The following is a 57,671-nucleotide window of genomic DNA, read 5'->3' as shown; positions in this document are numbered from 1 at the left end:
TGGCAGTGTGAGTTTTTCCGTAGCCGGAGGTAAGGAACCTTTTAATTACTCTATTTCTAATAACGCAGGTACCTTTAAAGTTGGGGGAGCAGTGCGTGAAGGTAGTTTTACCGGACTGAAAGCTGGAGAATACAAGGTGACAGTTACTGATGGTTGTTTAAAGCAGGACAACCATGACATAACCATAGAACAGCCCGCCAAAGTATCAGCAACGAGCGAACCTACGGCTCCACAATGCGCCAATGAACCTGACGGCCATATTACTATTGATGCCAGCTACGATAAAGCCTATGGAAGTTACGTGCTTGATGGTTCAGGAAAGTTCAACTACCGCCTTTATGATGATAGTAATCAACTGGTAGATGAAGAGTTGAATACCACCTCTACGAGCCACACGTTTTCTGGCTTGCCGGGAGGTGCGTATACTATTAAAGTTAATGACGTAGAGCAGTCCGGCTGTACACCTTTTGAGAAGACAGAAACGGTTGAGGCGGTGGTGCCATTGGCGGCTACATTAGTTGATCAACAAAACATCTCCTGCTACAATGCTGCTGACGGAAGGATTGAACTTAGTGGCTCAGGCGGCTTTAATACATATATATACAGGATCAGACATGTCGACTCCGGCAATGATATAACGAACAGCAACGGACAATTTACCGGGCTGGAACCCGGAGACTATGAAATGTTCATTAAAAACGATGCTGCCTGTACCGATCAATATCAGGTTCCCGGTTTGGTTACACTTACCCAACCAGACGAAATGGTGATCAATGTTACACAGAAAAACATTACCTGTTTTGAATCTGACAACGGACAGCTAACCGTATCTGCCGAAGGGCTTTTGAGTAACTATACTTTTCAATGGGAATGGAACGGGGCGAGCTACAAGAGTGGCAACCAAAGCCAGTCCATGTCATTGACTGGCTTGTTTCCGGGAATCTATCAGCTCACCGTTACCAATAGTAACGGATGTGTTAAAAGTTCTCAAAGCTATAAATTAGAAGAACCTGAAATACTTACTATAGATGCTGTAGACGTGGAGCGCCCGGAATGCTTCGGAGAAGTAGATGGAGCCATTATTCCACACATGTCAGGTGGCTGGGGAGACTTTACCTGGTATTATTCCGATGATAACCAGACCACCTGGACAGCCTACGATGAAAACAAACAATTCGGCCCTGCCACCTATCACATCAAGGTAATAGATATTGAAGGCTGTGAAACGGTTTATCCAGATGCCATAGAGTTCCTTGCACCTGATGAACCTTTGGATTTGGAGCTTTCCATCACTTCCAGGAATGGCTATGGTGTAAGCTGCTTTGGAGGTGCAGATGGGGAGGTGAATTTGACAGGTTCAGGCGGTATAGCCTTTAATTCTGATTCTCCCTACCTGTACAGTGTCGATAGCGAAGCTTTTGCAACTGCACCCGTTATCGGCGGCCTTGCTGCCGGAGACCATACCTTTTATATCAAAGATGCTAACGGCTGCGTAGTGGAAAAAATCCTAAACCTCCCTGAGCCGGAAGTACTCGGATTGTCACTGGCAAACAAAACTGATGTAAAGTGTTTTGGGGACAACAGTGGTAGTATTACAATGGTCGCAAACGGTGGTGTTGCAGGATATGAGTACAATATCAATGGAGGTGCCTATGTTGCAGAGCCTTCTTTTGCATCACTCACTTCGGGGACATATACACTAGGAGTTAAAGACCTTAACGGCTGCGAAACATTTACAGAGGTCACTATCATAGAGTTAAACAACCCTATGGAGCTAGGAGCTACAGTAGTCAATAGCTCATGCTATACCTATGATAACGGGCATATCGAAACCACCATGCAGGGAGGTGTTGAACCGTATTCTTATTCATGGTCTCATGGTGCAGCCACTAAAGACGTGGCATCATTGGCGCCAGGCACTTATACCCTCACCGTCACCGATGCCGAAGGGTGTATAACCCAGGGTGAATATGAAATCACCGAACCGGACAATATTGACATTGAACCTGAAGCTACGCTTTGTCAGGGGCAAACCTATACAATTGACGTTACCTATGATGCTGTAGGCGCTCAATACTTCTGGTCTTCACCCAACGGTTTTACCAGCAACGATGCACGGATCACCATTGAGCAGGAAGGAATTTATACCGCCGAAGTAAGCCTGCCTAACGGCTGCGTGATGAGCGAGCAGTTTGAATTGAAGCGTTCCGATGTGCTTTTTAATGTCAATTTCCTCACCGCTACAGAACTGGAAGCCGGGGACACTGTAGTACTGGTCGATGTGACCGATCCCAGACCGGATAGCGTGGAATGGTACTTTGGAGGTGATATAAAAGTAATTGACGCTTCGGAAGGACACCCCCAGCTATTTTACAGTCAGGCCGGAGAATATGAAATTGGTTTCACGGCATACTTTGGCGGTTGCGTTGACCACCAGACCAAGACCATCAAAGTTTACAACAAGGACGAGAAACCAAATAATGGCCGCATCTTCTTTGGAGAGATAGGGATCAAAACTGCGAAGGTGTACCCGAACCCCAATCAAGGCAAATTTGAAGTGGCTTTAGAGCTGCACCAGCGTGCAGATTTGATACTTGAAATATACGACATGTATGGATTGATGGTGACTGAAAAGCAGTTTTCAGGGCGTAATTTCTATACGACCTCATTCGACCTTTCTGATCAACAAAGTGGTGTTTACCTGCTCAGGGCAGTGAGCGGAGATGAAGAAACCGTGATAAAAGTGCTGGTGAACAAATGATACAAATGACAAAGATGAAAAACCAAAAAATCAGACATAAGCACTCCCTGACCGTTGCCCTTTTCATGGTGGCGTACATGCTGTTGGGGATAGCTAACCCTACTTTTTCTCAGGTGTATCCGGTAAATGCTACCACGCAGATAGCACCCCCTTATTCTGTTTTTATCAGCGATTATGTGGCTCCGGGATCAGAGCAGTTGAAACTTAATTTGTTCCTGCGAGACCTTACCGAGCCGGTATATGATGTACGTATCAGACTTGTTATTGAAGGGCAGGGGGTAAGAATAGAAACATCCCCTGCATATAACCCTCCGCCTGTTACCATCGAGGGTGGACTTTCTACCTGGCTGGATGCTGCCGATCTTGCCCCTTTATTCGAAAGTCGTAACCTGATTTTCAGTGGCTACAGCAAATCAGAATTTGAAAGGTATGGCAGGCTGCCGGAAGGTTTTTACCAGTTCTGCTTTACTGTTTACGATTACCAACACCCGGAAATACAACTATCGCAGCAAAGTTGTCAAAACCTATGGCTGGTACGCCCTGATCCACCCATGCTCAACCAGCCTGCATGTGCGGCAGAGTTAAAGCTAAACGAAATGCAACAGTCGGTGATCTTCCAATGGACACCAATGGCCATATCACCTAACTCAAGCTTTACTACAGATTATATTTTCAGGTTGTATGAGATCAGGCCGGAAGGAAGAAACCCGGCAGACATTGTATTAAGCAGCAACCCTATCTACGAAATACAGACTGCCGAGACCAGCCTCCTTTATGGAGTAGCTGAACCTCCTTTGATTCCTGGTATGGAATACGTGTGGCAGGTGCAGGCCATAGACCTTGGTGGGCGTGACAGATTCAAAAACAATGGCTACAGCAAGGTGTGTACCTTCAAAGTAGCAGAGGATGAAGTGCCGTTGCCAGAACCGAGTGAATTCAGAGCCTGGGGAATCACTGAAAATATGGGTATGGCCTCATGGACACCTTCATTGGAGCCTGACGGCTATACCGTAGAATACAGGCTGGCTGACAATGCACAGGCTGAATGGTTTGTGGAAGAACTACAGCTCCCGCCTGATGCGCAACTGGCGGACAGCATGTATGTAGTACTGCAAGACCTGATGCCGCAGACACAATATGAAGTACGCATAGGTAGTAAAAGGGGGGCATTTGTCAGCTCATGGACAGAAACTAAAAGATTTACCACCTATCCGCCACGTGTCTTTGCCTGCGGAGATCCGCAAGACCTGCAACAGCCATTAAATACTACACCACTCATATCTGCCATCCGTGGAGAAGTGTTTGCCGTGGGTGACTTCAAAATGAGGCTTACCAAAGTGACAGGTGGAGATGGCGTGTTTTCAGGCTACGGATCAATTGAAACACCATTCCTTGGCTTCAATATAGCCGTGAAGTTTGACAACATCCGGGTGAACGAACTCTACCAGGTAGTGGCCGGTGAAGTCGTTGCCCTTTCGGATGGTATAGATGGTTTAATTGAGAATTGGGAAGGTGAAGATGATGACGATGGAACCGATACGGAGGATGGTTCTGGCGGTGAGGATGATGGTTCTGAGGATGATTTTGACGGTGAGGATATCACCTATGATGGTGAGATTGGTGATGTGACAGTGGGTGATGATGGGGTAATTACCGTGACCGATGAAAATGGAACAACACATACTTACGATCAGCCGGTTGATCCCGAAACCGGGGAAAAGAAGGATGTCAGGTTTACTGACAGCTCTGGTGATATTTGGATTGTTGATAAAAATGGAAATGTTTCCAGTGGAGAAAATTCAGATAACACTGGAAATTCAGATAACCAACAGCCATTGGATGTTCAGGAAAAGCTTATCGTTGAAGTCCTTGAAGAATTATCAGTCGAGATCAATAATTGGTTAGCTACCAATGGAAAGGGACCATTGAGCGAAGAGGAAATTAGAATGCTTCTTCTTTCGGACTATTTTTCAGACAAAGCATTTGTGCTGGAAGGCTTGGTTGATGAAGCAATACCGACATTGATGGAATCACCGGGTAAGCTAAAGGAAAGTATAAATGCAGACCCGTCAGACGCTGACAAGTTTCAAGAGATTATCGGTCAAATAACTGATAAGGAAACGGCATTTAAAGACCAACTTAGTGAAGATGAATGGGAAACCAGTAAAAAGGTTATTTATGATCATCTTGAAGAATCCTTCTGGAGAGACTTCTTTTGGGAGTATCCTCATTGGAAAAAGGCGGCAATTATAATGGAGGAATACCTTGACCGTCAAGGATATGAAAATACCCAGTCATACCACTACCAGACATTTAGCGAAGTCAAAGCCGACCTTGTATTTAGCCAGGATTTCAGTACTGAAATGGAGTGGACATTTTCTGATGAGCTAAGCGAAAAGGCCACATTCGAATTACTTGCTTTTACCTATAAGGTGCCCTATTGGGAGGCAAATCAGGTTACAGTTGAATCTTTTAAAGAGTATACTATCAACTGGCTTAGGCTTAAGGATGACCGAATCGCCCGTGGTGAGGGATGGGAAGTTGGCTTTGCCGAGATTGTTGCAGACATCGTTACCGCACCAACAGGAGCACCGGCCATATATGGTTGGGTAACGGGTAAACACTACAGAACAAAAGAAGAACTGGCTGGTTGGGAGCAGGCGCTTGCTGTGTTGGATGTTATTCCTGCTGAGGCTCTAGCCAAAGTAGCTGTAACCGGATTGGTTGTGAAAATAGCTGGAAAAGTCATAGACTTCGCGGCTCTGAGCAAAGCAACAATTGGAGCATTAAATGCTGCGAAGGCTGCGGGGCTTAAATTTGCTGTCAAGGCCTCAAATGAAATTATAGTTCTTGCTAAAAATGGAAAAGATTACGTGTTTAAAATAGTTAAGGACGTAATTGTGGACATTTATTGGCGGTATGATGTAGAAAGGGTACTGGCTAAACTGGCTGGTGTTAAATATATCATTGATGATAGCAAGAATATTTTCAAAGGTACTTTAGAAATTGTCGAGGATGCAGCAGGTAATGTAGGGATAAAATCATTGGACGAATTTGCCGAGGGGCTTATTAATGGAGTTAGAAGGTATAATATTGCAAATGACCTTTCGAAAGGTATTTCAGAAGTAACAAGAACAGTTGTACTTGGAAGCAAAAGAATGGTGCTAAAATGGTCAGTGATTAATGGGAATATAGATTTTTATTCCGATGCTGCCAAATCAAATCTTCGACGTCAAATAAAGAACTTCTTAGGTACTAGCGCTGGGGTAGATGCACATCACGTTATTCCATTGGGTAAAACAGATCATTCTGTTATTCAAGCAGCAGCTAGAGATGGCTTTCACCCTAACCTGCCTGAGAGTATTCTAGGATTAGAACATTATGATGAAGCTTTAGAAGTAGGTCTCCATCAAAACCATCCAGCATATGATAAATTTATTCAGAAACGACTTGATGATTTTCAAAATGATTTTGCGGGATACAGTTTTTCGGAAGCTAATGAATTTGTTCAGAAGCAATTGATACCCGAACTTAAAAACGAGATTTTTAAGGCAAAAAACTCGATTCATAAGAATCTAAATGACTACTTTAAATTTGAAATAAACCCCCGATTAGGGATTAATTAGATGAGATATTTTACCATAGGATCTACTGATAATTTAGAGGTTATAGGACATTATCCACAGATGAAAAGTATGTTAACCTATAATCCAGATGGAGAAAATTCTTTCAGAAAAGTTCGCTGGAATGAATTCGCTGACTTTGTACCTCAATACAAAGTTGAAATTCATCCAGAGGCTAATGTGACAAACTTTCTCGAAAGGTCACCATTGCCTTTTGGCTTTTTGATAGATGAACATTTTTTAGAAGTTCTTAAAAGCCACAAGTTGCCGGACTACCGGGCTTATAAGGTGGAAATATTTCATAATAATAAGTCACTGGAATACTACTGGTTCCATTTTGTCTTTGACATGTGGCATTACCTGGAAAAAGATTTGTCACGAGTTATTGTGTACCAAAAAATTAGTGGAAAGACATTGACTGAACATAGTTTTGTATCAAGGGACAATTTAGCTAGTCTAAAAAAGAGCCTGAATTTTGAAAAAGGCATGCAAATTAAGGAAGTAGTTTTTGATGAATCGGCTGCTGAATTTGATTTACTAGCCATAACAGATTTCTTTCACATACCACTAATAAGCCAGCGGCTTAAAGATAATCTACATTTAGCTGGTTTAAATGGCTTTGAAACTCAAGAATATGGCAGAATTAAGTTTCTATAGGTGATGGAAAGTTTGCTCTGTGAAAACACCGAATAAAAATAAAGGAGGCATGCATGCTCTAACGAACTATTTGAATAATGAGCTATGGCAAAATACGATTTTTTAAAGAAGTATGTAAATTCAGATGAAGCGTCTAAGCACAGATTGTTTGCTGTTGACAAGGAGAAAATCGAAGAAGCAAACTACAAGCTTGCTAATGGATTACCAAGTGAGCTTAAGGATTTTTATAGAGATGTGGGCTATGGATTTTTAAACAAAGAGGATACAAATTCTTTTAATCGGCTTATGTCTCCTTTACAGGTGGCAAGTATAAACTTAAGAGAAGACTTTTATGAGCATGATCCAGACTTGGAGTTATACGAGGAAGAAGAATATCGTGATAAGCTAATTTTCTTTGAGGTGAATGAGGGCATATACTTACTCATTGCTGAGAAAGAAACAGACGGGAAAAATGCGATTTATTATTTTGACAAAAAAATTGCAGATTCTCTGGAAGAGTTTCTTATAAGATTTGATGCTGAGGGACACTATTTCGAAGATTAATTTTTTTGGCTTGCTATTCTCCCCTCATTTCAAGTAAACAAATATGGATAAACAACTCATTGAATGGATAAACTTCTGCGAAGGAAAAGTAGATTTTGACATATCACATTTTTACACTTTGTTTTTTGAAGGTGATGCTGATAATGGATATAGATCAGATGTAGAGTTGGATGCCATTTTTAAATATTTTAGAAATAGTGAAGATCTGAAATTGAGATTAAGAAACACTACGCAAACTATTGATTTGGAAGAGCCAGACGATATGGCAACATTTCTAATAGATAGCACTTTCAAAGATGTGCAGGAAAAGAAGAAATTTATCGATGAAGAGGAATTACTTAAGTTTCTGGCTAAGCCTGTGAATTACATAGATGACATTGAATCTGTGCGCAAGTCCCAGATTACAGATTGGCAGTATGAAGAATACATGGCTTTAGTGGGTGACACCATATCGGAATTAAAATATTCCACCGAAAAAAAAGTATATGCATTATTTGAGGCATTTTATGGTCTAACTACCGATTATAACATGGTATGGTATTTAGGACGGCCATTACTTAAAACGACTGTAAATCTTGATCACTATTTTGATCTATGGAGATTCGGAGGCAGATATTGTATTTCAAGTGATGGTATTCTTGTTTCCAGATATAGATAACTTAAAAAGACAACTTTTATAAACAAATACAATGAAACACTTTTTACTATTTTTTTCTATTGGTCTTACATTCCTATCTGCTTTAACCTCTTGTACAGAAGATGAAGGGTGGCCATATCCGATGGATACGACCCCTTCTGTCGAAATAGGGCTAAACTCATACCTACCGGGTGAATGGCTAACGATTACTGCGTCTAATTTTGAGGATAGCCTAACCGTATTAATAGACAACAAGCAGCTTATTAAATTTCATGGTTATACCGAGACAGTGGATTTGCCTTACGACTTGTCTCCTGAAACGGCATTTAACCTAAAGATTGTAAATGAGAAGGATAATACAACCCATCTCGATACGACATTCATGACTCCCAAATTCACCACAATAGCCAAAATAATTGATAAAGAGGTGGGGCAATGGTATGGGGCAACAGTGGTACTCAAAGATCGGTCGTTTTTGGACTCAGCAAGATATTTTAGCGTTGGAGGGAGAAACATTAGTCTTCCCCTTGAGTCGGATACTATAGAGTTGCCAAGATTGAGTTTGGGGAGCAAATCTCTTGGTCTTGAGGCAACTTTCGATATTGCTCACTTTAAACTTGCGGCTGGAGAAAATAAAGTATCGGTTTTAGAATCGTACATGCCTCTACCTATTAATTCTGATATGGAACGTCCGGATACCCTTGCAGTATCTTATTTTAGCTCCTATGCACCAGATGTCCTTTCATTTACATTAGTGCCATTGAACGGAGACCCCATACCTCTTGAAGAGTTCACGATTGTGCCGGGAAGGAAGGATTTTATAGATTTTTATCAGGCTGGATACTTAATAGAAGATGTACTTCCGGGTACATACACTCCAATAGTAGTTGACCCCGAGGGAGATACTCTTATCACCGAGAAGTATCACACGGTTACCATTTACTAAAATTCAATGATCCGTTTTTATCTCTTTATATCAGTATTTCTTCTGCCTCTCATAGCTCAAACCCAAAACCTTGACAACCTCAAAGAGCAGGAGCCGGTCAAGGTTTCGGGTTCTGTGAATGCATCAGGTGTTTTTTACAATGCCTCGGGTATTGAGAATCGCAGAGACCCTTTTAACTGGTTTACCACGGGAAACCTGAACCTGGACATCTACGGGTGGAGTATTCCTTTTAATTTCAGTTTTAGCAACCAAAACCGAAGTTTTAGCCAGCCCTTTAACCGGTATGGCATTACTCCGCAATACAAGTGGGTAAAGGCTTACCTGGGCTACAATAGTATGAATTTTTCAAAATATACCTTGGCAGGCCATGTGTTTTTAGGGGCTGGCGTAGAGCTTACGCCCGGCAAGTGGCAGTTCAGTGCCATGTATGGAGAACTGAATAAAGCAGTACCGGAAGATACACTAGCCGTTACCTCCAACTTGCCAGCTTTCAAAAGAATGGGGTATGGTATGAAGGCTGGTTATCATGATCAGGCACATAGTCTTGAAGTGATTATATTCAAAGCGGAAGATGAGGTGGGGTCTATACCATACGTGCCTGTACAAAACGAGGTATTACCGAAGGAAAACCTAGTGATCAGTTTCCTTGGTAGAAAGCAATTGTTCAAAAGGGTCAGCCTCAACATGGAATATGCTACCAGCGCCTTAACACATGATATCCGAAGTGAAGAAGTTGATGCTGGTAATACTTTGGCGCAAACACCATTGTTTACAGCAAGGGCATCCAGCCAGTTTAACAATGCTTTTAATACCAGCATAGCCTACAATGGCAATACCTATGTATTGCAGTTGAATTACGAGAGAATCGACCCCGGCTTTAATACCTTGGGCGCTTATTTCTTTAACGATGATCTGGAAAACTTAACGGTCAGCGGCTCTGTCAGGGCTTTGAAAAATAAATTGACCCTTGGAGCTAATGTAGGAACGCAAAAGAACAACCTGGAAGAAACAGAAGTAAGTTCTACTGAACGAGTAATTGCTTCATTCAATGCCAACTATATTCCTGATCAGCATTGGAATATCAACGCCACCTATTCCAACTTCACCACCTTTACCAATGTAAGACCAAGATTTGACCCTTTCTTTCAAAACGACCTGGACACGCTTAACTTTTATCAGGTCAATAAAAATGGTTCCATGTCATTAGGCTATTCGTTTGGTTCAAGAGAGAATAAGCAGTCCGTATTGTTTACAGGCTCATACCAGGAGTCAAGTGATGAGAACGATGAGATAAACGAAACCAATACCTCGTATTTTTACAATGGTAACCTTGCCTATAGGTATATGGTTTCCGCTTCTGGCTTGAGTATATCCAGCGGGGTAAGCATGTACCGTAGTGAATTAAGCATGGCTGAGTCAACCACCATCGGCCCCAATATTTCAGTAACCAAATCCATGTGGAAAAAAGCGCTACGGAGTACATTGGCCACCTCCTATAACATGCAGGAGTATTCAGATAATCCGTCTTCAAAGGTTCTAACGGTACGGCTGGGGCTAAATTTGACCCCGGAAAAACTGAGAAAGAAGGAAGAGGAAATCAAAGAAGAAAATCGGGAGCACAGTACGACAACAGGAGAAACATTGCCTGAAAATGTTGCACAGAAAGGTCTTGCGGATGAAGCAGTAAAGAAAAAGTGGTCAGGGAGTCATCGACTAGGCCTAAATTTGATCTACCTGAACAAAACCGGAGAGGCTGCAACTAATTTTAGTGAGATTACGGCAACTTTGACTTACTCTTATTCATTTTAGTACTGGCAAAATCCTTATTTTCGTTGTTATGATCAACATAGGCCAACGATTAAAAGAGGGTTTAACAGTTATTGAGTTAATAAAGCTACTTCAATCAGCACCGGGAGATTTGGCTCAATCTTCTGGTTACATTTTAATTCCTGCAGATACACTGGCATCTGCTTCAAGGACTGCCCAGGATACAATTAATTATTGTAAGGAGCATGGCTTTATCAGAGTTGAGCAGTCAGGGAGTAAATGTTTTGAGTTCCATGTGACAGAAAAAGGATTAGCTTTTTTACGATCTCGACCAAACAATTAAAAATGGGAGCATTTTCTTAATTGGCTCTTTTTCCAGGCTTAAGATTTGCTCCAGCGGCTCTAGCGATCTCCGGAAATTTTTCAAACAATATACGAATCATCTGAACATTGGTCATAGAAACCTGAAAGGTATCGTCATCCCCATCCTGCCATTCTATGGTTATCCTTACTTTCCTGACATCCAAAGGATGCTTTAAGCGTTTGACAAAACGGAACCCTTCTAATGGCAATACACCAAAGTCATCTGCTTTCTCAGGATGATAGTGATTTAGCTGAAAATGCTTCCTTTTCCCCTCGTAGTAAACATGTAGATAATAGCACTTACTAATAGGTGAATTATCTGCTATTTTATATAATCCCGGCTCCAACTTCATAACTTCAAATCTAGCAATTACTAAAAATATTAGCAATACAAATGTCTACTATATTGAATATACCTAAGGTTGGGTATTGACAGGCGAACTTATCCGAACTAGCTTTACTGGATTTGTAATCCGTTGGTTTTATGAAAAGCAAATCCTTACCGTTGGACTGATGGACAAAGTTTTTCAGCTCATTCTGCCGGGTATTGCGTCAACAAAAAAAATGATCTTACTTTTAATTATCCAGTATGGTTCTTCAGACAACATTTATTCGATTCGATGAAATATTTAATGAAGAAATGCGCACTGTTGATGAGTATTTCAAAGACCTTCCAAAACGTGGAATTCTAATAAGTTTGGTAGAGTGGGTCAACAGTTCATTATTCTTTTACGCCACTGGCCCAGAGGGAGATGGCCAGTTTGAGCTACTTGATGCAATAATATTGCCCGCCAGTAACATTATTGCAAAACAAAATCTTTACGCTTTGAAAGAGTATGGAAAAAGCAGGAAGATAAAATACGTATGGCTTACACCATATACCTCATTTATGGTTATGGAACATCTGCTATCAAAATACGCTCACGAGATATTCGAAAATGGAATCTTCGACTATGAGAAGGCAAAACAAGAGCAACGTGACTTACTCCACTCTGAACTGAGCCTTGAATTTTTAAAAGGATATTTAACATTCTCTCATAAGAGAATAGATAAGTTAAAAACTTCCCCTAATGATGACTATGAAAATCAAATAATAAATCAAGTCACTGATAGAATTGGCACATATGAGTATGAAAGCTTGGAATACATCTACACCTATCATGTGGAATTTAAGAAATCTGTAGAGTTTTTTCTATTTCTTAAATCAAATTATGGCAATGCTCTCGGCAGTTTTTTAAGAACAAGGGGACTTAATAAATGGGAGGAATATCCATTAAAACTCAGCGGCTTTACCTGGGGCTTCATGAGAGATTTTAGAGTAAGAGTGAACTCAGGAAATGAAAAGAAAGTGGACCTGAAATTTTTTGATACTTTCGTTTCGGGTGAGGTTTTCACAGAACTTGAAGACAATTTTAAGCTTCTAAAAAAATTCCCCTTAGTAAAGTATGCCCAAGATGGTTATCTAAGCCTTTTTCGCGACTTTACCTTCGAAAAGATCTATAAGACACTCTATTTTGACGTAACTGGAGAGGCAGTGAAGATTGACCCCTCTTTAACAAAGTCTAAGCTGGGAAAAGCTTTTTTTGAAGAGTGGCTATGCACAAAATATGTAAACGAAATCTTTTCTGAACCAAAGGCTATAAACTTGGAGGAAACCAACCCTGTATTTACTAATGCGGAAAATAAGCCGGATCACTACACCCGGAAATGGAACGATGTATTTGTCTTTGAATATAAAGATACGCTCATAGCGGATCTTGCTAAAACTTCTTACAATCCAGAAGAAGTAATCAGCGAATTAAAGGATAAGCTGTATTTAAAAACTAAGAACCAGAAGAAGCCGAAACGATCCGCAGTTTTGCAACTAGCTGACTTTATTTTAAACTATGAATCAAATTACCATCTGTTTGATCCAAATGCCAAATTAAAAAAGCTCACTTTTTACCCAATCTTGGTGGTTCAGGATCGGTGTTTGACTACTCCGGGTGTGAATCAGATTCTAAACCGATGGTTTATGGAGGAGGTTGAGAAGTCCGGTAAAAAATTAAAAATCAAGCCTTTGATTGTGATAAGTATTGACAGTTTAATTTTGGGAATGGAGTTCTTAAAAGAGAACATCGGTGAGTTTAAGGCCTGCATTAATGAATATATCAAGATCGAGAATAAGCTTAAAAGAGAAAAACGAATACCCATTAGTTTTGAATCCTGGTTCAAGAGAAAATACCTTCACCATCCAAGCCGGAAAAAACAATTTTTTACCTTTCTCGAAGAATCAGGCAAACGATTAAGTGAAGATCTTAGGGCGGCAGTTCATGGCAGCAAATGATTAGTGAGTCCCTTAATAGATTTGGCTGATGTTTCCTTTATGATTGAACCATTCATAGTAAAAATTAATATTTAGAGTAGACTTGATATAGCTTATGAATTCCAAATCTTTAGTTAATGGCTCTTTCGGGCCAACTACAATGATATTTTTCTTTAAACTATCATAACCATCAATTGAGAAAGAGTAGTCAAACAGTTGACCAAGTGCTACCCTTATACAACTAAATGCGGAATTATATGGTTTTATTTCATAATAGAATACTGAATCCCCACTTTTTCTGAATACATCTACTACCTGTTTTTTTTCCATTTTGATTTTGTCAGCAGGAAATTTTTGTCGCAGGTATTTACAAAATGCATTCTGCAATTTGCTATGAACTTGTTCTACAAGAATCGTGGATGCATTTGTTCTTCTGACATGTGGTTTTGTGCTTTTTTCGGTAAAATCATCATCTTCGTCCTCGTCTGATTCTTGCTCATTGATTGCGTAACTGCCAAATATTTTTTCAAAATGACCTTCTCTTTGTCCCGGGATAATTCTATGTATTGTCTCTCCGTAACTCAAACCAGTCTCAATATTTATTTCCTCTTCAATAAAGTCTACAAAAATTGTATGCTTCAATTCTTCGTCATATTGATAGATTTTACCGTTGATTTTCTTCACCTGTGCATAGCCAATAATAGTCAATGTCCCATATCGTCCATGAGATTTTACAGCTATAAGATCCCCTTCTCTTAACTGCAAGAAGAAACTTACTGCCCTTTTTGCAGTTTTGATTCGAGGGTGATCATTGGGGACATTAGTGTTGAGCCATTTGTCTATTTTTTGACGAGATTGTCCTACTAGATGCTCCACCTCATACCCTTCCAAATAACCTATGGAAATGACGCCTTTTCTTATCATTTCGGGGAACATATCTACAGAATCATACTTTGAGCCTATGATATAGTAATTTCTTTTCATCTCATGTGTAGCCAGTCTGTAGTGCTTCCACGCAAATTGAAAAAAGTCCTCGTCCTTTTCCTTTTTATTCAGAATAAAGGAATGTAGTTCAGATATTAGTGCCGAATAATAGTGAGGATGTTCAAATTGCTTTGCTATTTCTCGAAGGGTTCCTTGTTTATATATTGGCAGTATTTTGAAGCCGGAATAGAGAAATGCTAGTTTCCATTTCACAAATGCATGAATGTCAACAGTGTCAATTTGATGGAAATTACCCGTTTGAGCAGACTCAATGATAAAGATTACCAGTGACAAAACCTTAGAGAACGCGTCCTCTTCAGTGTTCCCATATTTTCTATACCATGCATACTGATGGTTGGTCAAGTATGTGGATGACAATGGCTCGTCCTTTTTTCTTTTCCATATACCAAATTTGTTTGCATGAACTCCTGTTATCCGCCCAAGTTCATCAGATCCAAATTCGAGCCAATAGGTAAAAGTATCGGTATTCCTCGTGTCACTATATTCCTGTAAAGTGAGCCGCTTAACTTTTTCCAAAGACCATCTGGACAGAAATTTTTCTAGCTTGAGGTATTCACCATGACGTATCCGTTGTTGTGCCACTGTGTCATTAGTTTAGCGTTATCTTAATATGTAAAATATCCTTTCCCTTTCATCGGGTTCTCAATTTTTACCTCCAGTATCAAATTCGCCTTCAGCAGCGTGTTGAAAAAAAGTCTCCATTGTCTGTTAGAAATAGTGGTGTTTAAGTGCTGTCAAAGCAATACGAAATAAAACATATACATTACCAGGAAAGCCAGAAGTATGGCAGCCAGCCTCCATAAGTTCATCTCTTTCTTATCCTTACGAAGAAGTTGCTCCAGCCCTTCGACTTTTGCAGTCATATTTTGCTCCAAGACCTCGATTGCCCTTTCCCTTTCATAAATCTCATCATTTCTGTCCTCATGAGTGCGCACAATATTTTTAAGGAACGCACCAAGGGAAGTAGGCGTAGCAAACGACTTATCCGCTACTTTCTCAAGAAGTGTTCTGTCTGACTCGTGCCCTATAGCAGTGATAAAGGGTACGCCCTTCTCGATTATAAAGCGACACAGCTCCAGCTCGTTGAAGATACCCAGTCCGCTCCCACCTCCCCTGACAATAGCCAGCAGATCATAAGATGACTCTGTTTCCAAAAGTTCACGAATTTCTGCCTGTGAAGTAAGGTTCACCCTCTTCTCACTAAGCTGGTATCGGCTTTGGTCATAGCCAAGCTGATCCAGCAAATCACCCATAACAACTGATTCATTTCCAGTAACTATAAGAATGGAGGGGTGTTCTTCATCAATTAATTTTCCAAGCAGGAAAGATTCAACATCAAACAAACCGCTATCGTAGCGCTGCTTGATGATGTCGTATTCCTTTTCGGATATAAGCTGAACATCCTTTTCATGCTTTTCAATTTTAGTGACATGAAACAGCAGGCTGATAGAAGAGGTATCTTTAAAGGACTTGCTTCTGTTCACGTATCCGCAAAGCTGATAAAATGCCCCGTGCTGTAAGGCAGCCTTAATGTCACTGTTTAACCTCAAGGTTATCCGGTTGTCTTTCTTGTCATGCAGATAGTCATAATAAAGGTCATTACCGTACATTTTGCCTTTGTTGTCATAATAAAAACCCTGCAAAGTAATGGACGTGTTGTCAAAGGCTGAGTGCAGTGAACCCAGATATAGGTCTGATAGTGTAAATACATCATAAACAACGACCTTTTCCCCCGAAGCGGTAGTATTCATTTAATGTGAGCTTGAACTACAATAGTTTATCATTCAAAGATATGTCTTTCTTGTAAACCAGGCTCTTCATGTAAGTATTATTGGAAATTTTTGCCTCGTTTCAAGTTATTTTTTCCCACCGGCCTCACCCTCTCCATTCTTCAATTTCCCCGATAAAGCCGCCATTTTGCTCCAAGTGCCAAAAAATGGCCAAGGAATCCTTCTAAAACGCTGCCAATTTAGCAATCACAAAGACGGTTTAAAGACCCCGGAAATCAGAAGCATTTAAAGATAGAAACATGAAAGATACTGATTGGAAAATGATCGGCATTGTAGCCGGAGCACTACTGGGAGGATTGGCCATCGGCACCTTCGCCCTCGCTCCCGTGTGGCAAAAGCACAAAGAGAAAATGAAGCAGAAAAAGGATTCTGCTGCCAGCTCCAAAAAGTAAGGGGCTATTTAACTAAACAGTGATTCCAAAAAACTCAAAAAATGAGAGATTACGAAGATGAGCTTTCGGCCTTCGAAGAGGAAGCCGAAGACATGTATGATGATTATGACGAGTACGAAGACGATTTCGATACCGGTTTGGAAGGTTACGAATACGAGGACTCGTACGATGATGACTACGAGGAAGAGGAAGTAGAATACTTATCCGGCTATGAAGACGACTATGACAGCTACCAGTCCACTTCCATAGGCCAGATAGACCCCAACGACCGAACCCTTACCGTGGTGGTGAAAAACACTTCCGGTGCAGATGCGGAAGCGGTAATTTTTGGTGCCAACGAAGAAGCACCCCAACCCGCAGGTGTAACAGTAACGGTAGAAGAAAGCTCGCACAAGGAAGTGCGGGAGGAAAGCAAGTCCTTTCCTTTCAAGCTCGCGGGTATGAAAATGAGCGTGAGCAATCCGTTGCAGTTTGATAACGTCCTAAAGATCACACGAAGGACAGCAACAGGATCGAACACGATCCGGGTGTACCAACCCCGAAACGCCACCTCACCACAGAACTTCGCCCAGACCTTAATTGATGACTTCAATTTCGAGATGGACGTGACCGGGCAGGATTCCCTTCGCCTCACCGTGAAGGATGGCGTTACCGTGGTGTTTACTTTCACGATCAAGGCCAGGGCCAACCTGGGCAACTTGTTGAAAGGAAACAATGTGGCAGAGCTGAGCCGGGCGCCACGCACAACAGGACTTCCCCAGATAGACCTTACCCGCAAGAAAACCGTTGCGCCGAGACCCATCAGGAAAGTCAAAAAGGTAATCCGCAGAAGGCCAGTTGCCAAGGTTAAGCCCAAACCGAGGCCAAAGCCAGCTTTGCGCAGGCCTATAAGAAAGAGGCGCTAAGAAGGCTGAAAATGCTTTCGGGTAGCAGATGCAGCCAAAGCAGGACATACCCGCTTTGGCTGCTTTAGTTTACAGCTAAACCATTCACTATGCAACAGACAAAAAGAAAGCGCCAGGCACAAGGGCGGATAGATTATATCATCAAAGGCAACACACCAGGTGTTCGGCAACTGGTCCGCAGCTACGGTATAACACCTCCGAAGGATGTAAAAACATTGACCAGGGCAGTAAAGCAAGTGATCCGTGAAAAAGGAAGGCCTGCAATTAAAGGGTTGATCAAACACCACCCGGACAGAAAAATCATTCTGCGATTGGAAAAAGAGAAAGATGATAACTACTGCGGCTATTGTGGCAGCTCTTCCTATAATCCGGAAGATCATTACTGTGGTTCCTGTTCACACAGCAACTACGATGAAGAAGCTTCAGGTACCCTCTTGGACAGGCTGCTAAAAATGAATACTGACGAGCTTGAGAAGTATTATAAAGAAGTATTGGAACAAGCCAATAAAAGCCCACAGGATACAACACTTGCTAACAGGCTGCAACAGGTATGGTCGGAAATGAGGCAACGGAAATTACAAGTCACCGAGAAGCCGGTCACCACACCGGAACAGACAGTAGCGTTGGAAGAGAAGCCAAAAGACGGGTTCACCCCCGAGCAAATGATATTGATCCTTGGGTTAACCCTGACAGCAGGGGTTTTGGTAGGCGTATCTATAAAGGCCAAAGGCAATGGTTAGGATCGTCAAGCCGGAAAGCCACCTGACAGCGAAGATGAAGACCATTTTTGATCTGTTAGGTGTGGCAATCGCCAATGATCCCATTGCAATCAAAAGCCTGCTGCAAAAGTTTGGTATCACAACAGCAGAAAAACCATCAGCCAAAGAGCTTACTGACAAAGTCATGGCCGCTATTGAAAAAGGCAATCAAAAGTTTGCCGTGGCACTGGCGAAGCTGCTGGCCGGTCAGGTGATCCCGGAAGGCTTCGATCACTTTGCAGGCCTTGGCGGAGGCGATATGGGAGGTGGCGGGATCACCGTGGGCAGTGACCCCATCTCTGCCATAGCAGGAGCCATTGGGTCTGTCGCCAATTTATTTGGCAATGCTCAGAAAAAGAAGCTGATGAAGCAACAAGCCAGCTCCCAGACCATGAGTACGCTGCTGGCCTATAAAGCCCAGAAAGAAAAAGAGGTAGCTGATGCTGCCGCAGCCTCCCAGGCACAGGCAAAGCAAATGGCTATGATCAAAACGATCGGCTTACTGGCAATCGCCATGCTTGTGGGCTGGTTTTTTTTACGATCCTTCAATAAACAGACTTATTGACTTTAAAGCAGAATAATGAACACAAACAACTATGGCCTTAATGGGCAAACTGATAGTGACTACTTCTACTTCCTGTGCGGTAAGAAATGCAAAAAGAGAAAGAAGGAAAAACGGGATATCCGCTTTGAACGGAGAAGGCTTAAGAATGATGAGCGCCGCGCTGACACGGAGCGTACCCGTGTGGAAACGATGATCATGAAGAACACCATGATGAACCCGACCACTCCACCGCCTCAGCAACAGTCTCCTTCCCAGAGCTATGCTAATGTGCAAAAGAACCCGGCACCTCAACAGGCGGGCATGGGTGGAAATACAATGATGATCGTGTTAGGCGCATTGGTAATAGGCGGTATAGTGCTAAGTCAGATGAAAGGCAGGCCTCCGGTAGTGGCGGGCCAGGTACCGATAGCCTCAGCACCTATTTTAAAACAGTAAATCCAAATACAATGAACGAACTAATGGAACCACCCCTGGAGCTAAGGGTTTACGGAGAAGAAGATTTCTACGATGACGAGTTTGAGTACGATCACTTCTTAAAGAAGCTACGCAGGAAGATCAAAAAGAAAGGTTTATTCAAAAGTGTTGTCAGCCTTGGGGCGCCAAGCCTGCTGCTCAAAAAAAAGCTACTCAAAAAGAAATCTTCTTCCAAAAAGAGTGCACCAGAAGCGACTGCAAAGCCCCCGGAGAAGAAAGCCCCAACGCCAGAGTCAAAGATGCCGGTCAAAAAATTGACAGGCCAGGCAGAGGCCACTCCCAAAGCCGAACACGTGCGTGCCCAGCCAAAACAGGAGTTGGTGAAACAACAGGTGACCAGCTCGGCCACATCCTCAATGGATGACTTAAATCCGGATGATTCACTGCCGGAGGAAACAGGAAATAACAGGAAGATACTGGTGGCGATTGCCGTGGTAGCAGGTGTCGTAGTGCTTGTAAAAGTAGTTCAACGCTTCAAACAACAGCCAGTGAGCTAAAACGAAAAACAACGATGGCTATACTCGCAAAAACTATAGAACAGGATTTTGATGCTGACGGGGAGATCCCCGAAGGCTTTCTGTTCGCTTCAATTAAAAATACAGGAGCGCAAACCGCAACAGTCAATGGTGTGCCTCTGGAGCCGGGACAAGCCAAGTCCTACCCTTTTATCGGCAAAGGACAACAGGCGATCCCTTACCAGGTGAACGGATCAACATTAAGGATTTTATACACCCTATAAAAAGAAAACAGATGATTACAGGAGAAATGGAATTTTTGCTTTCCCGTGACCCCGAAGATGACAGTTATGACAACTTCCTGGGCTTTGGCAAAAAAGCAAAAGCCAGAAGACAGGCTAAACGAGCAGAGCGAAAAGCCAGCGGGCAGAAAACCAAAGTCGGCCAGGGCATTGCCAGCCTGCTTGGTTCGGGCAATCTCGGATCAACAATAGACAACATTACCGGCCTTTTCAAAAAGAAAGAAGAAGCACCATCCGACTATGAAGTTTCAATGGGCCAGGGCGTGCATTATGCAGACCCGGACGAGCCGAAGAAGAAAGACAATACCATGCTGATAGTCGGAGGTGTGATCGTGGTGGGCATTGTCGCCTTGGGTTACACCCAGTTCAGGAAGAGCCAACAACTTAAACTACAACAGCCGGTCATATGATCATCCCAGTTCCATCAAAAGGCAAACGTTTTGTGATCCGGCTTGGCATTGCCGCCTGGATGCCGGTAGCCGTTGGTATCCGCGCCTACGATCCCACAAGACCGAATACCCATTACTTCCGTAGAAAGGTAGCTTTTAAAGGTATTACCGACGGTACTGCCTTTCGGGGAATAGAGATTCCCATGCCCCTGTCCCCGGAGCTGCTAGAGGTAGAGATCTACAACAAGCAAACAGACGATGACGAAGGCTTTTCTATTGAAAAGTTTGAAGTGGAGCCTATGCCCCCTGCCCAGCTCTGGGCAAAGCCTGACATGCACCGTTTCATTGAGTTTGCTCAAAAGTTTGCACAACGGGCAGGCTATGCTCGAACCGGGTTTCACCAGGACAGGGATGCCGAGTTCCTGCTTCACTACCTGCCGGAGATTACAGATGCTATCGGTCGAACAATGGTAACACCAGCCCGAACGCACCGGGCAACCGGCAGGCACCAGGTATCGCAAAAGTTGTTCAGGCAATTTACGATCCCGATCCGCTTTTTTATCCTGCTCCATGAAAGGGCACATTTTACCCTTCCGACCAGGGAAGAAAAACCGGCAGACCTGGAGGCATTAAAAATCTACCTGGAGTTGGGCTTTCCAAAGATCGAAGCAGTATATGCTGCTACAAAGGTCTTCGGCCTTCACCCGGAGACTATAGGTGAGCCGCATGTGACGCGCACAAAAGACATCATGAATTTCATTGACAACTATAAAAAGCTGAAAACCGCCTGATGAACAAAGGATTGAAAATAGGGTTGATTGCTACTGCCACTGCCGGAGTGGGGCTAGTCTGTTCTATGCTGCTAAAAAAGCGTGATCAAAACACCCCTTCCGTTGATGATACAGCAATGGACTCTTTCAGTCCTCAAAAGGTGGTAAAAACACCGGAAGATCAGTACAAGGAAGACCTGAAGCGCTTTGGTACAAAGCAGGGCGTAATAGATGTTTCTGATAATAGCAATCCCCAAAAAAAGAAAAAGAAACTCAGGCGGATTGAAAAGAAAGGTCGTGACCTGCTAAAAGCCTACATCGCTAAAAGGGAAAAGCAAAAACAGTTGCACCCGCTGGCGGGCTACAGCTCCACGCAGATCAGTATTACCAATCATTCAGACCAGGAAAGAAAAGTCTTTATGTGGGGTGGCAATCGTGGCCTGCCGCTCAGCCCTTCCCTTCCTTCCGATGTGGAAGACCTGGAGCCAAAAGAAAGCATTGTTACCGGCATCCATCCTCAGCGTGTGGTAGTGAATCCGGCCAACGGATATGCCTATATCACCAACCAGCTTTCCGATTCGGTAACAGTCGTAACCAGCACGGGAAAACTGGTAAAGGCCATTCAATTGGAACCCTCTTCTTTTCCCGGCTATAACTCACCAGTGGCAATAGCAGTCAATGATGATCCGGCCAGTGCTGCATATGGTAAAGTGTATGTAGCAGGGTCAGTGTCAAACACCATCAGCGTGATCGATCTGAACCTGGAGGTGAGCCGTGTTATTGAACCCCCTGGTGTCAGACCTTTAGATATAGCCTTTGACAAGATCACCGGCCATCTCTATATCGCTAATCTGGTCAGCGGAGATATTACCATTATTGATACGATGACAGAAGAAGTAGCCAACTCACTGGTGGCAGGCAGAAACCTGACAGCCATAGCCATAAATGGTGCGAGTGGAGACATCTATGCAGCCTGGGATGGGAAAGTTATTGTCTTTAACACCATGTACGAGCGGATAGCGCTGATTAACACCATAGGCAGGGCTTCATCCATACGCTGGTTTCCACCCGACAACATCATGTACGTTGCCTTCGAGGATAGTCAAAAGCTTTTATCGATAGGGATCATTGGAGATGAGATCAGCCTGGAAACCCTTGATCTGGGCCACCTTCCGGGAGCGATGAGTTACAATGATTCTAACAGGCTCCTGTATGTGACTTCAATAAACACCGATCAAATGAGTCTGGTCAGCTCAGGAGGAAGTATTAATGTCATTCCCGCTCCATCTAATGGGTATACAGGAATAGCCCTGTCGGGATCAACAGTTTTTATAACCGGAGGCACAGCCGATGAAACCATACTGGCCGATAACCCTGCTGGCAGCAGCCAGGTCACGACAGACGAAGACTACTTTCTGAAGAGCAAGCATTTTCAGTCTGACCCGGCCATCGTAGGGCATGTTAAATTTATTTTTTCTGGCACCACACGTCCGCATGTACTTCATGTGGAGGAACAAAACGCTACAGGCAGGATCAAAAAAACACCACTGTCACTAAGCCATTATCAAAGCCCTCGCGATTTCCAAAATGTGGCAGAAGCCGGAGGACTTAAAAACACAATGCTGGACGGGCGTACCGGCTGGGGGTTTTCCCTCGGGCCAAAGCAGACCATTTCTATGGTGATCTGGTATAAGCAGTTCGAGATGCGGGAACTGCTTCCAAAAAATGAAACAAAACAACTCAAAACAATAACAACAATATGATACCATTAATAAACATCGCACTAAGCCAGTACGGGGTCAAAGAAGTCCCCGGAAAACTTCACAATCCAACGATCATCAACTATTCCTGGGAAACCGGCTTTAAAGGCATCATTGACGATGAAACCAGTTGGTGCTCTGTATTTATGAACTGGTGTGCGCTGAAAGCAGGCCTGCAACGGTCAAAGCAGGCCACAGCCCGCTCCTGGTTAAAGGTCGGCCAGGTGATCAGGACTGCTCCCAAACCCGGCGACATTGTCATCTTCTGGCGGGAAAGCCCGGCAAGCTGGAAAGGCCACGTTGGGATTTTTATCAGCTATTCCGAAGATAAGAAGCTGATCTATTGCCTGGGAGGAAACCAAAGCAATATGGTGTGTATTGCTCCCTATGAAGCCAGCAAGCTCCTGGGTTTTCGAAGACTGCTTAAAGCTTAAAAACTAACATCAACTCCAAACATTTAAAACAATGAAAAAACCTGATTACCTGATCCTGATGTCAACCGAAACAATGGCTGCACAGGCATATACAAAAGCAGAGCTTATCGGCCTACATACCTCTTCCCTGGCTCATGGTGGCAAAGGGTGGAACAGACCTGGCATTGATGACCTCGTCCTTCAGGACGGCAGCCTTCAGGCCATCATCCCCGAAGGACTCCCGAATGAGGTAGACCTATGGGGAATATCCGAAGGGGTGAATGGCCTGAATGGACTTGCCAGGTATCTGGCTTACTCCGGAGGAAGATCCGAAGATATGGAAACCAATGAGGACACCCGAACCGAAGCCCAAAGGGAAACACTGGAGACCATAGTGAAATACTATGTCAAGCGCCATCCACACCTGCTAGTGATGGGTTTTGACGAGGTGCCTAATAAGAAGGACGCCCTCAATCCTGGCTTTGAAGTCGCTGAATGGCTTGAAGAGATCGGAATCCCTGACAAGAATATTTACAAAAAAACAAGTGGTAAGCTATGAAGACGGTGGCAGCCCTGGCAATCGGCTTCTGGCTGGGCAGGCAGTTGTATATCAACTATGACCGGCAGCAGGCCATCCAAAAAGAAGCGGCTGTAAAGCGCAGGCTGAAAAATGTACTGGGAGACCTGGGGATCAGTAAAGCAGAGATAGAGCAAACGATACGGGAAGTAACCATAGAGAAACAGTAATAAATGGCAACAACGATAAAAGTGTCAGACAAAACCTTTGTCATACCGGAAAGCAGTAGTCCGTGCGACATGTGGCGGGCATATTTCAATAAGCTCAAAAAGGAAATGGGCCATGAGAATGCAAAAATGATATGGCTCATGACCTGGCAGTCGAATGGTGCAACTGCCTGTACCACCAGTGCAGACTTCAACAAATGGCTGAAGAAAAACGACATAGACGTTTCTTCGGCTACCGGGCGTGCTATTGCCGATTTTACAGGGATTGGCAGCAACATTCTGGGTTTTGGAAAGGGTTTGACCAAAACCCTTTCCATAGCTATACCCCTGACGCTTGCAGGTGTTGTTGCAGCCATCCTTTTCATTTTGTTCAACACCGCAAGGAAAGCGGATTTGACAGATGCAGCTATGCTTATGCCCCAAGGACGATTAGCCCAACTACTGAAATGAAGATAAACAGAGAGACACTGAAAATCACGGGAGCTACAGCGGCTACCCTTCTCGTGGTGGCACTGCTTTATTCCTGGAAAAGAAAGCGGCAGGACAGGCTGGCCGCCCGCTTTATGGAAGAGCTGAACAAACAGCTTACACCTGCAACCGCAGGACTGTCTGCCAGTGCAGCCTTTGACCTTGATTACAAGGACAAGGCACTTAAAAAGGCAGGTTCCAAAATCCTGGTATTGAAAGAAGAAGCTGCCAAACAGTATGCAGATGAGATACACAATTCCTGGGGTTGGATCAATGATGAGGAAAACAGGATCTATGCTGTTTTCAGGAAGCTCAAAGACAAAGTGCAGGTGTCACAGGTGAGCGTAGCCTACAACAGGTATCATAAGGAAAACCTCATTGATACTTTTTATGACCGCATGAACGACAACGAAATCAGAAAGATACTCGACATCGTCAACAGCAAACCGGATTACAGGAAACCATAAATACAAAAACATGAAAAACGAGAATTTCAAGATAGATGAAAATTTAATCTGGATCGGTGGTGGTATTGCTATTGCCGCAGCGATCGGAATAGGTATCTGGTATTACCGCAGAAAGAGACGTTCCACGTCAGGGGATTATAACGAAACCAGTGTGGCAGGTACAAGTCGTGGCTTTCAGTGCAAAAGCAGCACCTACCCCCTAACCTTTGGCACATGTCATCCGGATGTGAAGATCCTGCAAAGGGCACTAAAGAAAAAAGGCGCTGATCTTGGAAAAACAGGCAGCACGGGAGATGGAGTGGATGGGCAGTTCGGAAACCTTACACTTTCCAATGCCAAAAAATACCTGGGCAAGGACAGCTTTAGCCAATCGGACATTCAAAACCTGAAAGCATGACAAAGAAGCAAATTCTTATCACATCAGGTGTAGTGGCCGGATTGATTGGACTGGGGGCTTTAGCATACTACCTGAACAGAAAAAACCAAATGGCTATACCTGGTCAAACAAGGAAACCGACTTCAGAAAAGCCCGGAGCAAAAACCATTGTTAAGGATGCCCCTCCAATAAATCCGAAGAAGCAAAAAGCCGATCCCGTTCAGGAGAAAAGCCCAGCTCAGCAGCAGGTTACTAAGGAGCAGGTACAACCCGCTCCCAAAGCAGACGAATTTCCATTGAGGCTTGGAAGCAAAGGCAAAAGAGTTGAGCGCTTGCAGGTGTGGCTCATGAGAAACTACGGCTGGACAGGAAAAGTGTCCGGTGAGTTTGATAAGGCAACTGAAGAGAAGCTCCTGAAACATCTGAAATCAGCTACGCTTGATGAGGCCACTTATCAAAAGTACCAGATGGATAGACCGGTCTATGAACAATTAAACACAAGATAAAATGGCAGAAACAAATAAAACCAGTCTTAAAGGCTATCTCGACAGGGTGCTGGGCGAAGAAGGAGTAAAAACCGATGTCAGCATTACCCTGACTACAAACACCATGATCACCATTGTGGTAGGCCTGGTGACAGCGGGTGCCTGCATTGCTGTTATCGCCAACATATTGAAAAACATCATAAAGAACCACCAGGCAGAAGAGATCAAAACAAAGATGGAGATCATTATCAAACACCTAAACCAGCTAAGGCAATGAAAAAGCTCTCCATACTGTTCGGAATCTCTGTCTTTGCGGGAGCAGGATACCTGGTGTGGGCATATACCCCGCTGGGAAAGAAGGTATTAAGCCAGTGGCTCACCAGGAAGTGGCTGGAGTCAGCAGGACAGGAAGGCATTAAGCTTGACAAAATGAAAATGGACAGCGCGATGTATAAACTGACCTATCAGGATCTGGAACTGCTCGCACGGTACACATGGCTGGGCATAATGGACAAATACCGGACGGGCACACTTGATGCACACACCAGGCAAAAGGGCCTGAAGTTATACAAGAAAATGGAAGAGAGCGGCACCTTCAAGAGATCAGATGTGCGGGAACTGCATAATGTAGTCTTTCCGGCAGTTACATAAAAATTTTTATTCACCAATAACAACAAACAATCATGAACACTGAAATTCTAACATCACTATTAGACCAGCTATTGTTTTACATCGCTGGCCTGGACTGGACTTACATCCTGACCTTTATCCTGATTGCACATGTGGCCAATACCAGCAAGGTCAGGCTTTTTATCAAAAACCTGACAGGCCTGGAGATCCGTACCCGCTACCGCGTGGTCATATTAGGCCTAGCCTACGGTACCCTGCTTTACTTTTTGAGGGGCTATGACATCACCGGGATAGAGCTACTGCTGCGTTCGTTCATATTTACCCTCGTATTTCACAAGCTGATCATTGACACGCTGCTGTCATACCTGGGAGGAACAGGAAGTAACAGGTCAAAAGACAATGAGCTGGTTTAGGATCATTGTCCTGATCGAGCTGCTGATTATAGTCAGTCTTTCGGCCTGGATATGCAGGCCGGAAGATGACTTGCCGGAGCTGGCGGAACTACGGGAAGACCGGCAAGTGCTTCAGCAGGAAATAGATTCCTTACTACAGGTCAATAAGGGATATGATCAGGAGATCAGAAAGCTCAATGACCAGGCAGACAGCCTTAGAGCACAGGCCGTCCAGAATCAACAACAGGTACAACAACTCAAAACCAACAGAAATGAAAACATTGCTGCTATTGATACTTACGACCACCATGAACTGGTCACTTTTTTCGCAAACCTTGAATTTGAAACCGAAGGAGGTTTACATTAACAATGAACTCCATTTCAGTTTTACAATACCCCAATCGAAACAGATTGCCAAACTAATAATCAGTGGCCTTTATGCTGATTCTGTTAACCAGGTGCTCGAGCAGAATTTACTGCTGTTTGAACGCACGCTCGCTATGAAAGAGATGGCATTGCAAAAGTTGACACAACAAAGGCACAACCTGGAAATTGTACATATCCATAACCAGGAGATCATTTCCGGGCTTGAAAAAACGGTAGCCATTAGAGAAAGGCAGCTCAAAAAGCAAAAGCGTCAGAAGGTGCTACTGGGTATTGGTGCCGGGGTTATAGGATTTTTAGTCATTCTAAAGTAAGACGACATGAGCATTATAGGAGGATACCAAAGTGACCTGGACCTGCAAAAGGTCAAATATGTCGGGGATTTCCCGGTAGAGAATAGTTTAGGCGGATTCGGGGAAACAACCGGTACGGGAAATAATTATCAGCTTGCATTGAACCCACCCATCTCAAAGTACAGGGAAGGCTTGCCATTGGAAGTGAAATTCCATGCAGTCAATACCGGCACGGCCACCTTAAATGTGGATGGTAAAGGTGCAGTACCGTTAAAGAAAATCTCCAACGGAGTGCTTGTGCCGTTAGAAGCCGGGGACATTAAAGCAGCGATCCATTACCTCGTTTATGATGGAACCTCTTTCCAGGTGGCTACAGGTATCCTGCCTTCTTTTTCTATTGATCCTGCTACAGAGGCTAAACCAGGTATTGCAGGTATTGCCACGCAAACCGAAACAATCCAGGGCACGAACGATGAGAAGTTTGTTACGCCCCTGAAACTGGCTGCCTACATATCAGATAAGATCACCGGGTTATGGAAAGATAAGGGAACGATTAACTGTTCTACAAATCCTGTTTATCCTGCTGCAAAAAAAGGCGATGCCTACACCGTTAGTTCGGCTGGCCTCATCGGTGGAGCTGGCGGTGAGCCGGTGCAGGTAAGGGATGTAATTTACTGTACCGCTGATACCACAAGTGGAACCTCAGCCCAGGTGGCGGCCAACTGGAATATTGTCCAGGCCAATCTCGACCAGGCAACGGAAACCGTGGCCGGTATTTTGCGCATTGCCACCCAGACCCAGGTAAACACCGGAAGTGACGATGCTACAGCAGTTACGCCAAAGAAGCTTAAATCGTTGCTGGCCACGTTACTTATTGAGGCTTCTGAAACAGTTTCCGGACTTGCCCGGATAGCCACCCAGCAGCTCGTAAATAGCGGATTGGATGATAAACACTATGTTACACCCCTGAAGCTCGCAACACTTCTGGAGCTTCAGACTGGAAACAAACTGCTGTTCAAAAATGTCGGAACGGTTGGTGTACCGGTTGGATCAGGTACCCAGGAGGTGGAGCTGGGCGCTTCTTATACGCTTCTTGCAGGTGAATTAAAAAACAAACAAGGCCTACGAATTTGCGGTAATGGAGAGTTTCAGCCCCAGAACCGGAAGACTTTCAGGATCTACATTGGTAGCTGGCTGTTGATTTCCAACACCATTGAGCAAAGTCCTACCGGATCATTCCAGTTTGAAATAGTCTTTTACAAGATCACGACCTATCAGCTAAAGGGTTGGGCGTCTCTGCTCATTAACGATACACCCCCAGAGATTAAACACGTACAGACAGCCGGGCTTGCAGTGGATACTGAGGATACCGTCATTAGAACAACCGGGCAGAGCAGCCGGGAACAACCTGGCAGCGTTGTCCGCTATAATCTCACTATTGAAAAGCTGGTGTAATGGAACATGTAGAAACCATCAGTGTAGCAATAGTCATAATTACCGCAGTGTGGAAAGGTATTGAGGGAATTATTAACTACCGTGTACAGAAAAAGGTAAAGCAGGCGGAGCTTAGGACTGCCACGATCCAGGCAGAAAATACCATGCTTCAAAATTGGGTGCAATGGTCTCAAACTTTAGAGAAGCGGGTAAAGGAAGCGGAAGAAACCATTATTTCACTGAAAGATATCATTGACAGGCAGAAAGAGAAGCTTGCCTCTATGGAAAGACAGAACAAACGCCTGGTCAGACGCTTATCACAAATTAAAAGATCAAGACATGAAAAACAGCAGTAAAACAGAAATAGCTATAGCGGTACTTTCCGGGACATTCCTGTTACTGTCCATCGTGAGGGTCAGCCTTGACCTTTACCGGGAGAGCAAAAAGAAAAAGTGCAATTGCCAGGAGAAAAAAGAAACCAGCCATGCCCATTAGTGTCAAGCGTAAGTACGTTTATGCAGCCACGGCCACACTAGTTTCTTTGGCCGTTGTGGCTTACCTGTCCAGGAAGAAGATATACCAATACTTTGACTACAAGACCAAAGTTTTACTTCTGACACTCGATCCGGGTTTTAGGAAAAAGGTGGAGAAATTTCTTGAAAAAGCCAGAAAGGAGGGCATAGAGTTGCGGGTTACTTCTGCTCATCGCACTTGTGAAGAACAGAATGAGCTGTATGCCCAGGGCCGTACCAAACCGGGTGACATTGTCACCAATGCGGTCTGTGGTAAGAGCGCCCACAACTACCGTAGGTCAGTGGATGTCGTTGAGTTCAAGAATGGTAAACCGATATGGGAGAACTCCCGCTGGGAGCTGATCGGGAAGCTGGGGGAAAGTGTTGGCCTTGAATGGGGTGGCCGCTGGAAGTCTTTCAAGGATAGGCCTCACTTCCAGGATTTGGGAGGCAAGACAGTGGCCCAACTTTTTCTGGAATATCAGAGGACGGGGAAGTTAGCAGCTTGAAATCAACTCCTAACTTTATCTTTATTATATATTATAGGTCTGTCCTAGATTACGATATTTTTGAAAAAATGGTCATTATTTCTTTGTATAGCCTGAATGATCAAATAATTTGCTCACGCGTGTAAATTTGTTAATAGTGATCTCTGGAGAGTCTACTGTAAAGGTGCAGTAAGCCATTGGTTCAAATATTTTTTCGCTTTTGAACTTGTAATCTTTAAAAAAGTCAGCGTAAATTTTCAAGGATCTTGTATCTCCCCATAGAATTGGTAACAGAAATATGTTTTCATATAAATTCTGAATGCCTGAAAACTTTTTTAGTGCTTTTTCCTCAAGTCTAAAACTTATAAACTTCTCCAATGCAGCGGGGTCGTCTAATACTTTATCTGAATTAAGTCTGGAGCTAAAAACTTCTACTAAAATATCTTTTTTAGAAACTGTATCATAAAAACAAAAATCTATATTCTTTCCATTGTCGATAGGATATTCAACCTCCTTAAGTAGAAGTCTACCATTCTTCGTAAGGTTGTGCAAAGCACCTATTTCTCCAAGGTAATTAATATGTTTAAGATCAAAGGAAACCAATAAATTGCGAATTATACGAGTTACCATTTGCCGTTGGTTATCATCTAATAACTCTGCTAAATCGCGAATCATTGAATTAACAAATTGCAAATATCGGGTTGAACTTAGTGAATTGACGCTTTCTTTTCTAACCTCAATGATGTGATCATAAATAGTCGCCTCTACAGTGATTGTTTTCCCCTTAGCCTTACCGTATCTTTTTTTTATTTCCTTATCAAAAAGCTTTTCTATCCTGTCCCAATCTATATAATTCTCCCCTATTAAATGTGGTATAGCGGGAAGATGAAGCTCTATATTTCTTTTGAGAATATTCATTACATTAAAATACTGTTGTTTAACAATTAGTGGGAGGCTCTATATTTTTAAATTAATCAATAAAGCTCCAAAGGTCAGGAACTGTAGACTTTATATTTTCAGAAATTTCCAGTGACTTGTTGATGATTTTTTGGGATTCTTCAAAAATCTCTCTTTCGACATTTACTATATTTTCTATCCTCCATGTTCCACGCTCTTTATCCTTTTGGAAGTCAAGTTGTAAAAGTTCCCTTTGGGAACCCCAGTACTGATTATGAAGCCCGTCAATTTTGCTAACTGCTGAATACATGTCAGGAAATTTTGCAATTACAATTCCTGCCAATTTTGAAAGATCGTCCCTTTGAGAAAGGTATTGCTGATCAAATTCTTCTACCGAAAGGTTTTTAGTTGATTGTATAGTACTGGTTGTTAAATCAGCAGATGCAATAATCCTATGAAGTATCTGATTCACTTGTTCCAAACTATTAAGCTGATCGAAGTAATATTCTCGCGCTCGACCAAGTTCGTCACGCTTTTTTTCAAGTGCATTGTCTGTTTCATATTTAAATAGATCTCTTGCATACTGGTTTTTGTTATTAACTCGTGAAACAACCAATGCAACAGTGGCGGCTATTAGAGATGATAATAACGCTGTGATTTCTACTGACATCTTTTATGGATTTATGATAGAATTATACTTCAAGTCCACGAATAAACTGGATATGAATTTTTGAATTAGTAATAATTGTGCCTAGGGTCTGAAAAGAAAACATCATAAGCTTATATCAACACCCCTTTTGTTCCTTATTGATCTAATTGCTATAAAGTAAATGCTTACAGTTGTTTTAAGGTAAAGATTTAGAAAGAAATATTCTGCGCCTGAGTGTGGTAGGGTAGTTATGTCTGGACTTTTTTAAGTTATTGATACTACTCTGGAAGAAACTGAAGTCCATTAATACACCTACAACTTATAGTTATTTTTGACATTGACTTTTTGCAGACTTTGCAGCTTGGATTAATACATATTAGTCTGCCGATTAAAAAATTGTCATGATAACCAACAGTTCCTAAAATAGAATGATTCTAAGTTGCATACACAAGGAGTTAATACTGAAATTGTATATTTTCACCAGTAGTTTAAAATTTTACAACAAGTGTATATCTCCAAAGTTTCTCTGGTAAATTATCGGAATTTCGCAAATGCGAAATTCTTATTCAACAAGGGAATAAATACAATAATTGGCGAAAATGGATCTGGTAAAACGAACCTCTTTAGAGCCATTAGGCTACTGTTGGATGACAATTTGTTACCCTCTTCTTATAAACTCGATCTAGGCGATTTCAATCGCTCATTAGGGGACTACAGGGGGCATTGGATTATCATAAGTCTCGAATTCAGTGAGTTATCTGATGATGAAGCTATTCAATCTTTATTTGTTCATGGTGCTGGGCAAATTGAAGGAAACAAAGTGTCAAAGGCCACTTACAATCTATTTTTCCGCCCTAAAGCAGATGTGAGATTTATGCTATCCGAGCTAGAAGAAGGAGACGTCGTAGGGTTGAATGAGATACGGAATGATATCACATTAGAGGATTATGAAACCTTTTTTACAGGAAAGAGTACCGCAGATTTCAACGATCCAGAAGTCTATAAAAATCTTGTTGGCGATTTTGATAATGTAAGATTTACCTATACCTATAACGAATCAAGCTTTGGGGTCAAAATCCCACATCAGCTATCAGTATCCAAGGAAGTTTCTTTTACTTTTATAAAAGCCTTAAGAGATGTGGTCTCTGATTTTCATAACAATAGAACGAATCCATTAATTACATTATTAAAGAGTAAGAGCAACAATATCAATAAGGATGATTATCGACAGATTTCTGAAACAGTCATTAGCTTGAATAGTCGGATTGAGGATTTGCCCGATGTTCAGCAGATAAGAGCTGATATTAAGAATACAATAAAAGACGCTGTGGGTCAAACGTATTCGCCATCTTCCCTTTCGATTAATTCCAGTCTTCCAAGTGAAGCAGATAAACTTTTGCAATCATTAAAATTACTTATCGGAGAACCTGGGGAGACTTACGAAGGGGGCATTCATGAATTAAGCTTGGGAGGTGCCAATTTGATCTTCTTAACACTAAAGCTTTTGGAATATAAGTATCAAATAGCTCGTGAGACTTTTGCCAATTTCCTTTTAATTGAAGAACCAGAAGCCCATATTCATACCCATATTCAGAAAACACTTTTTGATAAACTTGATTTTGGCGATACTCAAATTATTTATTCTACACATTCAACCCAGATTTCGGAGGTTAGTAATGTGGAAAATATCAATATTTTGGGGAAGAAGGAAAATTATGCTGAAGTGTATCAACCCTCAATTGGTTTACAGTCTTCTGAAACAGAAAAAATTCAAAGATATTTGGATGCTGTAAGAAGTAACCTCTTGTTTGCTAAAGGAGTAATTTTAGTAGAGGGCGATGCAGAAGAGATTTTGATACCCACTCTAGTCAAGTCTGTAATGGGAGTAAGCCTTGATGAACTAGGTATTAGTTTAATTAATATTAGAAGTACAGGCTTTAAGAATGTAGCTCAGCTATTTCATAATGACAGAATCAGGAGAAGATGTGCCATAGTTACAGATTCCGACCATGCTATTATGGACACCACAATACAAGATGGAGACAATAGTCGTCTAAAAAGGATTAAACGTAGAATTGAGCGGTCTGCCAAAAAAGGTGCGGAACGCAGAGTGGATTTGGATACGTTTTGTAACGGAAACGAATGGGTTAAAGCATTTTATGCGGAATATACCTTTGAAGTAGATTTTGTTGAAGCGGGAAATTATCAGGAAGTTAAGGAGATAGTTGATATAATATACACATCCGAAAACAAAAAACAGGCGGCTAGAAAAGAACTTGACTCTGATAAAGTTGATGTTTTTGGTAGACGCGTACTAACAATGGCCAATAAGGAAGGTAAAGGTTGGTTTGCTCTTTTGCTTGGAAAATACATTTATTCCGAAACGATTTTACCAGACTACTTAGTAGATGCCATATTATTTGCAAAAGGCACGTTTAGCAGGAGTTTGCTTTCCGATATCCTGACCTACCGGGCTAAGAAAAATTTTGAGCTGGATAACAATTTGGATTTTTCTGAATTTCATGCGGTTGTGACTTCATATATCTCAGAAGAAGTAGATTTAGCAACTTTACTAAGTAGTTATGAAGCAGTTGATCCTAGTGATCAAATTCTTTGCATTTTAAGAAAATTGCAGTCATGTTCGAATGGGACCCGAAAGACTTAAATAGTCAACAAGAGGCAGCAATAACTGAAAAAGGTAATGTATTGTTAGTTGCCTGCCCTGGTAGTGGCAAAACCAGAACATTGACTTACAAGTTAGCCTATGAACTCTCGAAGATTAACGGAGCCAAAAAGTATGTTATCGCCATTACGTACACCCATAGAGCGGCTGATGAAATTAAGGAGAGAGTACAACTCTTAGGCGTAAATACACGCCAGCTTTGGATAGGTACTATCCATTCCTTCTGCCTGGAGTGGATTATTAAACCATATTCACTTTATATAGAGGATCTCAAAACCGGCTACAAGGTAATAAGCAGTCACGATTCTGAAGTGATTATAAGTGAACTATGCAATAAATATACTTCTCCGCAAATAACATTCTTTGATTGTGATTATCGTGCTACTCCTACACGATTAGTTATTACCTGTAGTGATAGCAGAAAGCGAAAAAGCGTTATAGCTGTTCTTAATGAATATCGACAAATACTGAAGAAAAATAGGCAAATTGATTTTGAACTGATTCTTCATTACTCCTTTAAGATATTAAGGAATAAGCCTATCGTTAGGCAAACACTTTCCAACCTGTTTGCTTATATACTTGTGGATGAGTATCAGGATACCAAAGAAATCCAGTATCACATCATTTCAATGGTTCTTAAAGCAAGCAAGGGACAAACATCTGCACTCATTGTCGGTGATCCAAACCAATCCATTTTTGATTCGTTAGGAGGATATCCTATAGAAAAAACTGCCCTAGAAAGTTTAACCGGTACCGAATTCATTTTAATGCATCTTTCTAAAAACTATCGGTCGTCTTCTGTCTTAATAGAGTATTTCGACTTCTTCAAGACTTTTCCAAACACGATTGAAGCTGAGGGTGAACATAAGAATTATAAAAGTATTGTTTCCTTTAATGATACTATAAATCGCGATCAACTGGAAAATGAAATGGTTCGGTTGCTTGAACTTAATATTAATGACTACGGAATTGCCCCCAATGAAATATGCATCATAGCTCCCTGGTGGACTCATCTAGCCGATTTAACCCGGAGATTAATGATTCGGCTCCCGGATTACAGCTTTGACGGCCCTGGTATGGCTCCATTTTCGAGAGACATTGATAACTTTTGGTTTAAGGTATCAAAAATTGTGCTGACTGAACCTTCTCCTGTACTATATGTACGAAGACTGAGGTGGAGTGGCGAAGTGATTGATGACTTAGTGACTGCGGGTGTTGATATTGATGGACTTTCGCCAAAAAGATTTTTGAGATTGTGCAATTCAATTGAGCTACAAGAAGAAAAAGGACTTGAATATCTACGTCAGTTTTTTGATATTCTACTGTGCGAATTAGCCATAAATATTGAAGCTCATCTGCAATTAAAAGAACATTACAATTCATTTTTTGCAAGCTCAGAGGCAAGAATTGCAAGATTGACTAAAGACGGGCATGAATTTATTGGAAATATTGAGAATTTCAGGAAGGTTTTTAAACAAAGAGAGGGTATTACTATATCGACAATACATGGCATAAAGGGAGCAGAATATGATACAGTTATCTCTTTTGCTCTGTTAGAAGATTACGTGCCTCATTTCAGCGATCGAAACGGCAGGAGTAATGCAAAAAAAATGCTGTATGTTATTGCCTCAAGAGCTAGAAAAAATCTTCATTTAATTTCAGAGAGAGGCAGGCTTTATCCTTATGGAAGCCCTCCTAATGAATATCTACCGACATTGGAATTGGTTCGGTATGAATACAATTATACAAAAATTTGATACCTGTCTATCAACTGTATCCACTTAAAAAGTAAAAAGCATTAAACCCTTTAATAATAATCTCTTTAACTCCTTTATAACCTTCTTCAACAGTATAATAAGCTGCCTCTTACCAATATTCATCCCTTACATTCACCGAATATTTCTACCATCCCTAATCCGCTTGCCTTAGTAGGTGATATATTTGAACTTCCTTTTACTTAACAATAGCTTATCTTAGTTGAGGATTCGACTTCTTTGGCATTATTTAGATTGGAGAAAAATCACTAACATTGTTATAAAACTGATTAATTAAGCTAAAAGGTGAATCGAAAAGCTGGTCAGAGTTATCGAGCTTCGCTAATAGATGATATAAGACATGAACGCAGTTGAGATCGAGGAAGCTATTTCATTGCTCGCAGAGCAGCCTTTTAATCCGGTTGAGTTTCCCTATGCCTTTCTGGAGGCTTTTGGCAATAAAGCTACAACCATTAAGCGTCTAAGAACCGGTAATAACAATAAATCGGACATTGACGGTGGGGTTCTGCAACGAAATAATATTCATATAGGTGTCTGCAAAGATGGAGCAGTGTTAGAAACGCTAAACCATTTACGTGAAAGTTCAGCAACTTCAAAAGCTAAAGCCAAATTCATCCTGGCTACTGATGGTAAGGAGTTTCAAGCAGAGGAAATTAATAGTGGTGAGACTGTTGCTTGTGAATACCAAAACTTTCATGAGCACTTTGGTTTTTTTCTGTCTCTGGCAGGTATTAGTACGGTAAAACAGATACGGGATGATGCCTTTGACATCAAGGCCACCGGTCGCCTAAATAAGCTTTACATAGAGCTTCTCCGAAATAATCCAGACTGGGCTACCGAAGAGCGGCGGCATGACATGAACCATTTCCTTGCCCGCTTGATCTTTTGTTTTTTTGCGGAAGACACTGGCATTTTTAGTGGAATTAAGCCGTTCGTTGGAACTATTCAGCAAATGAGTGCTCCAGATGCTTCTGACACCCATGAGGTGATGAGTGAAATCTTCCGGGCGATGGATACGAAGCACGATGATCGAAAAAGCAAAAACATACGTAGTTGGGCTATTAATTTTCCTTATGTAAATGGAGAATTGTTTTCTGGTTCCACCGAATGTCCGAAGTTCACAAAGATTGCTCGCTCTTATCTGTTGAATATTGGCCGTCTCGACTGGAAGAAAATAAATCCTGATATTTTTGGTTCTATGATTCAGGCTGTAGCGGATGAAGGTGAACGTAGTGCCCTCGGGATGCATTATACTTCTGTTCCCAACATCCTGAAAGTACTCAATCCGCTCTTTTTAGATGATCTACGCTTACAACTAGAGGAAGCAGGTGATAATGTGCGTAAGCTGCTTAACTTGCGCAAACGAATGGCACGTATTCGAGTATTTGATCCTGCCTGTGGTTCTGGTAATTTTTTAGTAATTGCTTACAAGCAATTGAGAGAGATTGAAGCTGAGATTAATAAACGTCGCGGAGAGGTGGATCGACCTACAGAGATCCCCTTAACTAATTTTAGAGGCATAGAGCTACGTGATTTTTCTTGTGAAATTGCACGTCTGGCGCTTATCATAGCTGAATATCAATGTGATGTACTTTACAGGGGACAGAAGTTGGCAATTGCTGAATTCTTACCTCTAAGTAAAGAAAATTGGATTACGTGTGGTAATGCCTTGCAAGTCGAATGGCTGTCCATTTGTCCACCAACCGGAACTGGGGTGGTGCTTTATAGCAATGATCTCTTTTCTTCTTTATTAGATCAATCTGAAATTGATTTTGAAAACGAAGGCGGTGAAACCTATATCTGCGGTAACCCGCCTTATTTGGGTAGAAAATATCAATCTGACGAGCAAAAAAGTGAATTAAAAGCTATATTTAATGGTAGGGTTAAAGATGCACTTTCTTTAGATTACGTATCTGGTTGGTTTATGAAGGCGGCAGATTTTATGAAATATACAGAGGCCGATGCTGCATTTGTTAGTACTAACTCGATCTGCCAAGGAATACAGGTAGCCGCTTTATGGCCAACAATCTTTCGGGAAAATGTTTATATTTCATTTGCTTACCAATCCTTCAAGTGGTCTAATTTAGCCAGTTACAATGCTGGCGTGACCGTTTCAATCATAGGACTCACTAAGAAAAATAGGTTACGTTACCTTTTCTCAATTGGAGATAATGGAGATATTATTTCTAAGGAAGTTCAAAATATAAATGCGTATTTGGTGGCAGCACCTAACCTTTTTGTATTGAAAAAGAATCAAGTACCGGACGATAGGACACCAATGCAATTCGGCAACCACCCGTATTACGCTAATGATCTTATGCTACGACCCGGCGAAGCTCGGAACCTAATAAGTCGAATTCCTGAGATAGCCAAATATATTCGTCCCTTATATGGTTCTAAAGAACTTATTTCCTGCTCTCCTAGGTCTTGTATATGGATTACCAATGAAACACTAGCCAGTGCGGAAAGACACCCTGAAATACAAAATAGAATTAAAGCCGTTCGGTTGGCTAGACAAGGAAAGACAAAGGATGAACAAGCCCAAAAATTAACTGATACCCCGTATCGTTTTCGTGATCAATATGAAGCTAGAAAAAGCCTTTTTGTGATTCCAATTGTAAGTTCGGAAAACCGTGAGTATCTTCCTATTGGTGCTGTTACAGCGGAGGCTGTAGTTCATAATAAGGCTTTTGCAATGTATGACGCTCCTTTATGGAATATGGCTTTAATAGCCTCTCGATTGCATTGGGTATGGATAGGGACAGTATGTGTTCGTATGAGAACAGATTTTTCCTACTCCAATACCTTGGGGTGGAATACTTTTCCGGTGCCGACTTTGACCGCCAAGAATAAAAAGGATTTAACAACCTGTGCAGAAGAGATTTTGATCGCGCGGGAAAGGCATTTTCCCGCGACCATTGCCGAGCTTTATGACCCAGTTAATATGCCGGAAGATTTGCTTCACGCTCATGAGCGCAACGATGAAGTATTGGAACGCATTTACATTGGCCGCCGGTTCAAAAATGATACTGAACGTCTGGAAAAACTTTTTGATCTTTATACACAAATTGCTACTAAATCTAAGGTTTCATGACCAAAAAAAAAGCTATCCCTTCCGTTACTGTTAATTACAAAAGCACTGGAAGATCTACTAGGTCGAACGAACTTGGTATGCGTGCTATGCAAGAACGCGCTTATGAAAAGCGTGGTGAGCAGTATTTGCTAATCAAATCACCTCCTGCCTCTGGAAAAAGCCGGGCGTTAATGTTTATTGCTTTGGATAAACTTAATAATCAAGGCATAAAGCAGGCTATTATTGCCGTGCCAGAAAAGTCTATCGGTTCCAGCTTTGCTAATGAACCATTAACAAAATTTGGTTATTACTTTGACTGGCATGTAGAACCTAAGTGGAATCTCTGTAATGCCCCAGGGGAAGATGGTAGTAAGGTTAATGCTGTTGGGTCTTTCCTTAGTAGCGAAGACAAAGTGCTGGTTTGTACCCATTCCACTTTTCGCTTCGCGGTAGAACGATTGGGGTTGGAGGCTTTTGACAATCGGCTAATTGCCATTGATGAATTCCACCATGTTAGTGCAGATGATGACAATGTACTTGGTTCCCAACTTAAACAACTAGTTGCACGTGATAAGGTACATATAGTAGCTATGACAGGCTCCTACTTTCGTGGTGATGCCAATCCAGTACTTATGCCGGAAGATGAGGCCAAATTTGATACTGTTACCTATACCTATTATGAGCAACTTAATGGCTACGAATATCTAAAAACACTTCATGTAGGCTATTTTTTCTATAGTCACGCTTATGCTGACGAGATTTTAAGCGTTCTCGACCCCAATGAAAAAACGATTATTCATATACCAAATGTCAATTCTCGCGAGAGTATGGGGGATAAGATCAAGGAGGTTGAACATATTATTGAAGAATTGGGTGAATGGCAAGGCACTGACCCAAGCACCGGCTTCCACCTAGTTAAAACAAAAGAAGGTAAAATCTTAAAAATAGCCGATTTAGTTGATGATGATGTAACTAAACGAAATAAAGTTTCCACGTCCCTTAAATTGCCAGAAGCAAAAAAGAATCGCAATCATGTCGATATAATTATTGCGCTTGGTATGGCAAAAGAAGGTTTCGACTGGATATGGTGCGAACATGCACTCACTGTAGGTTACCGCTCAAGCTTAACCGAGATTGTACAAATTATTGGCCGTGCCACTCGGGATGCTCCTAATAAAACGCAGGCTCGTTTTACAAACCTCATTGCCGAACCCGATGCTTCAGAGGAAGCTGTTACCGATGCCGTAAACGATACCCTGAAAGCAATTTCAGCCAGTTTGTTAATGGAGCAGGTATTAGCCCCAAAGTTTAATTTTGTTCCTAAGAAAAAAGATTCAGGGCCGATTGAAGGAATGTATTATGGAGAAGACGGCTATGATCCGGGTAAAGAAAATGTTGGGGTTGATATAGAAACTGGTCAATATCACATTGAAATAAATGGTCTTTCATCGCCTAAAAGCGAAAATGCCCAGAGAATTTGTAAGGAAGATTTAAATGAGGTAATTGCCGCATTCGTTCAAGACAAGCAAACCATTGAAAGAGGTTTATTTGATGAAGAAGTAGTGCCGCAAGAACTTACCCAAATTCGTATGGGAAAAATAATTAAAGACAGGTATCCAGAACTGGATGACGAAGATGTAGAGGCAGTGCGCCAGCATGCTATTGCTGCACTGAATCTGACTCAAAAGGCAAAGGAAGTAATTGACAAGGATAATGAATTAAGTGGTCGCGCTAATACTGCCTTAATTGATGGAGTACGTAAATTTGCTATGGATGTACGAGAGCTGGATGTTGACTGGATTGATAGCATTAATCCCTTTAGCGAAGCTTACTCCATATTGGCTAAAGCAATGACAGAAAAAAGCTTAAAAGCTATGGCAGAAGTTATTTCAGCTAAAAAACCAAACATGTCGTTGGAAGAAGCGCGAGATCTTGCTAAACGGGCTTTAAAGTTCAAAAACGAGAGAGGCAGATTGCCAGACATTAAATCTGCTGATCCCTGGGAACAGCGTATGGCTCAAGGCATAGCATTTTTGGCACGATTAAAAGCGGAGGCAAAAAATGGCTAAACAACAAAAATTGACAGAGGAAGATGATGCGCTTTTGGCAGCTCTTGGCATAGAGGTACAGGCTAAAAGGACGGCTAAATACTCACCCAGAGAGGAACGAATTATTGCCGGCTTTGAGGAGATTCAAAAGTTTGTGGAAGAACACGGCCGGTTGCCCGAGCATGGTGAGAATAAGGATATTTTTGAAAGGCTATTCGCAGTAAGACTTGAACAAATCTGCAAGCAAGAAGAGTGTAGGGAATTACTCAGAGATTTAGATCATCAAAATCTTTTGAATGGCAATTTTAAACCAGTAGCAGATGTTCCGGATGATATAAATGATGATGAATTGCTTGCGCAACTTGGCGTGCCTGAAATTGAAGAAAATTCCATCACAAATCTAAAACATGTAAAGCCTCGCGTAGAAAAAAAGGCAGCAGAAGAAATTGCTAACCGTACTCGTTGCGAAGATTTTGAAAATTTCAAACCCCTTTTCGTAGCGGTTAAAAAGGATATCGATATAGGTTTTAGAAAAACTATTCGATTTAGAAAAGATGCGGGCTTTACAAAGACAAGTTTGAAAAAGGCTCAGTTTATTATTGTAGGTGGACAAATTGCCTATATTTCTGAGATAGGCGAAACGTTTAAAGCCCCAAACGGAGAAGAAGACGCCCGATTACGGGTCATTTATGCAAATGGTACAGAGAGTAATATATTACTCAGGTCTCTAATTCGGGCAATGTATAAGGATGAAACAAGTAGATTCATCACGGATTCTGACTCAGGGCCTTTATTCTCTGGTGAGAACAGCAAGGATGATTTGGAGAGCGGGATAATTTACGTTCTGCGTAGTCTGGCTGATCATCCTACAATCAAAGAGAACCAAGCTATTGTGCATAAAATAGGTGTGACTGGAGGAGCTGTTGAAAAAAGGCTTTCAAATGCTAAAAACGACCCAACCTTTCTTATGGCCGATGTAGAGATTGTAGCTACTTACAAACTTGCTAATATTAACCGGACAAAACTTGAGAATATCATTCACAAGTTTTTCCAAGCGGCAAAACTTGATATTGAAATAGTGGATCGTTTCGGAAAACCTGTAAGAGTGCGAGAATGGTTTTTAGTTCCTCTCTTTATCATTGATGAAATGGTAGAGAAGATTAAAGATGGTACTATTAGCGAATATTATTATGACCCAGCTTCTGCTAATTTTAAAAGGGTTAATAGTTAGCGTATAGTTACGCCAAATTTTAACCAGAGCCAGGCGAATTGTGAGCAGATGCATAATATTATGTAGGGTGAACACACTTTACTTAAAAGATGGCAGAAATCAAAATCAGACAGCCCCTTTTGCTGAGAGATCAACACTTGCGAGGTCGCTTCAATAGTCACTGGTGATAGCAGTTGGAGCTGCCCTATTATCTGAATTTCTTCCGATAATTTTTAATGGTGAGAGTCAGCTTTTAAATCCCAAGCCGCCTAATCTACCTTTTTAATGCTGACAAATCAATAATAGACAAAGTCATTCTGAAAGATTCTATCTTTAGACCTTTCGACCTCAAAAGGTGTTCCGAAGATTATAAAAAAAGTTATATCTTGGCTGTTAAATTTCACTAAAGAAAATGAAAAAGCCACCAAAAAGTAAGCGCTTAATTCCGGTAAAACAATATAAAGCTGCTTTCATGCAGTACTTTGAATGTGCAGAAGGTGATTTCTTGATAAAGGAGTATAACATCGCTGGATCTTGTTTGGCAAGATTCAATAAAAAGACATATTGTATTAGCAGCTATAATGATATCAGGCAGTTCTGTAAAATGATCATCACCGAAAAACATTTAATTGATAGTATCCCAATAGATTTTTGGCTTGATTTGGTAGAGGGTGTGCATACTGACATAAATTTTTACGGTGAGCTTTTCCGAGAAATTGAAGATCAGCATGAACGTAATAATTTAAATCTTGCCCTTAACATTGTCCAGGCAACTGGGAATACTGCCAAATCATTCTGGTCTGCTCTTAAATACGTAGATGATTTACTTTTTCTTTCGGCTATGATTGCCGCTACCAAAGTGCTTGATTTCGAGGTTATTTTATCGGAGGTAACGGAAATGTACATTCACTATGGTAATGATTTACTTAATGAGTTTGAGAACGGTATATTTGAACATGTTGAAATTGGTGAAAATCTGGAAGCAGACGATAGCACATTTTTCATCTACTCAGTTGATGACGTAAAATTTGATCACTACTGCGGTTAATTGAAAATCATCTCCAATCTCATATATTTGAAGGCCTTACAAAATACCTCCCCCCAACTAGTCGAAAAAAGGAATTTACAGGCCGATAGCAAGTGGATTTTGACGACAGGGCAGCTCCCGTAAAATGGAATGGATTATAGAGTCAATTAAAAAGTGCCAAGGTATTATTTTAAAAAAGAAAAAATCAAAGAAGAAGGCAAAAGCATTTAGTGAATCAGAATATAAAATTGATAATTGGAAAGAACTAATTTCTATAATTGAGATGATAAATAATAATACAATGGAAATAAACGACTTCACAACCAACTATCCTAATAAACTAATAGTACCATTTACACAGCTAAAATTTCCTTACTCAAGTTTTATGCAAAGCCTCATCTATCATTTTTAAGTCCGATTCTGAAAACTCTGTCCATTTAAAGTTAACTCGTGAGAATGTTCCATTTGTCAGACAGTCACTATAGCGGTTCTGTAATGATTTAATAATCTCCTCAAATGTTTTCCCTAAAACCTGAGTATTAAGAGTCGCAATTATTTTGGTTTTACCTGTTTTTTCATCAGGAACCAGTAATCCATCTTTGCCATTTGTCGGATCATTTAGTCCTAGTACATATTCTCCAATGTTCTCGCAGTGTTGAAGTGTTATTACTTCGTCGCTATCACTGTTTCTAATTTCTGTGAATAAGTCAGTTACGCAGTGATGCATAATTTTGAAATCGTTGTCTATCAAGGTTCTTACCCCAAGTATAAAAGGAATTGTTAACCCATTTCTCCCTTTAACTCTAACCCAATGATTAATAAGTCTGCTCCAGTAAAGTTCTTCAAAGTTCATGCATCTCCATTTTTAAAGTATTAACACAATTTAATCCTTTCGTTTTTTCGAATCAAACGTGTGCAGAAATACATTAAAAACTTAAAGCAATTCAGCACCAAAATTTCTCTTTTGTGCTTCCTAAGATCGCTGACACTGCGTTAATTTCTATCAAACTCCCCTCCAAAAAAGTTCGAGAATTTGCCCGTTCAAGCTTTCTTGTAAGTCTTCATGTTCAAGCCTTAAAGCTTATTTTTTCTTTCATTATTTGCCCCATTGTCTGCTATTATTCTCGCTTAAAAATCTTTGTATAGCCCGCTAAAATTTGGCTAGAATTTTGCTCCAGAAAGTTCGAGAATTCGCCCCTTCCCGCTACTACGTAAAGCTTGAGTTTAATATCTCAGGCTTTTTTTATTGATTGTCAGATAATTACATTTCGTTCTATGGTTCGAGAAATCCAAATCTAATTTTAAAAGCTGCGGACTATTTGTTACTGCAAAACCATAATATTCAGCAACTTATTTCAAGTTCGATCCTCCTACCGTGCTGTTGTTTAAAGAAAAAAGAGTATTCATATCCGGTTGATGATATGACGTTGATGAAATAGTCTTTTAATGGAAAATGCTATGTCGTTAGCCCAATGCTTAGTGGAGGTGTAATTCAAAGGATCTTTTCTAAAGCTTCAAAACTGCGTATGTGAGCTAAAAATCGTGTATTTTTGATATATGGAATCAGAGGATATCATTGAAATTCTGAATGAACGGATTAAGGAACTCACTTGTCTGTATGAAATATCCAATATCGTGGCACGTCATTCAGATGATTATGAAGAGACAATGAATGCCGTGGTGAGCGCGATACCTAAGGCATGGAAGTACTCTCATTATGCAATTGCAGAGATTAAGCTTTTGGATGCCAGTTTTTGTTCAGGTTTAATTCCAAAAAATAGAGTAAGTCAGGAAGCAAAAATAGAAGTTGATGGGAGTACTTGCGGTAAATTAGCTATACACTACCTTTCTCCGAAATTCAGTGAAAGCGACTTTCTGATGGAAGAAATGCAACTCCTTCAAAAGCTGGCCAATGAAATAAGTAATATTATAGAAAGGTTTGAACATAAAAGGCGCGAGGAATTGCTAGAGAGAAAAATACAGCACAATGACAGGTTGGCTATTTTGGGGCAAATAACCGCAGGCATAGCCCACGAAATCAATACGCCCCTGGCAAGTATTCTAGGATTTTCGCAGCTCATACAAGAGAATGAAGAAAATATAAAAGGCGATATAGAAAAGATAATTAATGCCACCCTGCATGCCCGAGAAGTTGTCAAAAAGTTAATGTTTTTCGCATGCGAAATGCCCCAAAGAATGCAGCAGACAGTCATAGATCCTTTACTTCAGGATGCTATTAAACTGCTGAACCCATCGTTGCAAAAGGCAAAAATAACATTGGAGTTTAAACCAGCTCATGACGATGTGTTGATAGAGGTGGATCCGGTGCAGATTACCCAGGTAGTTTTTAACCTGGTTATTAATGCAATCCATGCTACACCTCCGGGAGGTCAAATCTCTATTAGTACAAAAGTTGAAGAGAACCATTTAGTAATAATCTTTAAGGATAGCGGCAAAGGGATACCTGCACAGATAAAGGATAGAATATTCGAGCCGTTTTTCTCAACAAAAGTTGTAGGTGAAGGATCTGGACTGGGGTTAAGTGTAGTGCACGGTATCATAATGAATCACCATGGTAATATAGATTTTATCTCACACGAAGGACAAGGTACCACCTTCTATGTTTCACTTCCAATAGTAAAAAAATAAATGAAAGACAAGACCATATTGATTGTTGATGATTCTTATGATATACTGGAAGTACTTCATCGGCAGCTTTCTACCTTAAAATACCGCACGTTTCAGGCCACTGATGTAACTGATGCTATTGATATCCTGCAAAATTCAGCAGTTGATCTGTTAATAACGGATCTTAAAATGCCTGGGATTGATGGTATGGAATTGGTAAAATACGCCTCAGAACATTTTCCGGATGTCCCTGTACTGGTAATTACTGGTTTTCCCTCCGTTTCCGGTGCTATTGAAGCCGTAAAGTCTGGTGCCATGGAGTATCTTATCAAACCGTTTACCACGCAAGAGCTAAAGATAGCTGTTGAAAAGGCGTTTAAGGAAACCAAAGGTGGCCGTCCCGAAACACCTCGTGAGGTACTTCGGGAGCTTAACCATTCAGGACTCATAGGCCATTCTACCGCACTTCTCGAGGTGCTTGACCTTGTTTATAAAGTCAAGAACAACCGCGCCACTGTATTAATCACCGGAGAGAGTGGAACAGGTAAAGAGCTAGTTGCCAGGGCCATTCACTACAACGGTAAATTTGCTAAAGCCCCTTTTATACCTGTCAATTGTGGTGCTATACCGGAAAACCTTCTTGAAAGCGAACTGTTTGGATTTGTAAAAGGAGCTTTTACCGGTGCCCAAGAAACCAGGGCGGGTTTTTTTCAGGCGGCAGATGGAGGAACCATATTTTTGGATGAAATCGGCAATGCTTCACTCCCGGTACAAAATCGTTTGCTACGTGTCATACAGGAAAAGGAGATTTCAATGATTGGAGCCAACAAGCCACAGAAAATAAATGTCAGAATAATTGCCGCTACCAATAATGATCTGTTCAAGATGACAAAATCAGGATCTTTCAGAGAAGACCTTTATTACCGGTTAAATGTAATTTCCATTCACACCCCATCACTGAAAGACAGGAAAGAGGATATACCACTTCTTGCGAAGTACTTCATCAAGAAATACTCAAAGGAATTTCAAAAAAAAGAATTAAGCATAACCGCAAAGGCAGCATCTCTACTAATACGCCATAGTTGGCCCGGCAACATCCGGGAGCTAGAGAATGTGATACAAAGAGCTGTGATAATGGCAGACACTGAAATCGGAGTTGCTCAACTCTCAGAATACCTTAAAATGCCGCAGCCACGTCTAAATGAAAAGCATAATGATGAAGGAGAATTTATGACTTTAAGGGAATTTGAAAGATCTTACATTATGAAAGTTCTTACTGCTGTGAACAATAACAAAACAAAAGCTGCTGAAATATTAGGAATTGACCGTAAAACGTTGCGATTAAAATTAGCTTCGCCCTACTGACTCAGGGGAGAAAGGTATCACTGCGGGGCAAAATGCCCCGGAACCCTATTTCTTTTAAAATCCTATTTTCAATTTAATTGATTGTTTTTCAGTGTGTTACAATGTAGGCACACATCTTGTAATGCCATCTATTATTAAATGTGGTAAAGATGGATATTTGCTGTACATGTATTTTTCAGAATAATTGCGCCTTAAGGCGAAAGAACCCTGGTCCGATATGGGATTGTTCAGAATTTGTCGTTGATACTTCTGAAAAAGCCTCAGAACCGACCTTGGATGATCTGCGCAATGAGCTGAAATCCCGCCGCCACGAAAGCAAAGGACTTTGTCAAAACTGCGAATTACTTGAAACCTGCTCATGGTACCATAAGGAGGCAGTCATTTTTCATTGCGAACATTATCAATAAAATCTAAATACATTATGATTAATAAAATAAAGCTGGGAACCAGCTTATATGAAAATGTCCAGTATCAATTTGATAAAGCAGCTTCGCTCATAAACCTGGATGATGGGATTAGAAAGATTCTATCTGCTCCGACTAACGAAATAGTAGTTCATTTTCCTGTTAAGCTTGGCACAGGAGAAATACAGGTGTTTACTGGCTATCGTGTTCAACACAATAACGCCCTAGGTGCCTATAAAGGAGGTCTGAGGTATCATGAAACTGTCGATATAGACGCAGCAAAGGCACTAGCGACATGGATGACCTGGAAAACCTCCCTCGCCGGTTTACCTTATGGAGGTGCTAAAGGAGGGATTAAACTGGATCCTGACAAGTACACTCAGTCAGACCTGGAAAAAATTACCCGGAGGTTCACATTTGCATTGGGGGATAACATTGGGCCTGAATACGATATTCCAGCTCCGGATGTCAACACAACTGCCCAAATGATGGCATGGATGGCCGATACCTACATGTCCACAAAGTCCCCCAATGAAAGGTCTAAATACCAGCATGTGGTTACCGGAAAGCCCGTTGAAGCTGGAGGATTGGAGGGAAGGGACAGGGCCACAGGTTATGGCGTGGTTGAATGTCTAAAGGAGTGGGCAAAGGATAAAGGGGTTAACCTGAGAGGGATGAAATATATCCTTCAGGGTTTTGGTAAGGTAGGTTTTTGGGCAGCTCATTTTATGAGGCACAATGGAGCCGTATTAACTGCCGTGCAGGATGCAAGTGCAAGCTTGCACAATCCGGACGGAATTGACCCTGACAGGTTGCTTTCATATGCAACATATAATAAAAATAGTATCAAGGGTTATCCGGCAGCAGACGAGATCAATGGCAGCCTCTTTTTCAGCCTGCCATGTGATATATGCATTCCGGCAGCAATGGGAAACCAGATCACGGAGGCCAATGCCGGTGATATACAGGCAAAGGTTATTGCGGAAGGTGCCAATGGCCCAACAGATGTAGTGGGAGACCAGATACTAATAGACCGTGGAATTGAGGTCATTCCTGACATATTATGCAATTCAGGAGGCGTCATAGCCAGCTATTTTGAATGGCTCCAAAACAGGAACAGCGAAACCTGGACTATGAGTGAAGTACTTAAAGGCTTGGAAGTAAAACTGTCTGACGCTTATTCAAGAGTAAAAACCAGAAAACTAGAATATGGTACTGACTGGAGAACTGCGGCCTATGTTGAAGCTATTTTAAGAATTGAGAAAGCATATAAACAATGGGGGATTTTTCCTTAATAAGCGAGTAGCAATAAAGAATATCCTAACATGAAAATAAACGAATTGCCGAAGTCAAGGTTGATTGTTAACCAGGGCCAGAAATGATATTACAACTAAGTCCAGAACAATGTTAATAAAAATGAAATATAAAAATATAATTCTTGAGGAGAATGAATATGTCCTGATTCAAGGGCTATTGAACCGTTACCTTAAATCAGATGTATGTTTAAATGAGGATTGGTGCACTAACCTGAACCAGGAACTGTCCGAAGCAATAGTTAAAAAGGATAGTGAAATGCCAAATGATATTGTGAGGATCAACAGTATTATTGATGTTGAGACAGACTTTGGGGTAAAAAACGAGATTGTACTTGTGAAACCTGCAGAAAGGGATATTAATGATAACAAAGTTTCAATTTTATCACCAATGGGATCGGCCTTGATCGGATACGCCCAAGGGGATGAAGTAGTCTGGAACCTTCCTAAAGGTAAAAGTATAATCAAGATTTTGAGAGTGTTAAATAAGTAGCCCCACAGGAGGGAGGATTTATTTTCTCTCTCCTTTTATAGTATGAAGAAGGACAAAAATAATATAACAATAGATCTTGGAAACAACAATACAATTCTTACCCAAGGATTATCAAATGTTTTAACGGCACCATCAGTTATTGCTTTGGAAACCAAAACCAGGGACTGTAAGGGTGTAGGACATGTTGCCCTTGAGATGGAAGGTAAAGTAAACGGTAAACTGAAGATTGTAAGACCGCTAAAAACAGGTGTAATTGCTGATTTAGATGCTGTAAGCAAAATGCTTAATCAACTGGTCAAAATACTTTATCCAGAAAAGTCATTTTTGAGTGGTTACAATGAGATTATTGCGGCGGTACCTTATGGGACCACTGAGGTAGAAAGAAGGGCTTTACGAGTGGCAATAGGACAATTTAAAGCACGCAGAGACTGGCTTATATATGAACCGATTGCTGCTGCAATAGGGATGGATCTTGATGTTTCAGAGCCCGAAGGTAAGTTTATTATTGATATAGGGGGTGGCTTGACTGAAATAGCTTTGATCTCCTTATCGGGAATAGTAACTTATTCCGGGTTAAAAATGGGAGGAGATTCCTTTAATGCAGATATAAAGCAGCATATGGAAAAACATCATTTGATAACCATTAGTGATAAAACAGCGGAAGATTTGAAGTTAAACCTGGGAACAGTATCAAATTCAGTAGCCCCGTTACATGAAAATTATACTATCGTGGGTAAAGACCATTTAACAGGTATTCCAAAGCGTATAAAGATTCACTACAAGGAGTTAATCACTGTCTTTGCTCAGTCTACTTCCAGGATTATTGACGCAGTGGTCAGGACATTGGAAACATGTCCTCCCGAGTTATCAGGGGACATCTATTCGCGGGGCATATTTCTTACAGGTGGAGGTGCACTATTGAGAGGATTTAAAGAAACCCTAGAAAAAAGTGTGAGATTACAGGTCCATTTGGACAAGGATCCATTATCTACAGTGTCAAGGGGCATGCAAATAGCATTATCTTCAAATACTTACAAAAGAATATTTTTTAAGTAGATGCCTTCACGGTCTTTCTATTTATATGACAGGTAATTAAACAACAGTGATTATGAAATTGAATCTCACCATAGGTCAAAAAGTAAAAGCATTAATTGTTCTTGTATTGTTCTTTCTTCTATTATTGGCTACGAATAAAATAGATAATAATCATTTCAAGGTTGTTAAAAAATCCATGTCAACGATTTATGAAGATCGATTAGTAGCTCAGGATTACATTTATAAACTGTCTCAAAACCTTCAATCGAAAGGGCTGAGCCTGGCAATTAATGATAAAGTAAATTATAGTTTAAATGATTCGATCAATTATTTAGTCCAGGTGTATGAAGAAACGAAATTCACATCTCGTGAGGCGAAATGTTTTGATTCTTTTAAAGTAAACCTGGACCAATTACATAACCTAGAACAAGAATTTAAAAGGCTAGCTTCTTCTGAGGTTAAGCAGAAAATATATCAACAACATAACGTGCTCAACATGCAATTGGATAAATTAGCTGAGATTCAATTGAAAGAAGGAAAGCGTCAAACAAAAATATCGAATCGGTCGATCTCTACCAGCGACTTGATTTCTAATATGGAAATTGCCGCACTGATTATAATAGGACTTTTGATAAATGCACTGATTTTTATTAAACCCAATAGTTGAGTATACAAGTTTAGGATGTTATAGTTGTAAAAAAGATAGCTAATATGCCCCCTCCATACGAGCTATCTTTTTGTATTGTAGAGGCTACTCCTTTATAAACCGTAAATTGTTAATTCCTTCTTTCGTAATTGCTTGTATATAGTAAATACCCGGTACTATATTACTAACATCAATTGATCTGACTCCAGAACCTCCCTGTGATATTACTACTCCTCTCTGGTCAATGATTACAAAGGAACTGATTTCCTCGTCATTAGATAATCTGACATTAAGAGTCTCTTGCGTAGGCACTGGATATATGATAATGTTACCACTCTGTGCTGTATGTGAAGGGCCGGCAGCGCCAGAGAAAGAAACCGTATAATCTTCTACTTCGCCGGAGGAAAAGGTACCACAGGCAGCTGGTTCAGAATTGTAGCCCATAAGCACGCGCATCCTGGTTGTGCCACTTAATCCGGAAGGAGCTGAGATACTACCGGAAATGGATGTAGTTCCCTGGCCGGTAAACACTTTTTCACCAGCATCCGAAAAATCACCATTCATATTGAAATCGATGTAAACCGCCCAATATTCCATATAGGGTTCATTTGGTCTGAAGCCTGGGGTTAATGTGATTGTGTTAGTTGAGCCGGGTGGTATAGTTATCACCTCGCTGGTAAAATCACTATACGCCGATTTATCCGAGGTTTTGTTAAAGCTTCCCAAGCTTACTTCTGCTATCCATTCATATACCTGGTCTGAGCTTTGTGCAGCGCAATATGTAGGAACGGGTGTACTTGATTTGGTAGTAACGTTGATGGTTTTGCTAAATGCAGATTGATTGCCTGCAGCGTCTCGCGCTTTTACCGCGAACGCGTACAAAGTTGACGGTGACAGCCCTTGCAAAGAACAAGAGGTAGTGCTGACAGTCATCATTTTTGTGTTGTTTACATAAACATCATAGGCAGCTACTCCATAATTGTCTGAAGAGGCTCCCCAACTTAAGCTCACGCTGTTGGTTGTTACAGAGGCAGCTGACAAACTTGTTGGGGCTGTTGGCGGCTGTGTATCTCCACCTGTTGATCCTCCGATCACCGCAATAGAATAATCCTCAACTTCTCCCATATATGTATCAACGCCACATGATTGGGGTACCGATCCATATGCGTAGCGTATTCTCATTCGGGTTACTCCCGATGCGGCCGATGCAGGTACGGTAACCACTCCTTCTGTAGCGCCTCCCTGCAGGTACAAAACCTCTTCTCCGGCATCCAGGAAATCACCATCCTGGTTCCAGTCAATCCAGGCTTTGATTTGGTTTTCAGACCATGCATATTCTGTATTGACCAATAAAGGATAGGTTTTATTGATCTCTACCTCTCCAATATTATGGGTAAAATCGGAATATCCATTAGTAGGAAAGCCTGAACTTTGTTTTGAAATGCCCGCGAAGCTTACTGCACTTATTTCTGTATAATCATAGGAAACGGTGGCGGAGCAGTATGTAAGGTTGCTTTTATTATAAACTGTAATAAAGCTGTTTTTCGTTTGTGTATTAGCCACGTTATCTTTTCCAACAGCAGTTAGAGCTACCGTGTAATTCCCGGGACTATTGTAGGTTATTTCAGGATTAATAGCTGTGCTGGAAGATGGTGTCCCTCCCTCGAAAACCCAATTGTACGACTTTATGTAGCCTGTGGATTCGTTCTGAAAAGCTATTTTCCCCCCTGATATTGTAGCAGTTCGATCAGCCGTAAATTGAGCTACAGCCGTGTTGCTGGTGCCAGCGCCTCTTAATGGACCCGATATAACATAGGTAGCAGACGTGCCGTTCACATTTTTATAATAACCGGTAATATATCCAAAGTTATTTACCATCTCATAGGCCTTCAGCTGTAACATGATATTATTCAAAGCAGATTCCAAGTTGCCACTGCTAAAGCTTCCGGTAATCTTAAAACGTCTTAAAGATCCTGACGCGTCTAAACTTACGCTGGCATTACGACCGGTAATATTGGCAAACTCAGTTTGGATATCATTTACATCGCCTATGGAATAAAGGTGATCTTTTTTCCAGGGGGTGTAAACAGTCCACCAGTTTGAAGGTACTATAACTTCATTGTTAAGAAAGTTGGTGAAGGCAGATTGAAGAGCTGAACTGGATTTTAGTTGATTAATTCTGGTATCAAAAGCGCTGATATTTCCGGACCTTGTGTATGTGGCCAACTCTCGTGCCGTACTCATATCATATTTAAACCAATAGGCCCACAGCATATTACCATACCGGTAAAATTTAAATCCCTGATCATAATTGGCATTAAGCACTGCGTTGACAGTCATATAAGCAGAAGGACCTTCATTTTTAATTGCGCTTCCCTGACTTTCTCTTATCCGTACACCATCGGTATCTGTACTGCCGGCAAAATGTTCGGCCATACCTTCCTCAAACCATACGAGACGATTATTGCTGTAAAAAGGGTCTTCTCCCCAAAAACCGTTGATAAGATACCTGCCCTGTAGATAATGTACATACTCATGCCTGAACAATTCCTCAAGAGTAAAAGTACTCTGCTGGGGAGTTCTTTCATAGGTGTAAAAAGTAGCTCCCCTCTCTATGTACATGCCGCCATTATTTGAAGACAGTCCGTATAACAACGTTTGCCATTCCTGATATTCTTTTAATGATCCATATATGATCATGTTTAATGTGCTATTAGGATCATTTGCTACAGGGGCATCAGTTTTAATAAACCTAAACATTTGTGCCTGCACCTGTTTAGCAGCATAATATAAGTTTTGTGCTTTTTCGTATGGTAATGGTGTCCTCATCACCAAAGCCCCGTCATCAAAGCTCCATGTGTTTGGGAACAAATTAGTCTCAACTTCAGCTCGTAGTGCATTCATGTCTTCACAGAGTCCGTAAGAAGTGCAATTGCTGCCCTTGTTTATAGCATCTACTGCACGGTACCAATTGGGAGTGAGTCGGGGGTAGTGACCTGCTATCTGGGCCAGGTAAGGCTCAACCTTTGGTCTTAAGGCCTGAGAAGAAGACATTCTTGCAAGCTCCCCAACCGCATTATCGACCATAAAGGAAAGCATGCCATTGTTGGAAAGCTCAGCATCCACCCCTATGTCATATAGCTGTCCTATAAACGAAGGATCACTGTTTACCGCTGATTCAAATGCCGGATCCACAGGTTGAATACCTCTGAACATCAGAAAAAAGATTCTGTTGTATGCAGTAGCGTATTTATTAAGGAGGCTATTGTCATTGGCAATACTTTTCCAGTTATCCTGGACCGTCATCTTGCGCATAGCTTCCTTCACTACGGATAAAATAGAAGATTTATGCCTTAGTCCTTCATAATCACACATGATGAGATATTCGTCCAGTATAGATAAAGCATCGCCTGTGAGCTCCCACAAATGGGCATTATTTGCGAAAGATTCAGCCGCATTATTATACCAATAGCGGGCATCCTGGTTAAGTGATATCTGAGACTGAAAAAATTCGTGGTATGTTGCAGCATGGAGATAGGTTACTAACCCAAGCATACCACTGCTAAGTGTACCATTGTGAGAGATTGAAATATTATACATCTCTCGGGCAACTGCTGTTATATTGCTGTTGGAAAATACTATCGGACCATTATAGCCGTCAAAATCAAAAAGCGACCTAAGGCAACTGTTGTAATCTGTGGCTGATTTAAGTTGTTGTACCAATGAAGAGCCTCCGTAGCTTGCCCAGCCAGAAAGACTTCCGGGACAAGAAGCAAGCTGTTTGTTTGTTGAACCGGTCTGCTTCTCTGTGAACGGATCATGTGTAGAACGAGAGCACACATACCTGGATTCATTGACATGTGGCAATTTCGGCTCAGTTTGCGCAAAAAGGTTATTTCCCGAATAAAGAATAAAGATCAGGAATAATAAATTCCGGTGTTTTATAATTAAATTCATAATGTCTATTTAAAGGATTAAAAAAACAAAGCCAACGATAGGGATGAGATGATAGGTCGGAAATTACCGACCTATCAAAGAAGTTTTATTCAATCACCAGCCTTTTGGTTTCCTGGGCACTTTCGCTTTTGAACTTTATTAGATAAATGCCTGACTGAAGGTGATCAGTTGAATAATTGTCGACATTGCTCAGAGTATCAACAAGTATACCCTTTGCGTTGTATATTGTAATTTCAAAGTCACTTGTTTCTTCATTTACACTGAAATAAATAGTGCCTGAAGAAGGATTTGGATAAAATTTAAATACTGACTGGCTTGAAATATCAAGCGGCCCGGCGGCAGGTAAGCTGATCGAAAGGCTGCTGCTCCATTCGCTAACACCACTGCTGTTCTTTGCCCTTACCCTAAACGCATAATTTGAAGTGGAAGCTTTTTTAGCTATCCACAAATAATAGGTTGAAGAAGTGCCATGGGTTAACCAGCTGCCATTTTCATATAGCTGTACTTCGTAGTTTGTTGCTCCTGAAACAAGATCCCAGGCAGCATAAAAACCCGAGGAGTAAGTTCCGGCCGAACGAATATTGGAAGGTGTTGAAAGTGTAACAGGGTTGGTGCCGGAAAAATTTACCGTATAATCTTCAGCTTCACCATCGCCAATAGCACCGCAGGCTGATGGAGTACTGTTATATTTCATCACTACTCTAAGACGGGTAGAACCTGTGGCTGTAGAACTAACAGTAAAAGATCCATTAACCAATCCAGTGCCCGACAAACCGGAAATAACCTGTTCAGATGCTTCAAAAGTATTGTTCCTGTTATAGTCAATCCATATGCCCCAGTATTCGTTATAAGCACTGCTGGAAAAACCGGGAGTAAGGCTGACAGGTATATTTGCTCCAGGCGTAAGGTTTATGGTTGCTGATGTGTTATTTTCATAACCACTACTACCAGCCCCTGATGAAAAGCTAAAATTCCCTATATCGACTTTTTTTATATATTCATATGTACTGTTGCCTGATATATTGCAATAGGACGATGATCCCCCGCCTGTTGTAACTGTAACATTGTTTGAATATGATGAATAAGTACTTCCTGCATAAGCCCTGACCCTGTAGCTATAATTAGTGTTTGCAGCCAAGCCTGTATTTGTGTAGGAGGTAGTATTGGGGGCTACTGTGGCAATTTGAGAGTAACTGCCGCTATTTACGGCTCTTTCGATGGAAAAGCCTGTTTCGTTTGATGAATTGTCATTCCATGTGAGAACTACTTGCGTGGAAGAAACAACATTTGCAGTCAGTGCCGAAGGTGCAGCAACTGTTGTTCCCCCTCCATTAGAAGTTCCGGTTGCTATAAGATTTGATTCTTGCCACAACGGTTTACGTGCAGGGTGTTGCAATGCCGCCAACATTCTATTAACCTGCCCTTGGGTAAACATTTTGTAACACCCTGAAGCACCATTATAGCCCATGTAATTTTCATAATTAATGTACTGCCCATAGCAATTGGTTGCAGGTGAACATCCGTATCCGGAAGTGCTCGCATTTTCTGCCGGAGTGTCTGAAACCTGGTCGTTGGCAGATGTGCACCCCCCTTCGAATGTATGAATCAGGTTGAGCCAATGACCAAATTCATGGGTTAATACAGAAGCAAACTCAGCATCGGTATTTCCGTAAATATAACGACCATTATAAACCACCCTGGCAGTGTTACTATTAGACATGGATGTGTTAGGATACCACGCAACACCAGAATTAGTAGTACTACCATCATTGTAAAGATCTGACTGGATATAGACATTCATGTATTTATAATTATCCCAAGCATACTGCTGAATTTGGGCATCATACCCTCCTCCGTTACCAAATCCATTGACCACACCATAAAATTTAACACCTGTTGTTGGGTTACCGTATGGATCAATAGTTGCTAATCTGAATTCAACATTTAATGATTGTTTAATAGTATTGAATTGATAATCTACTGAATTATAATCACTGTTGAGCCCTTGAAAATCTTCGTTGAGCCTTAGTAATGCCTGCTCAATTTTGGCTTGAGTTACTGACAAACCTGAAAAGCTGCCGCCAAATACATGGAATACCACTGGTATTATATACGTTGGGCTTGCTGTTAAGGCATTGGTATTTTCCTTCTTCTTTATAGCGGCGACATAGCTTTTAGTAAACTCCTCGTGCTCAAGGTATTCTTTTTTTGCCTG

Annotated in this window: 55 protein-coding genes (1 of these 55 running past the window's edge); 47 read left to right on the top strand and 8 right to left on the bottom strand. The window is 41.4% G+C overall.

The features are described 5' to 3' along the window. The 8 genes from E1163_RS28935 to E1163_RS28900 all read left to right on the top strand — a co-directional run. Positions 1–2,761, top strand: the 3' portion of a protein-coding gene (locus E1163_RS28935; protein WP_185156248.1) for a T9SS type A sorting domain-containing protein. It extends 1,445 nt beyond the left edge of the window; 2,761 of the gene's 4,206 nt are visible here — the last part of the coding sequence; the start codon falls outside the window, past its left edge; the stop codon is at positions 2,759–2,761. A 14-nt stretch (positions 2,762–2,775) separates the two neighbouring features. Next, positions 2,776–6,387 carry a fibronectin type III domain-containing protein gene (locus E1163_RS28930; RefSeq protein WP_185156247.1) on the top strand — a complete coding sequence of 1,204 codons (3,612 nt, stop codon included), beginning with the start codon at positions 2,776–2,778 and terminating at the stop codon, positions 6,385–6,387. Next, the gene (locus E1163_RS28925; protein WP_155177053.1) at positions 6,388–7,041 is read left to right on the top strand and encodes a hypothetical protein; all 654 of its coding nucleotides are present in this window, start codon (positions 6,388–6,390) and stop codon (positions 7,039–7,041) included. A gap of 84 nt (positions 7,042–7,125) precedes the next feature. Beyond that, positions 7,126–7,584, top strand: a complete 459-nt coding sequence (locus tag E1163_RS28920; protein WP_155177051.1) for an SMI1/KNR4 family protein — start codon at positions 7,126–7,128, stop codon at positions 7,582–7,584. 43 nt (positions 7,585–7,627) lie between these two features. Beyond that, positions 7,628–8,242, top strand: a complete 615-nt coding sequence (locus tag E1163_RS28915) for a hypothetical protein (protein WP_155177049.1) — start codon at positions 7,628–7,630, stop codon at positions 8,240–8,242. Positions 8,243–8,363: 121 nt separating this feature from the next. Further along, positions 8,364–9,167, top strand: a complete 804-nt coding sequence (locus E1163_RS28910) for a hypothetical protein (protein WP_155177047.1) — start codon at positions 8,364–8,366, stop codon at positions 9,165–9,167. A gap of 6 nt (positions 9,168–9,173) precedes the next feature. Then, positions 9,174–10,976 (top strand): hypothetical protein, encoded by a 1,803-nt coding sequence (locus tag E1163_RS28905; RefSeq protein WP_155177045.1) that lies wholly within the window; start codon positions 9,174–9,176, stop codon positions 10,974–10,976. Positions 10,977–11,004: 28 nt separating this feature from the next. Beyond that, positions 11,005–11,277: a hypothetical protein gene (locus E1163_RS28900; protein WP_155177044.1), complete on the top strand. Its 273-nt coding sequence runs from the start codon at positions 11,005–11,007 to the stop codon at positions 11,275–11,277. A gap of 16 nt (positions 11,278–11,293) precedes the next feature. Here the strand turns inward: E1163_RS28900 and E1163_RS28895 are convergent, their stop codons facing one another. Then, positions 11,294–11,650: a hypothetical protein gene (locus tag E1163_RS28895; protein WP_155177042.1), complete on the bottom strand. Its 357-nt coding sequence runs from the start codon at positions 11,648–11,650 to the stop codon at positions 11,294–11,296. A 236-nt stretch (positions 11,651–11,886) separates the two neighbouring features. On the opposite strand from E1163_RS28895, the gene E1163_RS28890 reads away from it, so the two are divergent. Then, complete coding sequence (locus tag E1163_RS28890; protein ID WP_155177040.1) at positions 11,887–13,623, top strand: hypothetical protein; 1,737 nt, start codon at positions 11,887–11,889, stop codon at positions 13,621–13,623. Positions 13,624–13,635: 12 nt separating this feature from the next. Here E1163_RS28890 and E1163_RS28885 read toward each other — a convergent pair whose 3' ends face one another. Both E1163_RS28885 and E1163_RS28880 read right to left on the bottom strand, forming a co-directional pair. Then, a complete protein-coding gene (locus tag E1163_RS28885; RefSeq protein WP_155177038.1) occupies positions 13,636–15,189 on the bottom strand; it encodes a hypothetical protein in 1,554 nt (517 codons plus the stop codon). 152 nt (positions 15,190–15,341) lie between these two features. Beyond that, on the bottom strand, positions 15,342–16,358 hold the full coding sequence (locus E1163_RS28880; protein ID WP_155177036.1) for an exodeoxyribonuclease VII large subunit: 1,017 nt from the start codon (positions 16,356–16,358) through the stop codon (positions 15,342–15,344). Between the two features lie 278 nt (positions 16,359–16,636). On the opposite strand from E1163_RS28880, the gene E1163_RS28875 reads away from it, so the two are divergent. The 26 genes from E1163_RS28875 (at position 16,637) to E1163_RS28750 (ending at position 30,274) form a co-directional block, all read left to right on the top strand. Beyond that, on the top strand, positions 16,637–16,789 hold the full coding sequence (locus E1163_RS28875; RefSeq protein WP_155177034.1) for a hypothetical protein: 153 nt from the start codon (positions 16,637–16,639) through the stop codon (positions 16,787–16,789). A gap of 41 nt (positions 16,790–16,830) precedes the next feature. Then, positions 16,831–17,694, top strand: coding sequence for a hypothetical protein (locus E1163_RS28870; protein ID WP_155177032.1), 864 nt, complete (start codon positions 16,831–16,833; stop codon positions 17,692–17,694). A gap of 89 nt (positions 17,695–17,783) precedes the next feature. Beyond that, positions 17,784–18,434 carry a hypothetical protein gene (locus tag E1163_RS28865; protein WP_155177030.1) on the top strand — a complete coding sequence of 217 codons (651 nt, stop codon included), beginning with the start codon at positions 17,784–17,786 and terminating at the stop codon, positions 18,432–18,434. Continuing rightward, the gene (locus E1163_RS28860; protein ID WP_155177028.1) at positions 18,427–19,017 is read left to right on the top strand and encodes a hypothetical protein; all 591 of its coding nucleotides are present in this window, start codon (positions 18,427–18,429) and stop codon (positions 19,015–19,017) included. The genes E1163_RS28865 and E1163_RS28860 overlap by 8 nt, the downstream gene beginning before the upstream one ends. Positions 19,018–19,032: 15 nt before the next feature. Continuing rightward, complete coding sequence (locus tag E1163_RS28855; protein ID WP_155177026.1) at positions 19,033–19,452, top strand: hypothetical protein; 420 nt, start codon at positions 19,033–19,035, stop codon at positions 19,450–19,452. Positions 19,453–19,463: 11 nt separating this feature from the next. Then, entirely contained in the window at positions 19,464–19,988 is a 525-nt protein-coding gene (locus E1163_RS28850; protein ID WP_155177024.1) for a hypothetical protein, read from the top strand. A gap of 14 nt (positions 19,989–20,002) precedes the next feature. After that, positions 20,003–20,230 carry a hypothetical protein gene (locus E1163_RS28845; RefSeq protein ID WP_155177022.1) on the top strand — a complete coding sequence of 76 codons (228 nt, stop codon included), beginning with the start codon at positions 20,003–20,005 and terminating at the stop codon, positions 20,228–20,230. An 11-nt stretch (positions 20,231–20,241) separates the two neighbouring features. Further along, positions 20,242–20,658, top strand: a complete 417-nt coding sequence (locus E1163_RS28840; RefSeq protein WP_155177020.1) for a hypothetical protein — start codon at positions 20,242–20,244, stop codon at positions 20,656–20,658. After that, on the top strand, positions 20,655–21,428 hold the full coding sequence (locus E1163_RS28835) for a hypothetical protein (RefSeq protein ID WP_155177018.1): 774 nt from the start codon (positions 20,655–20,657) through the stop codon (positions 21,426–21,428). The genes E1163_RS28840 and E1163_RS28835 overlap by 4 nt, the downstream gene beginning before the upstream one ends. Next, positions 21,428–23,170, top strand: a complete 1,743-nt coding sequence (locus tag E1163_RS28830) for a YncE family protein (RefSeq protein ID WP_155177016.1) — start codon at positions 21,428–21,430, stop codon at positions 23,168–23,170. Before E1163_RS28835 ends, E1163_RS28830 begins: the two co-directional genes overlap by 1 nt. Next, the gene (locus E1163_RS28825; protein WP_155177014.1) at positions 23,167–23,601 is read left to right on the top strand and encodes a TIGR02594 family protein; all 435 of its coding nucleotides are present in this window, start codon (positions 23,167–23,169) and stop codon (positions 23,599–23,601) included. Before E1163_RS28830 ends, E1163_RS28825 begins: the two co-directional genes overlap by 4 nt. Before the next feature lie 31 nt (positions 23,602–23,632). Beyond that, on the top strand, positions 23,633–24,139 hold the full coding sequence (locus tag E1163_RS28820; RefSeq protein WP_155177012.1) for an N-acetylmuramoyl-L-alanine amidase: 507 nt from the start codon (positions 23,633–23,635) through the stop codon (positions 24,137–24,139). Next, positions 24,136–24,327, top strand: coding sequence for a hypothetical protein (locus E1163_RS28815; RefSeq protein WP_155177010.1), 192 nt, complete (start codon positions 24,136–24,138; stop codon positions 24,325–24,327). The genes E1163_RS28820 and E1163_RS28815 overlap by 4 nt, the downstream gene beginning before the upstream one ends. Positions 24,328–24,330: 3 nt before the next feature. Continuing rightward, complete coding sequence (locus E1163_RS28810) at positions 24,331–24,774, top strand: hypothetical protein (protein WP_155177008.1); 444 nt, start codon at positions 24,331–24,333, stop codon at positions 24,772–24,774. Then, positions 24,771–25,259 (top strand): hypothetical protein, encoded by a 489-nt coding sequence (locus E1163_RS28805; protein ID WP_155177006.1) that lies wholly within the window; start codon positions 24,771–24,773, stop codon positions 25,257–25,259. The genes E1163_RS28810 and E1163_RS28805 overlap by 4 nt, the downstream gene beginning before the upstream one ends. 10 nt (positions 25,260–25,269) lie before the next feature. Beyond that, positions 25,270–25,656, top strand: a complete 387-nt coding sequence (locus tag E1163_RS28800; protein ID WP_155177005.1) for a peptidoglycan-binding domain-containing protein — start codon at positions 25,270–25,272, stop codon at positions 25,654–25,656. Then, positions 25,653–26,141: a peptidoglycan-binding domain-containing protein gene (locus E1163_RS28795; RefSeq protein WP_155177003.1), complete on the top strand. Its 489-nt coding sequence runs from the start codon at positions 25,653–25,655 to the stop codon at positions 26,139–26,141. Before E1163_RS28800 ends, E1163_RS28795 begins: the two co-directional genes overlap by 4 nt. Before the next feature lies 1 nt (position 26,142). Further along, the gene (locus tag E1163_RS28790) at positions 26,143–26,397 is read left to right on the top strand and encodes a hypothetical protein (protein ID WP_155177001.1); all 255 of its coding nucleotides are present in this window, start codon (positions 26,143–26,145) and stop codon (positions 26,395–26,397) included. After that, on the top strand, positions 26,394–26,771 hold the full coding sequence (locus E1163_RS28785; RefSeq protein WP_155176999.1) for a hypothetical protein: 378 nt from the start codon (positions 26,394–26,396) through the stop codon (positions 26,769–26,771). The genes E1163_RS28790 and E1163_RS28785 overlap by 4 nt, the downstream gene beginning before the upstream one ends. A 32-nt stretch (positions 26,772–26,803) precedes the next feature. Further along, the gene (locus E1163_RS28780) at positions 26,804–27,163 is read left to right on the top strand and encodes a hypothetical protein (RefSeq protein ID WP_155176997.1); all 360 of its coding nucleotides are present in this window, start codon (positions 26,804–26,806) and stop codon (positions 27,161–27,163) included. Beyond that, positions 27,150–27,509 (top strand): hypothetical protein, encoded by a 360-nt coding sequence (locus tag E1163_RS28775; protein WP_155176995.1) that lies wholly within the window; start codon positions 27,150–27,152, stop codon positions 27,507–27,509. The genes E1163_RS28780 and E1163_RS28775 overlap by 14 nt, the downstream gene beginning before the upstream one ends. After that, entirely contained in the window at positions 27,484–27,840 is a 357-nt protein-coding gene (locus E1163_RS28770; RefSeq protein ID WP_155176993.1) for a hypothetical protein, read from the top strand. Before E1163_RS28775 ends, E1163_RS28770 begins: the two co-directional genes overlap by 26 nt. A 6-nt stretch (positions 27,841–27,846) precedes the next feature. Further along, positions 27,847–29,274, top strand: a complete 1,428-nt coding sequence (locus tag E1163_RS28765; RefSeq protein ID WP_155176991.1) for a hypothetical protein — start codon at positions 27,847–27,849, stop codon at positions 29,272–29,274. Further along, complete coding sequence (locus E1163_RS28760) at positions 29,274–29,609, top strand: hypothetical protein (protein WP_155176988.1); 336 nt, start codon at positions 29,274–29,276, stop codon at positions 29,607–29,609. Before E1163_RS28765 ends, E1163_RS28760 begins: the two co-directional genes overlap by 1 nt. Then, entirely contained in the window at positions 29,593–29,748 is a 156-nt protein-coding gene (locus E1163_RS28755) for a hypothetical protein (RefSeq protein ID WP_155176986.1), read from the top strand. The genes E1163_RS28760 and E1163_RS28755 overlap by 17 nt, the downstream gene beginning before the upstream one ends. Next, entirely contained in the window at positions 29,738–30,274 is a 537-nt protein-coding gene (locus E1163_RS28750; RefSeq protein WP_155176984.1) for a M15 family metallopeptidase, read from the top strand. Before E1163_RS28755 ends, E1163_RS28750 begins: the two co-directional genes overlap by 11 nt. A gap of 75 nt (positions 30,275–30,349) precedes the next feature. Here the strand turns inward: E1163_RS28750 and E1163_RS28745 are convergent, their stop codons facing one another. Both E1163_RS28745 and E1163_RS28740 read right to left on the bottom strand, forming a co-directional pair. Continuing rightward, positions 30,350–31,171 (bottom strand): hypothetical protein, encoded by an 822-nt coding sequence (locus tag E1163_RS28745; protein ID WP_155176982.1) that lies wholly within the window; start codon positions 31,169–31,171, stop codon positions 30,350–30,352. 52 nt (positions 31,172–31,223) lie between these two features. After that, positions 31,224–31,820, bottom strand: coding sequence for a hypothetical protein (locus E1163_RS28740; RefSeq protein WP_155176980.1), 597 nt, complete (start codon positions 31,818–31,820; stop codon positions 31,224–31,226). Positions 31,821–32,304: 484 nt separating this feature from the next. Here E1163_RS28740 and E1163_RS28735 point away from each other — a divergent pair, with 484 nt between their 5' ends. The 6 genes from E1163_RS28735 (at position 32,305) to E1163_RS28710 (ending at position 43,636) form a co-directional block, all read left to right on the top strand. Next, complete coding sequence (locus E1163_RS28735) at positions 32,305–34,464, top strand: AAA family ATPase (protein ID WP_221418105.1); 2,160 nt, start codon at positions 32,305–32,307, stop codon at positions 34,462–34,464. Further along, positions 34,437–36,239, top strand: coding sequence for a UvrD-helicase domain-containing protein (locus E1163_RS28730; RefSeq protein ID WP_155176978.1), 1,803 nt, complete (start codon positions 34,437–34,439; stop codon positions 36,237–36,239). The genes E1163_RS28735 and E1163_RS28730 overlap by 28 nt, the downstream gene beginning before the upstream one ends. Before the next feature lie 358 nt (positions 36,240–36,597). Further along, entirely contained in the window at positions 36,598–39,351 is a 2,754-nt protein-coding gene (locus tag E1163_RS28725) for a class I SAM-dependent DNA methyltransferase (protein WP_155176976.1), read from the top strand. Further along, positions 39,348–41,399 (top strand): DEAD/DEAH box helicase, encoded by a 2,052-nt coding sequence (locus E1163_RS28720; protein WP_155176974.1) that lies wholly within the window; start codon positions 39,348–39,350, stop codon positions 41,397–41,399. Before E1163_RS28725 ends, E1163_RS28720 begins: the two co-directional genes overlap by 4 nt. Further along, positions 41,392–42,609 carry a GIY-YIG nuclease family protein gene (locus E1163_RS28715; protein WP_155176972.1) on the top strand — a complete coding sequence of 406 codons (1,218 nt, stop codon included), beginning with the start codon at positions 41,392–41,394 and terminating at the stop codon, positions 42,607–42,609. The genes E1163_RS28720 and E1163_RS28715 overlap by 8 nt, the downstream gene beginning before the upstream one ends. A 391-nt stretch (positions 42,610–43,000) precedes the next feature. Beyond that, positions 43,001–43,636 (top strand): hypothetical protein, encoded by a 636-nt coding sequence (locus E1163_RS28710; RefSeq protein ID WP_155176970.1) that lies wholly within the window; start codon positions 43,001–43,003, stop codon positions 43,634–43,636. 355 nt (positions 43,637–43,991) lie between these two features. Here E1163_RS28710 and E1163_RS28705 read toward each other — a convergent pair whose 3' ends face one another. Continuing rightward, positions 43,992–44,468: a hypothetical protein gene (locus tag E1163_RS28705; protein ID WP_155176968.1), complete on the bottom strand. Its 477-nt coding sequence runs from the start codon at positions 44,466–44,468 to the stop codon at positions 43,992–43,994. Between the two features lie 704 nt (positions 44,469–45,172). Here E1163_RS28705 and E1163_RS28700 point away from each other — a divergent pair. From E1163_RS28700 to E1163_RS28675, 6 genes are all read left to right on the top strand, one after another. Further along, positions 45,173–46,264, top strand: a complete 1,092-nt coding sequence (locus tag E1163_RS28700; RefSeq protein ID WP_155176966.1) for a sensor histidine kinase — start codon at positions 45,173–45,175, stop codon at positions 46,262–46,264. Further along, positions 46,265–47,608 (top strand): sigma-54-dependent transcriptional regulator, encoded by a 1,344-nt coding sequence (locus tag E1163_RS28695; protein WP_155176964.1) that lies wholly within the window; start codon positions 46,265–46,267, stop codon positions 47,606–47,608. 421 nt (positions 47,609–48,029) lie between these two features. Continuing rightward, entirely contained in the window at positions 48,030–49,307 is a 1,278-nt protein-coding gene (locus E1163_RS28690) for a Glu/Leu/Phe/Val family dehydrogenase (protein ID WP_155176962.1), read from the top strand. 121 nt (positions 49,308–49,428) lie between these two features. Further along, complete coding sequence (locus E1163_RS28685) at positions 49,429–49,818, top strand: GreA/GreB family elongation factor (protein ID WP_155176960.1); 390 nt, start codon at positions 49,429–49,431, stop codon at positions 49,816–49,818. A 42-nt stretch (positions 49,819–49,860) separates the two neighbouring features. Further along, positions 49,861–50,874, top strand: a complete 1,014-nt coding sequence (mreB, locus tag E1163_RS28680) for a rod shape-determining protein (protein ID WP_155176959.1) — start codon at positions 49,861–49,863, stop codon at positions 50,872–50,874. Positions 50,875–50,926: 52 nt separating this feature from the next. Continuing rightward, a complete protein-coding gene (locus E1163_RS28675; RefSeq protein ID WP_155176957.1) occupies positions 50,927–51,520 on the top strand; it encodes an MCP four helix bundle domain-containing protein in 594 nt (197 codons plus the stop codon). 84 nt (positions 51,521–51,604) lie between these two features. On the opposite strand, the gene E1163_RS28670 is transcribed toward E1163_RS28675, so the two are convergent. Continuing rightward, the gene (locus E1163_RS28670) at positions 51,605–55,456 is read right to left on the bottom strand and encodes a collagenase (protein ID WP_155176955.1); all 3,852 of its coding nucleotides are present in this window, start codon (positions 55,454–55,456) and stop codon (positions 51,605–51,607) included. An 85-nt stretch (positions 55,457–55,541) separates the two neighbouring features. After that, positions 55,542–57,671: M43 family zinc metalloprotease (locus E1163_RS28665; protein ID WP_155176953.1), on the bottom strand; the 2,130-nt coding region annotated here is incomplete at its 5' end.

The organism is Fulvivirga kasyanovii, assembly GCF_009711405.1.
Taxonomy (GTDB): domain Bacteria; phylum Bacteroidota; class Bacteroidia; order Cytophagales; family Cyclobacteriaceae; genus Fulvivirga; species Fulvivirga kasyanovii.
The sequence above is the reverse complement of the archived record's forward strand: the minus strand, read 5'-3'. Positions and strand labels throughout refer to the sequence as shown.

Bases quoted from the DNA above. Each gene is read 5' to 3' on its own strand.
- E1163_RS28930 (WP_185156247.1), top strand. From the start codon at position 2,776: ATGAAAAACCAAAAAATCAGACATAAGCACTCCCTGACCGTTGCCCTT.
- E1163_RS28925 (WP_155177053.1), top strand. From the start codon at position 6,388: ATGAGATATTTTACCATAGGATCTACTGATAATTTAGAGGTTATAGGA.
- E1163_RS28920 (WP_155177051.1), top strand. From the start codon at position 7,126: ATGGCAAAATACGATTTTTTAAAGAAGTATGTAAATTCAGATGAAGCG.
- E1163_RS28915 (WP_155177049.1), top strand. From the start codon at position 7,628: ATGGATAAACAACTCATTGAATGGATAAACTTCTGCGAAGGAAAAGTA.
- E1163_RS28910 (WP_155177047.1), top strand. From the start codon at position 8,364: ATGGATACGACCCCTTCTGTCGAAATAGGGCTAAACTCATACCTACCG.
- E1163_RS28905 (WP_155177045.1), top strand. From the start codon at position 9,174: ATGATCCGTTTTTATCTCTTTATATCAGTATTTCTTCTGCCTCTCATA.
- E1163_RS28900 (WP_155177044.1), top strand. From the start codon at position 11,005: ATGATCAACATAGGCCAACGATTAAAAGAGGGTTTAACAGTTATTGAG.
- E1163_RS28895 (WP_155177042.1), bottom strand. From the start codon at position 11,650: ATGAAGTTGGAGCCGGGATTATATAAAATAGCAGATAATTCACCTATT.
- E1163_RS28890 (WP_155177040.1), top strand. From the start codon at position 11,887: ATGGTTCTTCAGACAACATTTATTCGATTCGATGAAATATTTAATGAA.
- E1163_RS28880 (WP_155177036.1), bottom strand. From the start codon at position 16,358: ATGAATACTACCGCTTCGGGGGAAAAGGTCGTTGTTTATGATGTATTT.
- E1163_RS28875 (WP_155177034.1), top strand. From the start codon at position 16,637: ATGAAAGATACTGATTGGAAAATGATCGGCATTGTAGCCGGAGCACTA.
- E1163_RS28870 (WP_155177032.1), top strand. From the start codon at position 16,831: ATGAGAGATTACGAAGATGAGCTTTCGGCCTTCGAAGAGGAAGCCGAA.
- E1163_RS28865 (WP_155177030.1), top strand. From the start codon at position 17,784: ATGCAACAGACAAAAAGAAAGCGCCAGGCACAAGGGCGGATAGATTAT.
- E1163_RS28860 (WP_155177028.1), top strand. From the start codon at position 18,427: ATGGTTAGGATCGTCAAGCCGGAAAGCCACCTGACAGCGAAGATGAAG.
- E1163_RS28855 (WP_155177026.1), top strand. From the start codon at position 19,033: ATGAACACAAACAACTATGGCCTTAATGGGCAAACTGATAGTGACTAC.
- E1163_RS28850 (WP_155177024.1), top strand. From the start codon at position 19,464: ATGAACGAACTAATGGAACCACCCCTGGAGCTAAGGGTTTACGGAGAA.
- E1163_RS28845 (WP_155177022.1), top strand. From the start codon at position 20,003: ATGGCTATACTCGCAAAAACTATAGAACAGGATTTTGATGCTGACGGG.
- E1163_RS28840 (WP_155177020.1), top strand. From the start codon at position 20,242: ATGATTACAGGAGAAATGGAATTTTTGCTTTCCCGTGACCCCGAAGAT.
- E1163_RS28835 (WP_155177018.1), top strand. From the start codon at position 20,655: ATGATCATCCCAGTTCCATCAAAAGGCAAACGTTTTGTGATCCGGCTT.
- E1163_RS28830 (WP_155177016.1), top strand. From the start codon at position 21,428: ATGAACAAAGGATTGAAAATAGGGTTGATTGCTACTGCCACTGCCGGA.
- E1163_RS28825 (WP_155177014.1), top strand. From the start codon at position 23,167: ATGATACCATTAATAAACATCGCACTAAGCCAGTACGGGGTCAAAGAA.
- E1163_RS28820 (WP_155177012.1), top strand. From the start codon at position 23,633: ATGAAAAAACCTGATTACCTGATCCTGATGTCAACCGAAACAATGGCT.
- E1163_RS28815 (WP_155177010.1), top strand. From the start codon at position 24,136: ATGAAGACGGTGGCAGCCCTGGCAATCGGCTTCTGGCTGGGCAGGCAG.
- E1163_RS28810 (WP_155177008.1), top strand. From the start codon at position 24,331: ATGGCAACAACGATAAAAGTGTCAGACAAAACCTTTGTCATACCGGAA.
- E1163_RS28805 (WP_155177006.1), top strand. From the start codon at position 24,771: ATGAAGATAAACAGAGAGACACTGAAAATCACGGGAGCTACAGCGGCT.
- E1163_RS28800 (WP_155177005.1), top strand. From the start codon at position 25,270: ATGAAAAACGAGAATTTCAAGATAGATGAAAATTTAATCTGGATCGGT.
- E1163_RS28795 (WP_155177003.1), top strand. From the start codon at position 25,653: ATGACAAAGAAGCAAATTCTTATCACATCAGGTGTAGTGGCCGGATTG.
- E1163_RS28790 (WP_155177001.1), top strand. From the start codon at position 26,143: ATGGCAGAAACAAATAAAACCAGTCTTAAAGGCTATCTCGACAGGGTG.
- E1163_RS28785 (WP_155176999.1), top strand. From the start codon at position 26,394: ATGAAAAAGCTCTCCATACTGTTCGGAATCTCTGTCTTTGCGGGAGCA.
- E1163_RS28780 (WP_155176997.1), top strand. From the start codon at position 26,804: ATGAACACTGAAATTCTAACATCACTATTAGACCAGCTATTGTTTTAC.
- E1163_RS28775 (WP_155176995.1), top strand. From the start codon at position 27,150: ATGAGCTGGTTTAGGATCATTGTCCTGATCGAGCTGCTGATTATAGTC.
- E1163_RS28765 (WP_155176991.1), top strand. From the start codon at position 27,847: ATGAGCATTATAGGAGGATACCAAAGTGACCTGGACCTGCAAAAGGTC.
- E1163_RS28760 (WP_155176988.1), top strand. From the start codon at position 29,274: ATGGAACATGTAGAAACCATCAGTGTAGCAATAGTCATAATTACCGCA.
- E1163_RS28755 (WP_155176986.1), top strand. From the start codon at position 29,593: ATGAAAAACAGCAGTAAAACAGAAATAGCTATAGCGGTACTTTCCGGG.
- E1163_RS28750 (WP_155176984.1), top strand. From the start codon at position 29,738: ATGCCCATTAGTGTCAAGCGTAAGTACGTTTATGCAGCCACGGCCACA.
- E1163_RS28745 (WP_155176982.1), bottom strand. From the start codon at position 31,171: ATGAATATTCTCAAAAGAAATATAGAGCTTCATCTTCCCGCTATACCA.
- E1163_RS28740 (WP_155176980.1), bottom strand. From the start codon at position 31,820: ATGTCAGTAGAAATCACAGCGTTATTATCATCTCTAATAGCCGCCACT.
- E1163_RS28730 (WP_155176978.1), top strand. From the start codon at position 34,437: ATGTTCGAATGGGACCCGAAAGACTTAAATAGTCAACAAGAGGCAGCA.
- E1163_RS28725 (WP_155176976.1), top strand. From the start codon at position 36,598: ATGAACGCAGTTGAGATCGAGGAAGCTATTTCATTGCTCGCAGAGCAG.
- E1163_RS28720 (WP_155176974.1), top strand. From the start codon at position 39,348: ATGACCAAAAAAAAAGCTATCCCTTCCGTTACTGTTAATTACAAAAGC.
- E1163_RS28715 (WP_155176972.1), top strand. From the start codon at position 41,392: ATGGCTAAACAACAAAAATTGACAGAGGAAGATGATGCGCTTTTGGCA.
- E1163_RS28710 (WP_155176970.1), top strand. From the start codon at position 43,001: ATGAAAAAGCCACCAAAAAGTAAGCGCTTAATTCCGGTAAAACAATAT.
- E1163_RS28705 (WP_155176968.1), bottom strand. From the start codon at position 44,468: ATGAACTTTGAAGAACTTTACTGGAGCAGACTTATTAATCATTGGGTT.
- E1163_RS28700 (WP_155176966.1), top strand. From the start codon at position 45,173: ATGGAATCAGAGGATATCATTGAAATTCTGAATGAACGGATTAAGGAA.
- E1163_RS28695 (WP_155176964.1), top strand. From the start codon at position 46,265: ATGAAAGACAAGACCATATTGATTGTTGATGATTCTTATGATATACTG.
- E1163_RS28690 (WP_155176962.1), top strand. From the start codon at position 48,030: ATGATTAATAAAATAAAGCTGGGAACCAGCTTATATGAAAATGTCCAG.
- E1163_RS28685 (WP_155176960.1), top strand. From the start codon at position 49,429: ATGAAATATAAAAATATAATTCTTGAGGAGAATGAATATGTCCTGATT.
- mreB (WP_155176959.1), top strand. From the start codon at position 49,861: ATGAAGAAGGACAAAAATAATATAACAATAGATCTTGGAAACAACAAT.
- E1163_RS28675 (WP_155176957.1), top strand. From the start codon at position 50,927: ATGAAATTGAATCTCACCATAGGTCAAAAAGTAAAAGCATTAATTGTT.
- E1163_RS28670 (WP_155176955.1), bottom strand. From the start codon at position 55,456: ATGAATTTAATTATAAAACACCGGAATTTATTATTCCTGATCTTTATT.